54 protein-coding genes are annotated in these 55,936 nt (G+C 55.8%); 32 read left to right on the forward strand and 22 right to left on the reverse strand.

The annotated features are described in order from the left end of the window. The first annotated feature begins 101 nt into the window (after positions 1-101). From ACTCIA_RS05925 to ACTCIA_RS05955, 7 genes are all read left to right on the forward strand, one after another. On the forward strand, positions 102-755 hold the full coding sequence (locus tag ACTCIA_RS05925; RefSeq protein WP_463000881.1) for a riboflavin synthase: 654 nt from the start codon (positions 102-104) through the stop codon (positions 753-755). A gap of 125 nt (positions 756-880) precedes the next feature. After that, positions 881-2,128: a bifunctional 3,4-dihydroxy-2-butanone-4-phosphate synthase/GTP cyclohydrolase II gene (locus tag ACTCIA_RS05930; RefSeq protein WP_463000882.1), complete on the forward strand. Its 1,248-nt coding sequence runs from the start codon at positions 881-883 to the stop codon at positions 2,126-2,128. Continuing rightward, the gene (gene ribH / locus ACTCIA_RS05935; protein ID WP_463000883.1) at positions 2,121-2,591 is read left to right on the forward strand and encodes a 6,7-dimethyl-8-ribityllumazine synthase; all 471 of its coding nucleotides are present in this window, start codon (positions 2,121-2,123) and stop codon (positions 2,589-2,591) included. The genes ACTCIA_RS05930 and ribH overlap by 8 nt, the downstream gene beginning before the upstream one ends. 10 nt (positions 2,592-2,601) lie before the next feature. After that, a complete protein-coding gene (gene nusB, locus ACTCIA_RS05940) occupies positions 2,602-3,054 on the forward strand; it encodes a transcription antitermination factor NusB (protein WP_463000884.1) in 453 nt (150 codons plus the stop codon). Continuing rightward, positions 3,030-4,406: a TrpB-like pyridoxal phosphate-dependent enzyme gene (locus ACTCIA_RS05945; protein ID WP_463000885.1), complete on the forward strand. Its 1,377-nt coding sequence runs from the start codon at positions 3,030-3,032 to the stop codon at positions 4,404-4,406. The genes nusB and ACTCIA_RS05945 overlap by 25 nt, the downstream gene beginning before the upstream one ends. A gap of 3 nt (positions 4,407-4,409) precedes the next feature. Next, positions 4,410-4,691 carry a hypothetical protein gene (locus ACTCIA_RS05950; RefSeq protein WP_463000886.1) on the forward strand — a complete coding sequence of 94 codons (282 nt, stop codon included), beginning with the start codon at positions 4,410-4,412 and terminating at the stop codon, positions 4,689-4,691. Beyond that, entirely contained in the window at positions 4,688-5,308 is a 621-nt protein-coding gene (locus ACTCIA_RS05955) for an MBL fold metallo-hydrolase (RefSeq protein ID WP_463000887.1), read from the forward strand. Before ACTCIA_RS05950 ends, ACTCIA_RS05955 begins: the two co-directional genes overlap by 4 nt. A gap of 39 nt (positions 5,309-5,347) precedes the next feature. Here ACTCIA_RS05955 and ACTCIA_RS05960 read toward each other — a convergent pair whose 3' ends face one another. Further along, on the reverse strand, positions 5,348-5,737 hold the full coding sequence (locus tag ACTCIA_RS05960; RefSeq protein WP_463000888.1) for a hypothetical protein: 390 nt from the start codon (positions 5,735-5,737) through the stop codon (positions 5,348-5,350). Between the two features lie 140 nt (positions 5,738-5,877). Between ACTCIA_RS05960 and ispG the strand changes: the two genes are divergently transcribed. From ispG to ACTCIA_RS05975, 3 genes are all read left to right on the forward strand, one after another. After that, positions 5,878-6,957 carry a flavodoxin-dependent (E)-4-hydroxy-3-methylbut-2-enyl-diphosphate synthase gene (gene ispG, locus ACTCIA_RS05965; RefSeq protein WP_463000889.1) on the forward strand — a complete coding sequence of 360 codons (1,080 nt, stop codon included), beginning with the start codon at positions 5,878-5,880 and terminating at the stop codon, positions 6,955-6,957. Positions 6,958-7,180: 223 nt separating this feature from the next. After that, positions 7,181-8,701: a proline--tRNA ligase gene (gene proS / locus ACTCIA_RS05970; RefSeq protein WP_463000890.1), complete on the forward strand. Its 1,521-nt coding sequence runs from the start codon at positions 7,181-7,183 to the stop codon at positions 8,699-8,701. 33 nt (positions 8,702-8,734) lie between these two features. Next, a complete protein-coding gene (locus ACTCIA_RS05975) occupies positions 8,735-10,882 on the forward strand; it encodes a RelA/SpoT family protein (RefSeq protein ID WP_463000891.1) in 2,148 nt (715 codons plus the stop codon). 24 nt (positions 10,883-10,906) lie between these two features. On the opposite strand, the gene rpmB is transcribed toward ACTCIA_RS05975, so the two are convergent. The 3 genes from rpmB to trxA form a co-directional block, all read right to left on the reverse strand. Continuing rightward, complete coding sequence (rpmB, locus tag ACTCIA_RS05980) at positions 10,907-11,098, reverse strand: 50S ribosomal protein L28 (RefSeq protein ID WP_181549944.1); 192 nt, start codon at positions 11,096-11,098, stop codon at positions 10,907-10,909. 117 nt (positions 11,099-11,215) lie between these two features. Next, on the reverse strand, positions 11,216-11,992 hold the full coding sequence (locus ACTCIA_RS05985) for an outer membrane protein assembly factor BamD (RefSeq protein WP_463000892.1): 777 nt from the start codon (positions 11,990-11,992) through the stop codon (positions 11,216-11,218). 29 nt (positions 11,993-12,021) lie between these two features. After that, on the reverse strand, positions 12,022-12,348 hold the full coding sequence (trxA, locus tag ACTCIA_RS05990; protein ID WP_463000893.1) for a thioredoxin: 327 nt from the start codon (positions 12,346-12,348) through the stop codon (positions 12,022-12,024). Between the two features lie 693 nt (positions 12,349-13,041). Between trxA and hisI the strand changes: the two genes are divergently transcribed. The 6 genes from hisI to ACTCIA_RS06020 are packed head-to-tail and all read left to right on the forward strand — an operon-like array spanning position 13,042 to position 16,931. Then, positions 13,042-13,419 carry a phosphoribosyl-AMP cyclohydrolase gene (gene hisI, locus ACTCIA_RS05995; RefSeq protein ID WP_181549941.1) on the forward strand — a complete coding sequence of 126 codons (378 nt, stop codon included), beginning with the start codon at positions 13,042-13,044 and terminating at the stop codon, positions 13,417-13,419. Then, entirely contained in the window at positions 13,416-14,291 is an 876-nt protein-coding gene (hisG, locus tag ACTCIA_RS06000; protein ID WP_463000894.1) for an ATP phosphoribosyltransferase, read from the forward strand. The genes hisI and hisG overlap by 4 nt, the downstream gene beginning before the upstream one ends. A 7-nt stretch (positions 14,292-14,298) precedes the next feature. Further along, the gene (gene yihA, locus ACTCIA_RS06005; protein WP_463000895.1) at positions 14,299-14,907 is read left to right on the forward strand and encodes a ribosome biogenesis GTP-binding protein YihA/YsxC; all 609 of its coding nucleotides are present in this window, start codon (positions 14,299-14,301) and stop codon (positions 14,905-14,907) included. Further along, entirely contained in the window at positions 14,904-15,818 is a 915-nt protein-coding gene (era, locus tag ACTCIA_RS06010) for a GTPase Era (protein ID WP_463000896.1), read from the forward strand. The genes yihA and era overlap by 4 nt, the downstream gene beginning before the upstream one ends. 2 nt (positions 15,819-15,820) lie before the next feature. Next, on the forward strand, positions 15,821-16,660 hold the full coding sequence (locus tag ACTCIA_RS06015; RefSeq protein WP_463000897.1) for an ATP-grasp domain-containing protein: 840 nt from the start codon (positions 15,821-15,823) through the stop codon (positions 16,658-16,660). 7 nt (positions 16,661-16,667) lie between these two features. Next, positions 16,668-16,931, forward strand: coding sequence for an HNH endonuclease (locus ACTCIA_RS06020; protein WP_463000898.1), 264 nt, complete (start codon positions 16,668-16,670; stop codon positions 16,929-16,931). Positions 16,932-16,965: 34 nt separating this feature from the next. On the opposite strand, the gene ACTCIA_RS06025 is transcribed toward ACTCIA_RS06020, so the two are convergent. After that, positions 16,966-17,271 (reverse strand): hypothetical protein, encoded by a 306-nt coding sequence (locus tag ACTCIA_RS06025; protein WP_463000899.1) that lies wholly within the window; start codon positions 17,269-17,271, stop codon positions 16,966-16,968. 156 nt (positions 17,272-17,427) lie between these two features. On the opposite strand from ACTCIA_RS06025, the gene recN reads away from it, so the two are divergent. Both recN and ACTCIA_RS06035 read left to right on the forward strand, forming a co-directional pair. Next, on the forward strand, positions 17,428-19,152 hold the full coding sequence (recN, locus tag ACTCIA_RS06030) for a DNA repair protein RecN (RefSeq protein WP_463000900.1): 1,725 nt from the start codon (positions 17,428-17,430) through the stop codon (positions 19,150-19,152). Between the two features lie 191 nt (positions 19,153-19,343). Further along, complete coding sequence (locus ACTCIA_RS06035; RefSeq protein WP_463000901.1) at positions 19,344-20,633, forward strand: citrate synthase; 1,290 nt, start codon at positions 19,344-19,346, stop codon at positions 20,631-20,633. A 58-nt stretch (positions 20,634-20,691) separates the two neighbouring features. Here the strand turns inward: ACTCIA_RS06035 and ACTCIA_RS06040 are convergent, their stop codons facing one another. From ACTCIA_RS06040 to ACTCIA_RS06050, 3 genes are read right to left on the reverse strand one after another with little or no spacing between them, the layout of a single operon-like run. Beyond that, positions 20,692-22,146: an acetate--CoA ligase family protein gene (locus ACTCIA_RS06040; protein WP_463000902.1), complete on the reverse strand. Its 1,455-nt coding sequence runs from the start codon at positions 22,144-22,146 to the stop codon at positions 20,692-20,694. Next, a complete protein-coding gene (locus ACTCIA_RS06045) occupies positions 22,139-22,825 on the reverse strand; it encodes an acetate--CoA ligase family protein (protein ID WP_463000903.1) in 687 nt (228 codons plus the stop codon). Before ACTCIA_RS06045 ends, ACTCIA_RS06040 begins: the two co-directional genes overlap by 8 nt. 22 nt (positions 22,826-22,847) lie before the next feature. Beyond that, positions 22,848-23,819 carry an MBL fold metallo-hydrolase gene (locus ACTCIA_RS06050; protein WP_463000904.1) on the reverse strand — a complete coding sequence of 324 codons (972 nt, stop codon included), beginning with the start codon at positions 23,817-23,819 and terminating at the stop codon, positions 22,848-22,850. A 192-nt stretch (positions 23,820-24,011) separates the two neighbouring features. On the opposite strand from ACTCIA_RS06050, the gene ACTCIA_RS06055 reads away from it, so the two are divergent. From ACTCIA_RS06055 to ACTCIA_RS06065, 3 genes are all read left to right on the forward strand, one after another. Beyond that, positions 24,012-26,312 (forward strand): NADP-dependent malic enzyme, encoded by a 2,301-nt coding sequence (locus ACTCIA_RS06055; RefSeq protein ID WP_463000905.1) that lies wholly within the window; start codon positions 24,012-24,014, stop codon positions 26,310-26,312. Continuing rightward, on the forward strand, positions 26,296-28,740 hold the full coding sequence (gene priA, locus ACTCIA_RS06060) for a replication restart helicase PriA (protein WP_463000906.1): 2,445 nt from the start codon (positions 26,296-26,298) through the stop codon (positions 28,738-28,740). Before ACTCIA_RS06055 ends, priA begins: the two co-directional genes overlap by 17 nt. A 192-nt stretch (positions 28,741-28,932) precedes the next feature. Further along, on the forward strand, positions 28,933-30,390 hold the full coding sequence (locus tag ACTCIA_RS06065; protein ID WP_463000907.1) for a methyl-accepting chemotaxis protein: 1,458 nt from the start codon (positions 28,933-28,935) through the stop codon (positions 30,388-30,390). Between the two features lie 7 nt (positions 30,391-30,397). Here the strand turns inward: ACTCIA_RS06065 and ACTCIA_RS06070 are convergent, their stop codons facing one another. Together ACTCIA_RS06070 and ACTCIA_RS06075 are read right to left on the reverse strand one after the other, a co-directional pair. Further along, entirely contained in the window at positions 30,398-31,051 is a 654-nt protein-coding gene (locus ACTCIA_RS06070; protein WP_463000908.1) for a lysophospholipid acyltransferase family protein, read from the reverse strand. Continuing rightward, positions 31,042-31,323, reverse strand: a complete 282-nt coding sequence (locus ACTCIA_RS06075) for a hypothetical protein (protein WP_463000909.1) — start codon at positions 31,321-31,323, stop codon at positions 31,042-31,044. Before ACTCIA_RS06075 ends, ACTCIA_RS06070 begins: the two co-directional genes overlap by 10 nt. Positions 31,324-31,892: 569 nt before the next feature. On the opposite strand from ACTCIA_RS06075, the gene ACTCIA_RS06080 reads away from it, so the two are divergent. From ACTCIA_RS06080 to ACTCIA_RS06095, 4 genes are all read left to right on the forward strand, one after another. Beyond that, positions 31,893-32,474 (forward strand): nucleotidyl transferase AbiEii/AbiGii toxin family protein, encoded by a 582-nt coding sequence (locus ACTCIA_RS06080; RefSeq protein ID WP_463000910.1) that lies wholly within the window; start codon positions 31,893-31,895, stop codon positions 32,472-32,474. Further along, a complete protein-coding gene (locus ACTCIA_RS06085; protein WP_463000911.1) occupies positions 32,471-32,692 on the forward strand; it encodes a hypothetical protein in 222 nt (73 codons plus the stop codon). Before ACTCIA_RS06080 ends, ACTCIA_RS06085 begins: the two co-directional genes overlap by 4 nt. Before the next feature lie 102 nt (positions 32,693-32,794). Then, positions 32,795-35,032: a molybdopterin-containing oxidoreductase family protein gene (locus ACTCIA_RS06090; protein ID WP_463000912.1), complete on the forward strand. Its 2,238-nt coding sequence runs from the start codon at positions 32,795-32,797 to the stop codon at positions 35,030-35,032. An 18-nt stretch (positions 35,033-35,050) separates the two neighbouring features. Next, positions 35,051-36,220: a DUF362 domain-containing protein gene (locus ACTCIA_RS06095; protein ID WP_463000913.1), complete on the forward strand. Its 1,170-nt coding sequence runs from the start codon at positions 35,051-35,053 to the stop codon at positions 36,218-36,220. Positions 36,221-36,279: 59 nt separating this feature from the next. Here ACTCIA_RS06095 and ACTCIA_RS06100 read toward each other — a convergent pair whose 3' ends face one another. The 5 genes from ACTCIA_RS06100 to ACTCIA_RS06120 all read right to left on the reverse strand — a co-directional run bounded on the left by ACTCIA_RS06100 (position 36,280) and on the right by ACTCIA_RS06120 (position 42,908). Next, positions 36,280-36,915, reverse strand: coding sequence for a DUF3786 domain-containing protein (locus ACTCIA_RS06100; protein WP_463000914.1), 636 nt, complete (start codon positions 36,913-36,915; stop codon positions 36,280-36,282). 95 nt (positions 36,916-37,010) lie between these two features. After that, positions 37,011-40,274, reverse strand: coding sequence for an efflux RND transporter permease subunit (locus ACTCIA_RS06105; protein WP_463000915.1), 3,264 nt, complete (start codon positions 40,272-40,274; stop codon positions 37,011-37,013). Then, positions 40,264-41,424 (reverse strand): efflux RND transporter periplasmic adaptor subunit, encoded by a 1,161-nt coding sequence (locus ACTCIA_RS06110; protein WP_463000916.1) that lies wholly within the window; start codon positions 41,422-41,424, stop codon positions 40,264-40,266. The genes ACTCIA_RS06105 and ACTCIA_RS06110 overlap by 11 nt, the downstream gene beginning before the upstream one ends. After that, entirely contained in the window at positions 41,421-42,524 is a 1,104-nt protein-coding gene (locus ACTCIA_RS06115) for a TolC family protein (RefSeq protein WP_463000917.1), read from the reverse strand. The genes ACTCIA_RS06110 and ACTCIA_RS06115 overlap by 4 nt, the downstream gene beginning before the upstream one ends. A 15-nt stretch (positions 42,525-42,539) precedes the next feature. Next, positions 42,540-42,908 (reverse strand): hypothetical protein, encoded by a 369-nt coding sequence (locus ACTCIA_RS06120; RefSeq protein ID WP_463000918.1) that lies wholly within the window; start codon positions 42,906-42,908, stop codon positions 42,540-42,542. A 356-nt stretch (positions 42,909-43,264) separates the two neighbouring features. On the opposite strand from ACTCIA_RS06120, the gene ACTCIA_RS06125 reads away from it, so the two are divergent. The 5 genes from ACTCIA_RS06125 (at position 43,265) to ACTCIA_RS06145 (ending at position 48,247) form a co-directional block, all read left to right on the forward strand. Then, positions 43,265-44,083 carry an alpha/beta hydrolase gene (locus ACTCIA_RS06125; protein ID WP_463000919.1) on the forward strand — a complete coding sequence of 273 codons (819 nt, stop codon included), beginning with the start codon at positions 43,265-43,267 and terminating at the stop codon, positions 44,081-44,083. 16 nt (positions 44,084-44,099) lie between these two features. Then, positions 44,100-45,581: a lysophospholipid acyltransferase family protein gene (locus ACTCIA_RS06130; RefSeq protein WP_463000920.1), complete on the forward strand. Its 1,482-nt coding sequence runs from the start codon at positions 44,100-44,102 to the stop codon at positions 45,579-45,581. A 36-nt stretch (positions 45,582-45,617) separates the two neighbouring features. Continuing rightward, positions 45,618-46,505 (forward strand): aldo/keto reductase, encoded by an 888-nt coding sequence (locus ACTCIA_RS06135; protein WP_463000921.1) that lies wholly within the window; start codon positions 45,618-45,620, stop codon positions 46,503-46,505. Positions 46,506-46,664: 159 nt separating this feature from the next. Continuing rightward, a complete protein-coding gene (locus ACTCIA_RS06140; RefSeq protein WP_463000922.1) occupies positions 46,665-47,171 on the forward strand; it encodes a DsrE family protein in 507 nt (168 codons plus the stop codon). Between the two features lie 257 nt (positions 47,172-47,428). Then, positions 47,429-48,247, forward strand: a complete 819-nt coding sequence (locus tag ACTCIA_RS06145; protein ID WP_463000923.1) for a 4Fe-4S binding protein — start codon at positions 47,429-47,431, stop codon at positions 48,245-48,247. 10 nt (positions 48,248-48,257) lie between these two features. Here the strand turns inward: ACTCIA_RS06145 and ACTCIA_RS06150 are convergent, their stop codons facing one another. The 5 genes from ACTCIA_RS06150 to ACTCIA_RS06170 form a co-directional block, all read right to left on the reverse strand. Then, positions 48,258-48,665, reverse strand: coding sequence for a nucleotide triphosphate diphosphatase NUDT15 (locus ACTCIA_RS06150; RefSeq protein WP_463000924.1), 408 nt, complete (start codon positions 48,663-48,665; stop codon positions 48,258-48,260). A 33-nt stretch (positions 48,666-48,698) separates the two neighbouring features. Beyond that, positions 48,699-49,652: an alpha/beta fold hydrolase gene (locus tag ACTCIA_RS06155; protein WP_463000925.1), complete on the reverse strand. Its 954-nt coding sequence runs from the start codon at positions 49,650-49,652 to the stop codon at positions 48,699-48,701. A 203-nt stretch (positions 49,653-49,855) separates the two neighbouring features. Further along, positions 49,856-50,614, reverse strand: coding sequence for an autotransporter outer membrane beta-barrel domain-containing protein (locus ACTCIA_RS06160; RefSeq protein ID WP_463000926.1), 759 nt, complete (start codon positions 50,612-50,614; stop codon positions 49,856-49,858). Positions 50,615-50,919: 305 nt separating this feature from the next. Further along, positions 50,920-51,972 (reverse strand): DUF6765 family protein, encoded by a 1,053-nt coding sequence (locus ACTCIA_RS06165; protein WP_463000927.1) that lies wholly within the window; start codon positions 51,970-51,972, stop codon positions 50,920-50,922. Positions 51,973-52,052: 80 nt separating this feature from the next. Then, the gene (locus ACTCIA_RS06170) at positions 52,053-52,931 is read right to left on the reverse strand and encodes a radical SAM protein (protein ID WP_463000928.1); all 879 of its coding nucleotides are present in this window, start codon (positions 52,929-52,931) and stop codon (positions 52,053-52,055) included. 252 nt (positions 52,932-53,183) lie between these two features. On the opposite strand from ACTCIA_RS06170, the gene glpX reads away from it, so the two are divergent. Next, positions 53,184-54,167 (forward strand): class II fructose-bisphosphatase, encoded by a 984-nt coding sequence (glpX, locus tag ACTCIA_RS06175; RefSeq protein ID WP_463000929.1) that lies wholly within the window; start codon positions 53,184-53,186, stop codon positions 54,165-54,167. A gap of 147 nt (positions 54,168-54,314) precedes the next feature. On the opposite strand, the gene ACTCIA_RS06180 is transcribed toward glpX, so the two are convergent. Further along, positions 54,315-55,139: a hypothetical protein gene (locus ACTCIA_RS06180; protein ID WP_463000930.1), complete on the reverse strand. Its 825-nt coding sequence runs from the start codon at positions 55,137-55,139 to the stop codon at positions 54,315-54,317. A gap of 167 nt (positions 55,140-55,306) precedes the next feature. Continuing rightward, complete coding sequence (locus ACTCIA_RS06185; protein WP_463000931.1) at positions 55,307-55,582, reverse strand: SWIM zinc finger family protein; 276 nt, start codon at positions 55,580-55,582, stop codon at positions 55,307-55,309. Between the two features lie 199 nt (positions 55,583-55,781). On the opposite strand from ACTCIA_RS06185, the gene ACTCIA_RS06190 reads away from it, so the two are divergent. Continuing rightward, positions 55,782-55,936: type II toxin-antitoxin system Phd/YefM family antitoxin (locus ACTCIA_RS06190; protein ID WP_463000932.1), on the forward strand; the 155-nt coding region annotated here is incomplete at its 3' end.

Genomic DNA, 55,936 nt, shown 5'->3' on the forward strand with positions numbered 1-55,936 from the left:
CGTACGGATAAGTACGCTGCATTCTTCGAAATCGCGCAAGCCTTGATCTTGAACTTTTTACGGCGCCATCTGAAAATCGACTTTTTACGAGCGCGTCAAAAATGTTTACCGGAATTATCGAAGGTCTGGGCACCCTGGCAAACAGCCAGCCTGCGGGAACCGGCCGGCGGCTGACCATTTCCGCTGATTTTGACCTGGACGGCACCCGCATCGGCGACAGCATTGCGGTCAACGGCGCATGCCTGACAGCGGTGGAAATTTCCGGAAACCGGTTTTCCGCCGATGTTTCCGCCGAGACCCTTTCCCGCAGCACCCTGGCCGATGCCCGGGCCGGCCAGAAAATGAACCTGGAGCGGGCCCTTCGCCTGTCTGACCGGTTAGACGGCCACCTGGTATCCGGCCATATCGACGGAAGCGCACAGATCACGCATAAAAAAGACCTGGGCGGGTCCATGGTATTCGAATTTGCCGTATCCGAGCAAATCAGCCGGTATCTGATAGCCAAGGGATCAGTGGCTGTCGACGGCATCAGCCTGACGGTCAACACCTGTGCCGCAGGACGGTTTGAAATCGCGGTGATCCCCCATACGGCAAAAATCACCACTCTGGGGCTGAAAAACCCCGGCGACCGGGTCAATATTGAAACCGACCTGATCGGAAAATACGTGGAAAAATTCTTAAAGGGAGATAACTCCGGCGAATCCCGGCCGGAAAAAATTGATATGACATTTTTGGCAAAAACCGGATTTCTTTAAACATCAGGTCATTGCAACCTGATCTCACGGATTTTGCGCCAAACAACAAATGGACACGAAACCCACCTGCCGTGTGAACCCCGGGCGGTTTTCGCGTTTCCATGAAATTTACGGAGTATAAAACAATGGGACATTTATCGATCGAAGAAGCCATCAAGGAGATCCGGGACGGCAGAATGGTCATCCTGGTCGACGATGAGGACCGGGAAAACGAGGGGGATCTGACCATGGCCGCAGAGGCGGTCACTCCCGAGGCCATCAATTTCATGGCCAAATACGGCCGCGGCCTGATCTGCCTTTCTTTAAACCCGGAAAAGGTGGAAGACCTGGGGCTTCCAATGATGGTGCAGCACAACACTTCACAGTTTGAAACCGGTTTTACGGTCTCCATTGAGGCAAAAAAAGGGGTCACCACGGGCATTTCCGCGGCAGACCGCGCCACAACCATCCAAACGGCCATTTCCGATGAAGCCGGCCCGGATGACCTGGTCATGCCCGGCCATGTCTTCCCCCTTCGTGCCCGCCGGGGCGGGGTGATCGTGCGCACCGGCCAGACCGAGGGCTCGGTGGACCTTGCCCGGCTCGCCGGCATGAAACCCGCCGGGGTGATCTGTGAAATCATGGATGAAGACGGCACCATGGCCCGGATGCCGTCGCTGGAAAAATTCAGCGAGGAGCACGATATCGGTATCTGCACCATTGCCGATCTGATCGAATACCGCATGCGCATCGAATCCTTTGTGCGAAGCGTGGTGGAAACCGAGATTCCCACCAGTTTCGCCGGCACCTTCAGGGTCCGGGTGTATGAAAACGACGTGGATGATTTCCAGCACATCGCCCTGATAAAGGGCGACATTGACCCGGAAGCCCCCACCCTGGTACGGGTGCACTCCGAGTGCCTGACCGGTGATATTTTCGGCTCCATGCGATGTGACTGCGGCGAGCAGCTGCACAAGGCCATGGTCATGATGGAAAAGGAGGGATGCGGCGTACTGCTCTATGTTCGGCAGGAAGGCCGGGGCATCGGACTGGTCAACAAGCTCAAGGCTTACGTTCTCCAGGACCAGGGCTATGATACCGTTGAGGCCAATGAAAAGCTCGGATTCAAGGCCGACCTGCGCGATTACGGCATCGGCGCCCAGGTACTGGCGGATCTCGGGGTACGCAAAATGCGTTTGATCACCAACAATCCCAAAAAGATTGTGGGCCTGGAAGGCTACGGCTTAAGCGTGGTGGACCAGGTGCCCATTAAAACCGAGCCCAATGACTACAACCGTTGCTATCTGGAATGCAAACAGCTCAAGATGGGCCATTATTTAAGCGTTTCAGCAGAAGACAAAACCAAAGACCAGGGGAAAAAGGCTCATGCCTAAATTCATCGAAGCCAATCTGCTGGCCGAAGGCCGGCGCTTTGCCATTGTGGTCAGCCGTTTCAATGATTTTATCTCTGACAAACTGCTTTCCGGCGCATTGGACGCGCTGGTGCGCAGCGGCGCCAATGATGCAGACATCGAGGTTGTCAGGGTACCCGGATCGTTTGAGATCCCCCTTATGGCCAAAAAACTGGCCGCAGGCGGCAAATATGACGCCGTAATCTGCCTGGGTGCTGTGATCCGGGGTTCCACCCCCCATTTCGACTATGTCAGCGCCGAGGTATCCAAGGGAATTGCTGCGGCCGGCATGGATACCGGGGTGCCGATTATTTTCGGCGTCATCACCACCGATACCATTGAACAGGCCATTGAACGCGCCGGCACCAAGGCCGGCAACAAAGGATGGGATGCGGCTGTTTCCGCCATTGAAATGGCCAATCTGTCCGATCTGATAAAGGCGTGATCCTTTTCTTATGAAAATCCGCCGGAAATCAAGGGAAATGGCGCTTCAGGCATTGTTTTGCATGGACACCCTGGGAGACGATTCCGAGGAGATGATCCAGGAACTGTGTACACTGCTGGAGCCCCAGGAAAAAGTGCGGCCCTTCGGCCTGGAACTGGTGCGGGGGGTGGTGGCCAAAAAGGCGGAAATCGACGGCCGCCTGGCCGAGACGTCCAGCAACTGGAAACTGGCGCGGATGGATTACGTGGATCGCAATGTCATCCGCATTGCCGTCTATGAAATGCTTTTCTGCAATGACATTCCCGAGAAGGTGGCCATCAACGAGGCCATTGATATCGGCAAAAAATATGGAACAGAGAAATCCGGCGCGTTTATCAACGGAATTCTCGACAGCATCCGGCAACGATATGTCCACTGTAACTCAAAAAGGAGCCCTGAATGCGAAACAGACAAATCTTCCTGAAGCCGGAGGAAATTCCCCGGCAATGGTATAACATACTGGCCGATATCAAGATCAACCCCCCGCTTGGACCGGACGGAAACCCCCTTTCCCCGGACCAGCTCGCCCCTGTTTTTCCCATGAACCTAATTGAGCAGGAAGTCAGCACCAAGCGGTGGATCGACATCCCCGATGAGGTGATGGACGTTTATTCCATCTGGCACCCCACGCCCCTGGTGCGGGCCTACAACCTGGAAAAGGCACTGGACACCCCGGCCCGGATCTATTTCAAAAACGAATCCGTGAGCCCGCCGGGCAGCCACAAGCCCAACACCGCCGTACCCCAGGCCTATTACAACAAGGAGTTCGGTATCAAAAAAATGACCACCGAAACCGGTGCCGGCCAGTGGGGAAGCGCCCTGTCCTTTGCCTGCTGCCAGTACGGCCTGGAATGCAAGGTCTTTATGGTGCGCATCAGCTTTGATCAAAAGCCCTACCGCAAGACCATGATGGCGGCCTGGGGCGGCAACTGCGTGCCCAGCCCGAGCATGGACACCAAGGCCGGGCGCGAAGCCCTTGAATTAAACCCCGACACTCCGGGAACTCTGGGCATTGCCATCAGTGAGGCCATCGAGGCGGCTGTGGCCGATGAAAGCGGCCAGACCCGATATTCCCTGGGCAGCGTGCTCAATCATGTCATGCTCCACCAGACCATCATCGGCCTGGAAGCCAAGCGGCAGCTGGAAAAAGTCAGTGAATATCCGAATGTAATTATCGGGTGCGCCGGCGGGGGCAGCAATTTCGCAGGCCTGGCCTTCCCCTTTGCCTATGACAAGATTCATGGCAAAAATGTGGATATCTACCCGGTGGAACCGGCCGGATGTCCGACCCTGACCCAGGCGCCGTTTGTCTACGACCACGGAGACACGGCCAAGTACACCCCGCTTCTGCCCATGTACAGCCTGGGCCACACCTTTGTGCCGCCTCCGGTTCATTCCGGCGGCCTGCGCTACCACGGCATGGCCCCCACGGTGAGCCAGCTGGTGGACGAGGGACTTTTCGAGGCCCGCTCCGTGACCCAAAGCAAAAGCTATGCCGCCGGAGTGCTGGCAGCCCGCACCGAAGGGATCATTCCCGCCCCGGAAAGCTGCCATGCCCTGGCCCTGGTGGTGGAAGAAGCCCAAAAGGCCAAAGAGGAAGGAAAAGAAAAGGTGATCCTGTTTAACTGGAGCGGACACGGCCTGCTTGACCTGGGCGCCTATGAGGCTTATTTTTCCGGTAACATCAAAGACATTGAGCTATCTCAGAAAGATTTGCACGGATCTGAAAAGGTGTATGCGGATTATCCCAAACCCCAGCATTTAAAAAGCGTGTAAGTTATGTCCGATCCGCAAAAAGACAACCTGGAGATTCGCTGCCCCAGGCTCGGCAGCATCATCCCGTTTCGCTACTGCCTGATCAGCGGGCCCGACAGCATGCCCTGTTTCAAGATACTGGACTGCTGGTGGGAAATTTTTGACGTGGATGCTTATCTAAAGGAAAATCTTCCGGCTGAAACCTACAACAGCCTGGTCACGGAGCCGCCGAAACCCAAGGTTGCCGCTATCGTGGAAATCGCTGAACAAGCCAAAAGAAAAAAGCAGACAGGAGGTTGCCGTTGATCTTAAAATCCCTTGCCGTGGGTCCCATCATGGCCAACTGCTACATTATAGGGTGCGAAAGCACCAAATCCGCAGCCGTGATTGATCCCGGAGACGAAGCAGACCGAATCCTCAAGGAACTGGCCAAAGACGGCCTGACCCTTAAATATATCATCAACACCCACGGCCATTTTGATCACGTGGGCGGCAATTATGACCTCAAAAAGGCCAGCGGTGCCGACATCGTGATTCACCCGGCAGACGAGCCCATGCTCGCCGATCTGGTGAAAACCGCCGCGGCCTTCGGCCTTTCCGCCCAGAACTCGCCGGCCCCGGACCGGACAGTGCAGGAAGGCGACACCATCTCCTTTGGCGATATCACCCTCAGGGTGCTCGACACCCCGGGGCATTCCCCGGGCGGCATTTCCCTGCACACGGACAACATGGTATTTGTGGGCGACACCCTTTTTGCCGGCTCCATCGGCCGGACCGACCTGCCCGGGGGCGACTTTCAAACCCTGATTTCCAGCATCAAAACCAAGCTGTTTCCCCTGGGCGATGACACAAAGGTCTACACCGGCCACGGCCCGGCCACCTCCATCGGCCAGGAAAAACGCGCCAATCCGTTTCTGCGATAGATATTTCGCATCTGCTGATAAGCCAGCCGGCGCCGGGTTTTAAAAGGCGCCGAGCTGGCAGGGCTTGATCTTGATGCCAAGGGTTTCACAGGCACCGCTGACATCCATTTTGCGCAAGCCCAGATCCGATGCAATGGCAAAGGCCCTTTGACAGGGCAGGTAGCCGTTTTCCAGATTTTCGCCAATGGCCCGGCGAAGTGTGTCTGAAACTTCAGGCCGGGCCTTGACAATCTTTTTATCCGGGCTGTAGCCAAACAGCCCCAGCTGGCATTTTACCAGGCGGATACTGCTTTCATCGGCACACGCGCCAACGACTGCCGGCGCTGCATTTAGCTGGTTTGCAATCTCAAAGGCCACGGCACAGGGAAGTTCACCGTCTTTTGCACGCTCTGCCATCTCCTGGCGGAGCCGGGCATCATCTTTTTCCATAAACCCTCTCCATTTCTATTTTTCCATATTTGACTTGAACTAAAACAGCCCCTTTGTTAATCAATATCAAATATACAGGGGTTTTCAACCCCCGATGCCGGCAGCATCAGAGATAAACCGACACCAAACGGCCGCAATTCATGCCAACGACCATCAAGCGAAAAAAAACCCGGCAGATCCACGTGGGCAGTGTGCCGGTGGGGGGCGATGCCCCCATATCCGTGCAATCCATGACCAACACCCACACTGCGGATGTGGCGGCCACAGTGGCGCAAGTCCTGGGCCTGGAGGAGGCCGGATGCGAAATCATCCGCGTGGCTGTTCCGGACATGGACGCGGCCCGGGCCATCGGTGAAATCCGCAGGCAGATTACCATCCCCCTGATTGCCGATATCCACTTTGACTTTCGGCTGGCCGTGGCCGCAGCCACAGCCGGGGCAAACGCCCTTCGCATCAACCCCGGCAATATCGGGGACAAAAACAAAATCCGGGCGGTGGTGGCCGCGGCAAAAGACAACGGGTTGTCCATCCGCGTGGGGGTCAATGCCGGATCCCTGGACAAGGACATTTATCAGGCCCATGGCGGGCCCACGCCTGCCGCCCTTGTGCAAAGCGCCGTGCGTCAGGTGGCCGTGCTCGGGGAGATGGATTTTCACGAGGTAAAGGTTTCCTTGAAATCCTCAAACGTGCTGGAAACCATCGAGTCTTATGAACTTTTTTCCGAACAATCCGATGTGCCCCTTCACGTGGGGGTTACAGAGGCCGGCGGACTCTATGCCGGAATCGTCAAATCCGCCATGGGCATCGGCGGCATCCTGAGCCAAGGCATCGGCGACACCCTGCGGGTTTCCCTGACACGGGATCCAACAGAAGAGGTCAGGGTGGCCTATGAGATCTTAAAAGCCCTGGACATCCGCCGCCGGGGACCGGAAATCATCTCGTGTCCCACCTGCGGCAGATGCGAAATTGATCTGTTTTCCATTGCCGAAAGCGTGGAAAAGGCCCTTTTGACAAGCCGCGCCCCTATCAGGGTGGCTGTCATGGGATGTGCGGTAAACGGACCCGGAGAGGCCCGGGAGGCTGATGTGGGCATTGCCGGCGGCCGGGGCACGGGCATTTTGTTTAAAAAAGGCAAAGTGGTCAAAAAATTTTCTGAAGACCGCCTGGTCCGGGAACTGCTGGCCGCAGTCCGTCAGCTGGAGGAAAACCACGAGCCATAAAACCTGCAGGTTTTGCATTGTCCCTTTTCATCTGAAACTTGATGGCGTCGTAAAAAGTCAATTTTGGGACGGCAAAGTAGAAAGTTCAAGATCAAGGCGCGCGAATCTCGAGGAATGAGGCGTACTTGTCCGTACGTCGAATGACGGGAGATGAAGCGCAACGCAGATATTGGACTTTTTACGAAGCCGTCAAACTTGAAACGCTTTTCCCAGAGGTTTGATAATGACACAAAAAAACGACACCGCTATCCGCCCCACCCGGGCGGAAAATTATCCGGAATGGTACCAGCAGGTCATCCGGGCCTCAGACATGGCTGAACTGTCCCCGGTGCGGGGCTGTATGGTGATCAAGCCGTGGGGCTACGCACTTTGGGAAAACATGGTGCGGGCCTTAGATGACATGTTTAAGGCCACTGGCGTGAGAAACGCCTATTTTCCCCTTTTTATTCCCATCTCCTTTCTGGAAAAGGAAGCCGAGCATGTGGAGGGGTTTGCCAAGGAATGCGCGGTGGTCACCCACCACAAGCTGGAAAAAGACGAAAACAACCGCCTGGTGCCCGCAGGCAAACTCAACGAGCCCCTGATTGTGCGGCCAACCTCTGAGACCATTATCGGCGAGGCCTTTGCCCGGTGGATCAAAAGCTACCGGGATCTTCCCATGCTGCTCAATCAGTGGGCCAACGTGGTCAGATGGGAAATGCGCACCCGGATTTTTCTGCGCACCAGCGAATTTCTCTGGCAGGAAGGCCATACCGTGCATGCCACAAAACAGGAGGCCATTGACCGCACTTATATGATGCTTACCGTATATAAGCGGATGGCTGAAGAATACCTGGCCATACCGGTTATCACCGGGGAAAAAACCGTTGCGGAAAAGTTTCCCGGCGCGGAGATGACCACCTGCATTGAGGCCATGATGCAGGATAAAAAGGCCCTTCAGGCGGGAACCTCCCATTTCCTCGGCCAAAACTTTGCCAGGGCCTCGGGCATCCGATTTCAATCCGCCATGGAAACGGAAGAATACGGATGGACCACTTCCTGGGGCGTGTCCACCCGCATGATCGGCGGTCTGATCATGACCCACAGCGATGATAACGGCATTGTCCTGCCCCCGCGGGTGGCTTCTGCCCATGTGGTGCTTTTGCCGATTTTAAAGAAAAAGGAAACCAACGACAGCGTGATGGCATACACCCAGGCCATCGCCGAACGCCTGCGGCAGCAAAACTATCACGGCACGCCCCTGAGAGTGGAAGTCGATGACCGCAACATCGGCGGCACGCGCAACTGGGACTGGATCAAAAAAGGCGTGCCTCTTCGAGTGGAAATCGGTCCCAGGGACATGGATGCGGACTCGGTGTTTGTCTCCAGGCGGGACCGGGACCGCAGAGACCGCTTTTCCATGCAAAAGGACGAATTTATCGGAAAAATCACGGAAGTCCTTGATGAAATTCAGTCCGGATTGTATGAAAAGGCGCTTTGTTTTCTGCAGGAAAACTCGCGCGACATTGACGATCCAGATGAATTCAATGCGTTTTTCACCCCGGAAAACCCGGAGGAGCCGGAAATTCACGGAGGGTTTGCGTGGTCACACTGGTGCGGGCGCACCGAATGTGAAAAAGCCGTCAAGGAGCGGCTCAATGTCACCATCCGCTGCATTCCCTTTGACCGGAAAGAGCAATCCGGGGCCTGCATTCAGTGCGGGGAAGAAAGCCAGGGGCGGGTGGTGTTTGCAAAAGCCTATTAAAATATCCGGAAGGGTTTTGTCTCAGAAAAAATTATGATCCGCATTACCGATATACTCGATAAGCTCTATGATTATTACCCGGACGCGGATGTGGACATCATCGATCGTGCCTACATCTACTCCGCCCGGGTCCATGCCGGACAAATGCGCCTTTCCGGAGAGCCCTACCTGTCTCATCCCCTTGAAGTGGCCAGCCTGCTGACTGACATGAAGCTGGATCCGGTGAGCATATCCGCCGGCCTGCTCCATGACGTGGTGGAAGACACCCATGCCACAATCGATGAAATCTATCACACATTCGGCAATGAAGTGGCCCATATCGTGGCCGGAGTCACCAAAATCAGCGCCCTTCCCTTCAGCACGGATCAGCAGCGGCACGCGGAAAACATCCGGAAAATGATCCTGGCCATGGCCGATGATATCCGGGTGATTTTAATCAAGCTCGCAGACCGGCTCCATAACATCCGGACCCTGCATTATCACAAAAAGCCGGAAAAGCAGCGAGCCATCGCCCAGGAAACCTTAGACATCTACGGCCCCATTGCCGGCCGCCTGGGCATTTACTGGCTGAAAAACGAGCTCGAGGAAACCGCGTTTTATTACGCCAATCCCGAGGAATACAACCGAATTGACGGGCTGCTGAAAAAAAACCAGGAGGAACGCGCAAAATACGTCGCCACGGTCAAGACCCTCATTAAGGAGAAAATGTCTGAAGCCGGCATTTCATGCCGGGTACAAGGCCGGCACAAGCAGTATTACAGCATCTACCAGAAAATGGCCTCCCAGAACCTGGATTTCGAAGAGGTCTATGACATTATTGCTTTTCGCATCGTCGTGGAAAACGTATCCCAGTGTTATGCGGCCCTGGGGCAGATCCATTCCAGATGGAAGCCCATCCCGACAAAATTCAAGGATTATATCGCCGTTCCCAAGCCCAATATGTATCAGTCACTGCACACCACCGTGATCGGCCCGTACGGGGAACGGATGGAAATCCAGATCCGTTCCGAGCAGATGGATCACGTGGCCAATTTCGGCATTGCCGCGCACTGGAGCTACAAGGAGGGCAAAACCCAGGAGGATATCAACACAAAAAACACCTTTGCCTGGATTCACAACCTGGTGGAAAACCAAAAGAATTTCGGAAATCCGGAGGAATTTCTGGAAAACGTGCGCATTGATTTGTTTCCCGACGAGGTATTTGTGTTTACGCCCAACGGGGATGTGCGCTCGCTTCCAAAGGGGGCCACGCCCGTGGATTTTGCCTACATGATCCACACGGAGGTGGGCAACGAGTGCACCGGCGCCAAGATTAACGGCCGGCTCGTACCCCTGCAGTACGAACTCAACACCGGCGATATCGTTGAGATTCTGACCACCAAGGGCCACCAGCCCAGCAAGGACTGGCTCAATTTCGTCAAAACCGTCAAGGCCAAGTCCCGTATCCGCCACTGGATCCGTAAGCAGGAAAAAGAGCGCAGCCTGTCTCTGGGCCGGGAACTGTGCGAGAAGGCCTTTCGGAAATACAAACTCAATTTTTCAAACCTGGTCAAGTCCCGGGAGATGGAAAAGGTGGCAGAGGCCTTTAATTTCAAGTCCACAGAGGACCTGATCGCCAATGTGGGCATCGGAAAAATCACGCCTCTGCAGATCATTCGAAAGCTCGACCCCCAGTTTACCGAGAAAAAGGATTCAGCCCTCATTGACAAGATCATGGGGCCCCGGGACCGAAAGCAGAAAGAAAAAACCGAAGGCGTATCTGTCCACGGCCTGGATGACATTCTGATCCGTTTCGGCAAATGCTGCCAGCCCGTGCCCGGAGATCCGATTACCGGGTATATCACCCATGGCGCCGGGGTGACCATTCACCGCAGCGGATGTGTCAATGCGTTGAAACTCAACCCGGACCGGCAAATCGACGTGGAATGGAATACAAACGACAACGGTGAGTTCCCGGTATCCCTGAAGATCACCGCCTCGGACCGCATGGGCCTGCTGGCGGAAATCTCGACTGAAATGAGCAAGGCGGCCGCCAATATTTATGACGTCCGCCTTGAAAACAGGGGGAACAAATCCATTTACGGAGAATTCACGATCCTGGTAAAAAGCCGCGGGCACCTGGAAAGTGTGATCTCCCGGCTGAAAAAAATCCAGGCCGTGCAGGAGGTCAAACGTCTGTAAAAACCGGGTATCCGGAAAATGAGATTACGGGGCCTTGACCACCAGACCGGATTTAATGCACTGGGTGCACACAGTGATTTTTTTCACACTTCCGTTCTGCACAGCGCGCACCCGCTGCAGGTTTGGATTGAACCGCCGCTTGGTAACATTATGGGCATGGCTGACGTTACACCCAACCATGGCTTTTTTGCCGCATATACTACACATCGTAGACATATCAGAAATCTCCTTCACACAATCAGGATACAGGTTCACATAAAAATGCAATTATATGCCGCAAAAATCTGGATTTGTAAAGCATTTTTTCAGTTTTCGGATCAAGCGGAAAATCGGTCAATTAACCCCTTCCCACCCGACTTCAATGGGCGGCAGCTGCACCCAGCCATCCCCGGCGGGCGTCTGCCCGCTCCCCTCGCCGGGCAGATGCCGGCTGCAACGGTCCATGTACCTTCTGGCTTTGTCGGTATATGCTGTCACTTGCGGGTACTGGGTGACCACGGTTTCAAACCGGTTCATGGCCGCCTGGTATTGTTCGGACTTGAAATAAAACTCGCCCACATAGAATTCATGGCCCGCCAGATTCCTGCGGCATTTTTCAATCTTTTCCTCAGCGTTGCGCGCCCACTGGCTGTCCGGAAACCTGGACTGAAGCCGCAGAAACACTTCCAGGGCATTGCGGGTGGGCACCTGGGTCCGGTCAATACTTCGCAACCGCTCATAATGGCACATCCCCATCTGGTAGGTGGCATACGGGATCTGCGAATCATTGGGATGGAGCTGTTCGTACTGCTGGTAAGCCTGCAGGGCCTGCTCGTATTGCTCAAGATGGAAATGGGCGTCGGCAATGCGCAGCTTTGCCTCCTTGGCATGCGGGCTGTACGGATACCAATCCCGCAGCCGTTCATAGGATTTCAAAGCCTTGTCATATTTTTCAGCTTCAAATGACGCAGCCCCTTCCTCGGCAAGCTCGGCCGCAGTCTGCTCTTCCTTGCTTCCAAACCACCCCGCACATCCTGACGCACACAGGGCCAACGCTAAAGCCAACACGAGAATCCGGATTCCCGGACGCTGCACAGCGCCCGGGCCCGATTCAAACTTGTTTTGCCGCATATTATATCATTCCGGTTTACACTCTGAATCTATAGAACGCTTTTGAGCGTATCCTCAAGCTTGGCTTTCTGGACCATGCCAACGACCTGCTCGACGTTTTTGCCGTCCTTGAACAGAATCAATGTGGGAATGGCCCGGATACCAAAATTGCTGGGCGTTGAGGGATTGTCATCCACGTTGCATTTCAGAAATTTAATCTTGCCCTCGTAGTCCTTGCTCAACTCCTCGACCACGGGTCCGATGGCCTTGCAGGGACCGCACCACGGTGCCCAGAAATCCACCAAAACAGGAATGTCCGAATTCAAAACTTCCTTTTCAAAGGTCTCGTCGCTGACTTCTTTAACGTTTTCCGCCATTTTCATTCCTTCCTGAAAAAAATTCGTGTTTGCGGGTTCTCATCCGGATGCCGGCACACTTGAAGCGGTGGCATCACCCTTATTGGCAAATGAAAACCGCAGTTTTACCTCTACTACATCCATGTCTGTTATGTCAAGATAACCATCCGGTCTCTTTTTTCAAATGACGCCTTTATAAAAAATCCTGCCATGCTTGGTTCCGGGGTTTTGCCAGGGAGAGCGTTTCCAGGGAAGTCCGGGAGCGGGGTTTGAGTTTTTGAAGCGACATTGAGCGTTTTGCGGGAAAATTCAGCAAATGCCGGAGCGTAAAAATTTCAAATTGTTTGAGGCCGACAGGCCGAGTTTTTGAAATTTTAGCGAAGGCATTTGCTGAATCCGCAAAACGATCAGGAGCGAAAAAACTGAACCCCGCCCCCGGACTTCCCTCCCGACAAACTTCCAAGCGCTGTAAAAGCTGTTACGGGCTTGTCAAATTTTTCCGAGCCTTGAATCACCATGGTCCCGTGCTGGGGACGGCTATTTTTTATAGAAAATCATTGACCTTATTTTTCTTAGCGATTAATATTTATAGGTTATACAATTTATAGCTAAAATTGTGGGACCGCAGGCGAACTGCCCCGGATGAATGCCGAACCGGCAATCCATGCACCCGCCTGAAAATATGGACTTTTTTACAATTCAGGAACAACGATTATGGTTGAACTCGACTTTGACAAGGGCGGCGGGCTGCTGCCGGCCATTGCCCAGGATGCGGAAACCGGCGAAGTGCTCATGCTGGCCTACATGAACCGGGCGGCATGGGAAAATACCATCAAAACCGGCGTGGCCACTTATTACAGCCGTTCCCGGGACAAGCTGTGGGTCAAGGGTGAAACCTCGGGCCACACCCAGCAGGTCCGGGAACTGCGCTTTGACTGCGATGCCGACACCATCCTGCTCAAGGTGGTTCAGCTTGGCGGTGCGGCCTGCCATAAAGGTTATAAATCCTGTTTTTACCGGAAAGTGGAAAACAACGAAGCTGTGATTACAGATGAACCGATATTTGATCCAGACGAGGTGTATAAAAAATGAGTGACAAACTCAAGCTCGGCATTCCCAAGGGAAGCCTTCAGAAATCCACCATTGAACTGTTCCGCCGCTCCGGGTGGAAGATCAACGTCAACGGCCGCAGCTATTTTCCGGATGTCAACGATGCTTACATGGAATGCACGCTCTGCCGCGCCCAGGAAATGTCGGTGTACGTGGAAAACGGCACCCTGGATGCGGGCCTGACCGGCAAGGACTGGATTGCGGAAAACAACTCGGATATCCAGGTGGTATCAGACCTGGTCTACTCCAAGGTCAGCGCAAGGCCGGCGCGCTGGGTGGTTGCGGTTGCCAGTGATTCAGAGGTCAAAACCATCGAGGATCTTTCCGGAAAAAAAGTGGCAACCGAACTGGTGGGCTATACCCGGCGCTATTTCGCGGAAAAAAACATTGATGTAAAAATCGAGTACTCCTGGGGTGCCACAGAGGCCAAGGTGGTCTCGGGACTGGCTGACGCCATCGTGGAAATCACGGAAACCGAAAGCACCATCCGCGCCCACGGGCTCAAGGTCATCCACGAGATGATGCAGACCAACACCCAGCTCATTGCCAACCATGATGCATGGAAAAATCCGGATAAGAAAAAGAAAATCGAGCAGGTGGCCCTTTTGCTCAAAGGCGCCCTGGCGGCCGAGAAACTGGTGGGCTTGAAAATGAACGCACCCGAGGAAAAGCTCGACAGCATTGTCTCGCTTCTGCCGAGTCTGAACGCCCCCACCATTGCCAAGCTTTATCACAGCCAATGGTACTCGGTGGAAACCGTGGTCAGTTCGGATACGGTCCGGGACCTGATCCCGGTGCTGCTTGCCAACGGGGCCGAGGGCATCATCGAGTATCCATTGAACAAGGTGATCTGAAAGCATTTTGAAAATCACTTCCGCCGAATTTGAAACCAGCGCAGCCAAACCCGGGCAGTACCCGGAGGCGGTTTTGCCGGAAATCGCGTTTGCAGGCCGTTCCAACGTGGGCAAATCCAGTCTCATCAATACCCTGCTAAACCGCAGAAATCTGGTGAAAACCAGTTCCACGCCCGGCAAAACGCGCCTGATCAACTTCTTTGTCATCAACAACGCCTTTTATTTCGTTGATCTGCCGGGTTACGGATACGCCCGGGTTTCTCAGGAAGAACGCAAAAAATGGGGCCCCATGGTGGAAGCCTATCTCAGCTCCCGGCCCACCTTAAAGGCCGTGGCCCTGCTCCAGGACATTCGGCGCATGCCCGGAAGTGCGGAAATCCAGCTCCTTGAATTTCTCGAACACCTGCATCTGCCGGTTCTGGTGATTTTGACCAAGGCGGATAAATTCTCAAAAAGCAAACAGGGCGTTCAGGCCCGCCAGATCCGGCAGCACCTGAAATTAAACCAGGACGAAACAGTGCTTTTTTCCGCCAAAACCCGCCAGGGCGCAAATAAAATCCACGAGATAATCGGGGACCTGCTCCGGGAAGAACCCATACAGGGCCCGGCCTTATGAATCTTTCATCCAACAGCACCTCTGATGATTTCCGCTCCGGGTTTGCAGCCATCACCGGCGCGCCCAACGCAGGCAAATCAACGCTTTTAAACGCCATGACCGGCGAGAAGATCTCCATTACCTCGCCCAAGCCCCAAACCACGCGAAACCGTATTGCCGGCATCGTCCACGGCACCGGCTTTCAGATCGTGTTTCTCGACACCCCCGGGGTGCACAAAAGCGACAAGCTGTTTAACCGCAAAATCGTGGACGTGGCCCTGTCTGCAATGGACGAGGTGGACCTGATCCTGATGATCGCCGATGCCTCTGATCCAAGGCCTGCATCCGAATCCCTGCTTGTGGACAAAATTGCAGAAAAAAAAACCCTTCCTGCCGTTCTGGCCTTAAACAAAGTCGATCTTGTGGAAAAGCCCCTGCTGCTGGAACAAATCCAAAAATATGCGGCTCTGGATATATTTTCTGAAATCGTGCCCATTTCCGCCAAAACCGGGCTCCAGGTCCCGCAACTGGTAGCGGCCATGGCCGGCCGCCTGCCACCGGGGCCTCCCTATTACCCGGAAGACGCGCTCACCGATGCGCCCGAGCGGTTTATCGTGGCCGAGATGATCCGGGAAAAGGTTTTTGCCCACACCGGCCAGGAGATTCCCTATTCCACGGCCGTGACCATTGAACGGTTTGCCGGTAATGAAAAAAAGGACATGGTGCGCATTCACGGGGTTATCCACGTGGAGCGCGATTCCCAGAAAGGCATTGTCATCGGCAATCGCGGCCGGATGCTGAAAACCATCGGCTCAGAGGCGCGCAAAGACATTGAAAGCCTTTTGGGTACCCGGGTGTTTCTGGAATTGTTTGTCCGGGTGGAAAAAGACTGGAGCAAAAAACCCAAATCCATCCGCAAACTCGGCTACTGAAGATGATCCTGTCATTTCATCCCTGTTACGTTGGAGACGAAAACCGGCTTTGTGCCGGCCGTGATCCGGATGATGACGACATGGCCAGGATGCGGGCCGCAAAAGCCGTGATCCTGCCCCAGGGGTGCCGCAAAACCCTTTTTGATGCTGCACTCCGCTGCTGCCCGCGGGTGTTTCCGGATTACACCGCCCGGTTTGCCTGGCCCGAGAAAACCGGCCAGAGCCGGATGTTTGCCCGTTACAGCGCCCCGCACCCGGATACTGCAGCCTTTGACTGCCTTGCCGACTTTAACCGGCAGTATAACAGTGACCCGGCCGAAGCCGGTTTTGCATTTCCTTTTGTGTTCAAGTACAACGGCTCCGGAGAAGGCGCCAATGTATGGCTTGCCGACACCCCGGATACCTTTGCCCGGCTTCTGGACCGGGCGGCGGACTGGGAGAAAACCGGGCAATTCGGGTTTTTGCTCCAGCAATACATTGAAACCCGCGGCCGCAGCCTGCGGGTGGCGGTGGTGGGAAAAACCCTGGTGTCCTACTGGCGGATCCAGGCCGACAATACCGGATTCCAGGCATCTGCGGCAAGCGGCGCCCGGATCGACCACACGGCAGATCCCGGCCGAAGAGCGGCGGCCGAAGAGCAGGTTTTGCATCTGTGCCGCCAAACAAACATCAACCTGGCCGGATTTGATTTGATCTTTTCGGAAAACCCGGCGCCGGGCACACCGGACACGCCCTTGTTTCTGGAGATCAATTATTTTTTCGGCAGAACCGGCCTGGGCGGGTCTGAGGCGTTTTACCGGCTGCTGTGCGCGGAAATCGACAAGTGGATTGAGCAGGCATAGAGCGGCAATGTATATTCCGGAAGAAGAAGAAATTCGCAGGGAAAAGGCAAAGGCCCGCCAGCTGCGGGCCTCCCAGTGGTGGAAGCGCAAGTGCGCCAGGGGGGTCTGCCATTGGTGCGGCAAGACCGTGGCGCCCGGGGACCTGACCATGGATCACGTGCTGCCCCTGGCACGGGGGGGAAAAACCACCAAAAACAACGTGGTCCCCTGCTGCAAGGAGTGCAACACCCGGAAAAAAAGCAGGATGCCAAACCAGTGGGACAATCCCTGAGGCGCGGGCAAACCCCCGGCGCCCGCGCGACAGATTAGCGGAAGTCGCCCAGAGGCCGGTTGAACGTGTACATGGCCGGCGGCACCATCAGGTTATCAAAGGCCTCGCCGGTATTTCCGCCCCAGGCTGAAAACGGAAGCGATACCACAAAGGTGGCGGTGCCAAAAATCAGGGAAACAAATCCCAGGGGTCTTGCGGCAAACATATCCACCACCATTGTGGCACCGCTGGGCTCCCCGGAATTGACGGTATAATCTTCCGCCATTGCCGACTGTGCCAGGGGGCCGGCCAAAAATGCAGCCACTGCCACCACTAAAACCAACCGTTTGACGTAATGCATGGAAACCTCCTTATGGCCCTGAACTTGACATCCTGAATGATTGGTTTATAAAGAAAGAATCGTATATAAATATAATATATGCCATTTTGCAGGCATCAGTCAATTTTTTTATAAAAAAACAGAAGTCATGGTTTCATAAAAAACCCCAGGATGGATATGCTCCGGGAAATTGCAATTAAAAATTTTGCCATTATCGATGATCTTCGGATCCGCTTTGACCATGGCATGACCGTTTTAAGCGGCGAGACCGGGGCCGGCAAATCAATCATTATCCAGGCATTGAACCTGCTGCTGGGCAGCCGGGCGGATGCTTCCATGATCCGCACCGGCGCGGAATCCGCCGAGCTTGAAGCCCTGTTTGACATGGATACCCGGGGCCCGGCCGCAGCCGCCCTGGCCGACCAGGGCCACGAGCCCGGAGAGGAACTGGTAATCCGGCGGATATTGTCCAGAAACGACCGGCACCGGGTTTACATCAACGGCCGGCTGGCCACCATGAGCCTGCTGGCCCGGGTCACGGAAAACCTGGCCGGCATTTCCGGCCAGCACGAACACCAGCGACTTCTCCGGGAATCCGAACATCTGCGCATCCTCGATCAGCTTGCCGGCCTTGACGACCTGCAGCAGTTCCTTGCCGACTGCTACCATGAAATCACCCCAATGATCCGAAAGCTTGAAGAACTCCGGGCAAAGCGCAAACAACAGGCCGAGCGCATGGAGCTCATTTCTTTCCAGCAGCAGGAGATCGAAGCCGCAAACCTTGCCCCGGGCGAGGAAGACGAACTCAGAGAGCAGCTGGCCCGGCTGAAAAACGCGGAAAACCTGTTCCAGACCGCCGGCCAGGGGGTGGAAGAACTCTATGACCGCGACGGTGCGGTGTCCGAGCGGTTAAAAACCCTGCAAAAGGAACTGGAAAAAGCTGCTGCAATTGACTCCCGCCTCACCGAGCCCGCGGAAGCCGTGGCGGACGCGGCCCTGCGTTTAGAGGACACAGCGGAGTTTCTTCGACAGTACACAGACGGCATCGAATTTGACCCCGGGCGCATGGAGGAAATCGAAGCCCGCCTCGATACCATCAACAGGCTCAAGCGAAAGTACGGCGATTCCGTGGAAGAGATCCTCGAAACCCTGGCGGCGCTTGAAGACCAGCAGTCTGAGATTGAAGGCATTGAAGAGCAAATCTCCCAAACCGAATCCCGCCTGGCAGAGCTGCACCAGCGGCTGTCCGAGCTGACCCGGCGGTTATCGGAGAAACGAAAAACCGCGGCAGAAAATCTCGGCCGGCAAATGGATGCGCAGCTCAGGGCGTTGAAAATGGCCGACACCCGCTTCAGGGTCGATTTCCAGCCCGCCCCGGCTCAGGCCGAGACCCCGCAATGGCTGTGCGTGGACGGTTGCGCGGTATCTGAAAAAGGCGCAGAGCAGGCCAGATTCATGATCGCCCCCAACGTGGGCGAGGATTTAAAACCGCTTTCCAGGATCGCTTCCGGCGGCGAGCTGTCAAGAATCATCCTGGCCCTAAAGGCGCTGCTGGCTGATACGGAACCTGTTGAAACCATTGTTTTTGACGAGGTGGATGCAGGCGTCGGCGGAGAAGTCGCCGAGGTGGTCGGCCGGAAGCTGGCAGATCTGGCAGACCGCAACCAAGTGATCTGTATTACCCACCTGGCCCAGATCGCCCGCTTCGGCGACCATCACTACCGGATCACAAAGACGGTGGCCGACGGCCGCACCACCACCTGCATCCAGCCCCTTGACCCGTCAGACCGCATCGAGGAAACCGCCCGGATGATCAGCGGGCAGGCCATTACCGACACCACCCGGGCCCATGCCGCAGAAATGCTCAAATCCGGCCGCCGGGCCAGCGAGTCCTCCGGCTGAAATCACTCCGGCCCAAAATTGATGGTTTCGTAAAAATCTACCAATTAAACACTTGACGCTTTTTGAGCATTTGAAGTATATTTTGTTATTTTTCGTGTGGTCCCCTGATGCTGCAGACAGATTGCCGGCATCCATTTTCAGGCACAGACCCAAACACAAATGAATCCAGAAACAATCACGGGGTGGAAGCAATGACGGAATATGCAACCCTGACCATAAACGGTCAAACCATAGAACTGCCGATCATAGAGGGAACCGAGGGCGAACGGGCTGTGGACATCCGCCGGCTGCGTGCGGAAACCGGCTATATCAGCTTTGACCCGGGGTTTGCCAACACGGGCAGCTGCAAGAGCACCATCACCTACATGGACGGGGAAAAAGGGATACTGCGTTACCGGGGCATTCCAATCGAGGAACTGGCTGAGCATTCCTCGTTTGTGGAAACCTCCTATCTGCTGATAAACGGCGAACTGCCCACCCGCGACCAGCTAAACCGCACCAGTGTTCAGTTAAACGACCATTCCCTGGTCCACGAGGACATGCAGAACTTCTACCAGAACTTTCCCAGGGCCTCGCATCCCATGGGGATTTTGTCAGCCATGGTCAACGCCCTGAGAAGTTTTTATCCGGAGCTGCTGTATACCGATGAGGGATTCGAGGATACCTTTCTGCGGCTTTTGTCCAAGGTGCGCACCATGGCGGCCATGGCCCACAAGATCTCCCGGGGCCACAAGGTGGAATATCCCCGGCCGGATTACACCTATTGCGCCAATTTCCTGCACATGATGTTCAACACTCCGGTCAAGCCCTATATCGCAAGAAAAGAACTGGTCAAGGCCCTTAATGTTTTCTGGATTCTGCACGCAGACCATGAGCAGAACTGCTCCACCTCAGTGGTGCGAAGCGTGGGCAGCGCCCGGACCAATATCTATGCCTCGCTTTCAGCAGGGGTTTCCGCACTGTGGGGAGCGCTGCACGGCGGGGCCAACCAGGCCGTGATCCAAATGCTCACCGATATTCACGAGCAGGGGGTGTCGGTGAAAGACGTGGTCCGCCGGGCAAAGGACAAAAACGATCCCTTCCGGCTCATGGGATTCGGCCACCGGGTCTACAAGACATATGACCCCCGGGCCAGGATCCTGAAGAAATACGTCGATGAGGTGCTCGACAGGCTCAAGCTCCAGGACCCGCTGCTCAACATCGCCCTGGAACTCGAGGAAGTGGCGCTGAGCGACTCCTATTTTGTGGACTACAACCTGTATCCCAACGTGGATTTCTACAGCGGCATCCTGCTCAAGGCCATGCAGATTCCCACCAACATGTTCACGGTGATGTTTGCCATCGGCCGGCTGCCGGGCTGGATCGCCCAGTGGCAGGAAAACCTCATTGACCCGGAACAGCGCCTGACCCGGCCAAGACAGATCTATATCGGAAGCAACACCCGCCCCTACATCCCCATAGACGAGCGGCAAAAGGCATAAACATGCCTGCAGTCATCCGGCAGCAGATCAGCTGCCGGATGACCGCAGGGCCCGGCCGCTATTTTGAAATCTTTTCACAAAGCTGCACGTATTCATGCATGGCCCCAAGGGCCCGGGCCGCCCGGTTGGGTCCGGGAAGCACAGGGGCACCGGCTTCGTAGAGCTTGCGGATAAAATCGCTTTCAGCTGAATAATAGGAATAACCGATCCAGGGCTTGCCGGCATTGCGCATGGCATCGGCCAGCTGGCGGCTCTGATCACTGATAAACTGCGCGGCAACGGTTTTGGCCTCTTCCATGGACACGCCCATTGTTTCGGCCACCATCAGCACCATGCGCCGGGGCATCATCATGTATACCATCAGGGCATCCACATTGTTGTCTGCGATCAGCACGTTGGGAATGTCCACGAAATAATCCAGGTTCCGCTTGGTAAAGGTCAGGTCCACGGGATTGTTCATGCTGCCCGTGCTGGGAATGTATTCGGCCAGTTTCTCCCGGGTCTGATCTTCAATGGAAGGAAGTTCCAGGCCGTTTCTTGCGCATGCATCCGCGGCCACCGCACCCGGTCCGCCGGAATGGGTCTGGATGACCACCCGGTTGCCCCGGGGAAGGGCTGTTGTGCCCAGGCACCAGCAAATATCAAACATTTCCTCGATGGAATGGGCCCGGATCACCCCGCTTTGCCGGAACACCCCGTCATATACCCGGTCTGCACCGGCCAGGGCCCCGGTGTGCGACAGTCCGGCCCGGCCGCCGGCCTCGGTGCCGCCCACGTAATAAGCCACAACAGGCTTGTGCGGAACAATCTTTCTGGCCGCATCAATAAATTCCCGGCCCCGCCGGATGCTTTCGATATACAGGGCAATCACCCGGGTATCCGGGCATTTTGCCAGATACTCCAGGCAATCGACAATATCAACGCTGGCCTCGTTTCCCACGCTGAACCCGGTGGAAAACCCCAGGCTATAGCGGCCCAGATAATCAAACATCTGGGTGATGAAGCTGCCGCTCTGGGAGGCCATGCCGATAAATCCCGGGGAATGGTCGCAGGGCAGAAACGTGGCATTGAACTTGAAATGAGTGTTGACCGCCCCGATGCAGTTGGGCCCGAGAAAACGCATGTTGTGGCGGGCCGCGGCCTCGTTTAACTGCTTTTCCAGCGCCGCCCCCTCCGGGCCCACTTCCCTGAATCCGCCGGAAACCACAATGGCGTGGCCGATTCCTTTTTGCCCGCAGGCGTCCATTACCTCCGGCACCACCGGCGTGGGCAGCACAATGATGGCCAGATCCGGGGTTTCCGGAAGATCGAGCACAGACGAATACGCCTTGTGCCCCTGTACAGTCTCCTCCCTGGGGTGAACCGGATAGATGGCGCCATTATAACCCATCTGCTTGATCGAGGACAAAATCCCGGTGCCCATGGCGGTAGACTTGTTGGAAGCCCCGAAAATGGCAATGCTTCGGGGATTGGCGATCCGGTATAGCGGAGAATCCTCAATTCGGTCAATCATGGCTGCTTTCCTTTAACACCACCAGCGCGTCAACTGCCTTCAGACCGCCCTCGGGTGTGATAATCAATGGATTGATGTCAATTTCTGCGATATTTTCCTGTTCCAGTCCGATCCGGCCCAGGGCGCACAGATTTTTGGCCAGCTGATCCATGTCGGCTGCAGCCTCGCCCCGAAACGCATCAAAGACCTTTCCGGCGCGAAGCTCTGCTGCCATGTCCCTGGCTTCGGCCTCTTCAAACGGGGCGATCCGGAAGGCCGTGTCGTTGATCACCTCGGTGAGCACACCGCCCAAGCCCAGCATCACGCACGGGCCGAACTGGGGCTCCCTGTGCAGGCCCAGCACCAGCTCCCGCTTGCCGGACACCATTTCCTGGACCAGCACGGCTTCAAACCCGTCACCCAGTTTATTGGCAATGGCATCAAAAGCATCTGCCACACCCTGCTCGTCTGCGATGTTGACAAACACCACCCCGGATTCGGTCTTGTGCATGAGTTCGGCGCCCGAGCCCTTGACAACAACCGGAAACCCGATCTGCCGGGCGGCCTCAACGGCCGCGTCCCGGCCTGATGCCAGCTGCTCCCGTGTGACCGCAATGCCGTGGTCAGCGAGCAGCCGCTTTGCGTCATATTCGGAAAGGGCCCGCCGGCCTGCGGCCAGGGCCTGATCAATGATTTCCATGGCTCAAATTTCCTTGTCTTGTTTATGCGGGTTCATACAAAATCACCGGCTTTTGCTGTGCCCGCCGGATTCGCTTCTGTATTTCCAGATAACGCAGGTGGGAAATGGCCTCTCCTGTGGCAAACCATTTCTGGGCCACAGGGAAATCCGCCCAGCTTTTGGCGGTCAAATCCCATGTCATCTGCGAGGCCACTTCAAAGGCGTTTTGGGGGCCGGCCTTCTCCAGTATCTCCACCACCTCCTCCAGACGCCGGCCGTGATGGGCCTTTAACTCGTCAATACGCCCGGCAAACTGATCAAACAGATGCCTGTGACCCGGCAGGGCGCGGCTGACCTCAAGATCGCGCACCTTGTCAAGGCTGGCCAGATAATCGCCCAGGGGATCGTCCGTATCTGACCAGCACTGGATATTGGGGGTAATATTGTAGAGCACGTGGTCGCCTGCAATAAAAATCTTTTTCTCCGGCTCATACAAACAGGTATGCCCCTTTGTATGGCCCGGGGTCTGGATGCAGGTAAAAGCGTAATCGCCCACGGTGAGGGGCTGGCCGTCTTCAATCAGGTTCATAAACGGCATCCAGCCGGTGCCGTACTTAAAGCCCGGGTGCTGGTTCAGGGCGTTTCTCAGCTCCTGTTCGGGAAATCCGCTCTGGCCGCCATAGGCAATCATGGGCTCAAAGCCCTGCCAGTTTTCAATGAGTTCACTGTCTGGCCGGTTGAAATAAATCCGGGTATTTTCACCGGCAAGCTCGGGCACCAGCCCGAAATGATCCGCATGCAGATGGGTGATAAAAAGGTCAATGGAATCGACGGCAACGCCGATTTCATCCAGGCCCTCGAGCATGGCCCTTTTGCACACATCCCGGTTTAAACCGGTGTCAATGACAAGATTTCGATCCCCGCCTTTGATCACATACGAATTTAAATATTTCAGCGGGCTTTCGGGCAGCGGAATGTGAATGCGATAAAGCCCGGGATACAACTGCTCGGCCATTTGGGGTTTCCTTTTTTGGGGGTCCGGAAATAAAACGAACGCTCACTCGTTTTTTACAAAAATTCATTCTACTCCTTAAAAAATATTTTTCAAGCCCTAAGACAAGAGTCCCCCGGTTGACACACCAGGGATTTTGGATATAGTTATGTTTATTGCGCCATACCCTTAACCCATCAAAGGAAGCTGTTGACAATGCCCACTGATGAAGAAATTCTTGAATACCACAACAAGCCCAGGCCCGGCAAAATCGAGGTGGTGCCCACAAAACCCTGCATGTCCCAGGGCGATCTCTGCCTTGCCTATACACCGGGCGTGGCCCTGCCGTGCGTCAAAATCCAGAAAGACCCGGATTTGGCCTATGATTACACGGACAAGGCCAACCTTGTGGGCGTGATCACAAACGGCACCGCTGTACTGGGCCTGGGCAATATCGGGGCCCTTGCCGGAAAACCGGTCATGGAGGGCAAGGCGGTATTGTTTAAGCGCTTTGCCGACCTGGATGTATTTGATATCGAGATCAAAACCGAGGACCCGGACGAATTTATCCAGACCGTCCGGCTGCTGGAGCCCACATTCGGGGGCATAAACCTCGAGGACATCAAGGCCCCGGACTGTTTTTACATCGAAGACACCCTGCGCCGGGAGATGAACATTCCGGTTTTCCACGACGACCAGCACGGAACCGCCATTATTTCCGGGGCTGCGCTGATCAACGCCTGCCGCCTGACCGGCCGGGAGCCCGAAGATCTGAAAGTGGTGGTAAACGGCGCAGGTGCGGCCGCCATTGCCACGGCCCGGATGTATGTATCCCTGGGGGTGAAAAAGGAAAACATCATTTTCGTGGATTCCCGGGGTGTGATCTACCAGGGCCGCAAGCAGGGCATGAATCCCTACAAGGAGGAATTTGCCGCTGCCACGGACAAGCGCACCCTGGCTGATGCAGCCCGGGGCGCCGACGTTTTGCTGGGCCTTTCGGTGGAAGGGGCCTTTACAACAGATCTGCTGCGGCTGTTAAACAAAAACCCCATCATATTCGCCCTGGCCAATCCGGAGCCGGAAATCGGCTATTACGAAGCCAAAGAGGTCCGGCCGGATGCCATTATTGCCACGGGCAGATCCGACTATCCCAACCAGGTCAACAACGTGCTGGGATTTCCCTATATTTTCCGGGGCGCCCTGGATGTGCGCGCATCGGCCATCAACGAGGAAATGAAACTGGCCGCGGTCCACGCCCTGGCCAAACTGCCCCGGGAGGATGTGCCCGACTCGGTGATCCGGGCCTACGGGGGCACGGCTCTGACCTTCGGGCCCGACTATATCATCCCCAAGCCCCTGGATTCCAGGGTGCTTTTGAAAATCACCCCGGCCGTGGCCCGGGCCGCTGTTGAAACCGGGGTGGCGCGCACACAGATCAGCGATCCGGGCGCCTATATCCAGGCTTTGGAGGCCCGCCTGGGACCGGAACGCGAAATCATGCGCAAGATCATCACCCGGGCCCAGCAGAACCCCAAGCGGATCGTGCTGCCCGAAGGCGACCATCCCGTGATCTTAAGAGCTGCTCATCACGCTGCAAGCGAAGGCATCGTTCGGCCCATTCTGCTCGGCCGTCACGAGGAGATAAAGGACCTGGCCCGGAAGATCCATGTGCCTCTGGACGGCATTGAAATCATTGACCCGATGCAAAGCCCCCTGTTTGACGAGTATGTGGGCAAACTGCACCAAATGCGGGCGCGCAAGGGATGGGGACCGGCTGAAACCCGCCATCAGCTGAAAAACCGGTTCGTGTTCGGGGCCATGATGGTCCATGAAGGCATGGTCGACGGCCAGGTCCACGGCATCAGCCGGTCATATCCGGACGCCATCCGGCCGGTGCTCCAGGTGATCTCCCGGCGGCCCGGTGTCAGCAAGGTGTCCGGGGTTTATCTGATGGTCTTCCGGGACCGGATACTGATGTTTGCCGACGCCACGGTCAACATCAACCCCACATCCGAAGATCTTGCCGAAATCGCGCTGCTGACCGCGGAAATGGCCCGGTTTTTCGACATCAACCCCAGAATCGCCATGCTTTCGTTTTCCAACTTCGGCGACACCCGCCACCCGGATGCCCGGCGGGTGGAAAAAGCCGTGGAAATCGCCATGAAGCGGGACCCGTCGCTGACCATTGACGGCGAGATGCAGGCGGATACGGCAGTGGTATCCGAGGTCCTAAACCAGCACTACCCGTTCAACCGCCTGGGCGCGCCCGCCAATGTGCTCATATTCCCGGAGCTGGCATCCGGCAACATCGCCTACAAACTCATGCAGCGCCTGGGCGGGGCCAAGGCCGTGGGACCCCTTTTGATGGGCATCAGCAGGCCGTTTAACGTGGTCCAGCGCGATACAGACATGGAAAACGTGGTCAACGTCATGGCCATTACCGTGGCCCAGGCCCAGGAATTTGAGCGCAAGCAGCAGAAAAAAGCCTCGGTCTTCGCCCATGCCGACCCGGCCTAGACAGGTTGAAGTGGCCGTGGCCATGCCGGTATTCGGCACCTATACCTACCAGGTGCCGCCGGCCGCAGAAGGCCTGGTGGAAGCCGGCAAACGCGTGCTTGTGCCCTTTGGCTCCCGCCGGATCACGGGCTATGTGCTGGGAGATGACAGCCGGGATACCGCGGATAACCTAAAGCCCATAGACGATGTCATAGATGACGACACCCCGCTGTTTCCGGCTGAAATGATCCCGTTTTTCCGCTGGATTGCCGACTATTACATCCATCCCATCGGCGAGGTCATCTCAGACGCCCTGCCCGGGGGCATCAACCCATCGGAATACGCGGTTTTTTCGCCCACTGCACAGGGCCGCCGGGCCCTGGAACAAAACACCCTGGCCGATTGCGAGCACAAAGTCCTGGCCCGGCTTACTGAAAAAGCCTGCAGATGGGCGGCACTTTGCAAAAACACCGGTGAAGACATTCCCCGCAGCCTTTTGGAAAAAATGCGCCGGCAGGGATTGATTGAAAAACAGCACCAGCTCCAGCGGCAGGCCGTGCGCACCAAGACCGAGCGCTGTGCCGCCCTGGCCGATACATGTGCGGATGAATCGGGCCTGTCTGAACCCAAAGTCAAAATTATCGGCCATCTGCGCGCCCACGGCCAAACCCCGGTGGCCGCCCTGAAAAAAATCGTCCCAACGGCTGCCGCACATGTGCGCGACCTGGCCAAAAAGAAAATTGTCTGCATTGTGGAGCAGGAGGTTTACCGCGACCCGTTTGGCGATCCCGTGACCCCGGACACCCCGCCCCGGCTCACCGGCGAACAGCAGCGGGTGGTGCGGGAAGCGGCAGAGGCCGTTACATCCGGATTCTGCACCTATCTGTTGGCGGGCGTGACCGGATCAGGCAAAACCGAGGTCTACATGCACATTGCCGCCCATGCCCTGGAGCACAACCGCACAGCCCTGGTCCTGGTACCGGAAATCGCCCTGATCTCGGAGATCGAACGCCGGTTCCGGGCCCGGTTCGGCGCCCGGGTGGCGGTGCTGCACTCCGGGCTGTCGGCAGGCGAGCGCTTTGACCAGTGGATGCGCATTGCCAGGGGCGAGGCACCGGTGGTCATCGGCGCCCGCTCTGCGGTGTTTGCCCCCTTGACCCGACCCGGTGTCATTATCGTGGACGAAGAGCACGACACCTCCTATAAGCAGGAAGGCCGGCTGCACTACAACGCCCGGGACATGGCCGTGGTCCGGGCCAAGCTGGCGGACGGGGCTGTGGTGCTCGGATCGGCCACCCCCTCGGTGCAGTCGGTGTATAACGTGGCCGCCGGAAAATTCCGCGAACTCAACCTCACCCGGCGCATCCACCGCCAGGCCATGCCCGGGGTGGCGGTGGTGGATCTCCGGCAGCACAGGGGACTAAAAGGCGCACGCCGGTTTATCACCCCGCCCCTGGAAGAGGAAATCCGGGCCACCCTTGGCCGGGGCGAGCAGGTGCTCCTGTTTTTAAACCGCCGGGGCTTTGCCAGCTACCCGGTGTGCGCCCAGTGCGGCGAGGCCCTGAAATGCCGGCACTGTGATATCACCCTGACGCTTCACAAAAAAGCCAACATCTACAAATGCCACATGTGCGGCTATTTCCGGGCCGCCATTGCCAAGTGCGACACCTGCGGCTCGGCTTCGATCAAACAGCTGGGCACGGGCACGGAAAAGCTTGAGGACGCGGTGGCCGCCCTTTTTCCGGAAGCCCGGGTGGCGCGCATGGACAAGGATACCATCAACCGCAGGGGCGCTTTGCTCAAAATCCTCAAGGAACTGCGTGAACAGAAAATCGATATTCTGGTGGGCACCCAGATGGTGGCCAAGGGCCATGATTTTCCCAACATCACCCTGGTGGGCATCATCTGTGCGGATCTTTCCCTGTCGTTTCCGGATTTCCGGGCCGGGGAGATGACCTTCCAGGTCCTGGCCCAGGTGGCCGGCCGGGCCGGCCGGGGCACGGCCCCGGGAAAAGTGGTGCTCCAGACCTACAGTCCGGATCATTTTGCCATCGAGGCCGCCCGGGCCCAGGATTTCATGTCCTTTTACAACCGGGAGATCAAATTCAGAAAATCCCTCCAATACCCGCCCTTTGCCCGCATGACCCAGCTCAAAATCTCCGGACGGGACAAAGCCAAAACCCGGCAGCAGGCAGAAGACCTCGGCCGCATGTGCCAGCAGATTCAAAACAGCGGTGATCCGAACTTAAAACAGGTCCAGGTCCTCGGCCCCATTGAGGCCCCGGTCACCCGCATTGCCGGCCGCTACCGCTGGCAGATCCTGCTAAAGGCCCCGGAAGCCGGCCCTGTCCGGAAAATGCTAAACCTTTTGCGCACCCAGAACCCTTCGGCCTTCCCTGGCCGCGACGTTCACACCGCCATTGACGTGGATCCCTTTTTCATGATGTAGGCCCGCCGGGCCCGCCCCACAACCGGCAAAGAAAAAATCGCCTGCCCCATTAAACATCTGCCCAAACGCACCGAAAGGTAAAAACAGAACCGGTGACGGGTTGGAAAAATTCCCGATTCCCGACAGCGCGTTTTTGCATGAACAACATTGTTGTTTAAAAACAATGTTTACAATGACACACAGGAGGCAGCAATGAGATCCATCCGGCAAATGAGTCTGAATGCCAAAATTATCGCCATATCCGTGATTCCCGTGCTTGTGGTGGCCCTTGTTTTATGGGTTGTCAGCAGCCGGTCCCTGGAAAAAAGCATTTACACTGAAAAAAAAGAAAAAACCGGAGAACTGGCGGAAGTCGGTCTTTCGGTCTTAAAAAACTTTCATGAAAAGCAGCAGTCCGGAGAAATGTCGCGACAGGAGGCCCAGGAGCACGCAAAGGAGACCGTGCGCACCATCCGCTACGGCCCGAAAATGAAGGATTACTTTTGGATCCAGGATTTCAGCCCGCGCATTGTCATGCATCCGTTCAGCCCGGACCTGGAAGGAAAGAATGTTTCTGATATCACGGATCCTGACGGGCGCAACCTTTTTGTAGAATTCGCAAAAATGGCAAAACAGGAAGGCGCCGGCCATGTGCCCTACAAATGGCAGTATTATGACAACGAAGGGCAAATCGAGCCGAAATTGTCCTATGTGGCGGAATTCAAACCCTGGGGCTGGATCATCGGCACGGGCGTCTACGTTGAAAGCATTCAAAAAGACATAGCGGCCCAGACAAGGCTGCTGATGCTGATTTCCCTGGCCCTTGCCGGCATATCCATTGCAGTTGCCTTTTTCTTCAGCCGCCGGACCAGCCGGACGCTGGCCGGAATCGTCGAAGGCCTGGGCAAAAGCTCCGAGCAGGTGGCCTCTGCCTCCGGCCAGATTGCCTCATCGAGCCAGTCCCAGGCTGAAGGCTCAAGCGAGCAGGCTTCAAGCCTGGAGCAGACCTCGGCATCCCTGGAGCAGATCGCCGCACAGACCCGGCAGAATGCAGACAATGCTGAAATGGCCGACGGGGCGGTCAAGGAGACGGCATCTGCGGTTGACTCCGGCGTTGCCTCCATGCAGCGAATGAACACGGCCATAAACGAAATAAAAGAGTCTTCCAATGAGACGTCTAAAATCATCAAAACCATTGACGACATCGCATTTCAGACCAATCTGCTGGCATTAAACGCCGCTGTTGAGGCCGCCAGGGCCGGGGAAGCCGGCAAGGGCTTTGCCGTGGTGGCCGAAGAGGTCAGAAACCTGGCCCAGCGAAGTGCCGAGGCGGCCAGCAACACCTCCCGGCTCATTGAGCAGTCCCAGCAGAACGCAGGCAACGGCGTGAACGTGGCAGAAGAAGTGGCCGCCCAGCTCAATTCCATCAAGGAAAGCTCCGGCAAGGTCAACACCCTCATCGGCGAGATTGCCGCAGCATCAAAGGAGCAGTCCCAGGGCATCGAGCAGGTCAACACCGGGGTTTCGGAAATGGACAAGGTGGTTCAGCAAAACGCGGCCAATTCCGAGGAGTCGGCCAGCGCGGCCCAAGAGCTTTCCTCCCAGGCCGCGGAACTCGAGCAGATGGTGGCCCAACTGCAGGCCGTGGTGGGCGGCAAAAGCACCCGATGATTTGGGTTTAGCGCACCAGCCCCGGGCGCATACGGTCTTCAAGGGATTTGCGCCAGGCTTCAAGCCCGGCCGTATCGGTTGTGCGCGGAATCTGCGGGAGCATGTCGCCAAAGCGGATCCGCACCCGGGACAACGGTTTGGGCACAAAAAACCGGTCCCAGGAGTTAAAGCTCCATTTGGCGTCAGCTTCCACATACACTGGCACCAGCCGCGCCCCGCTGTCCATGGCGATTTTGACGGCCCCGTTTTTCACCACTCCGGCCGGGCCCCTGGGGCCGTCTAAAATATGGGCCCCGAGCCGGTTTTCCTGCAAATGCCGGATCATCCGGGACATGGCCGTGCGCCCGCCCCTGGAAGAAGAGCCGCGCACCGTGTGCCATCCCGTGTAATTGGCCACCGCTGCAATCATCTCCCCGTCCCGGCTTCGGCTGATCATCAGCCCGGGCCGGTATTTCGCATAGGCTTTAAAGGGCCGGATCAGGGAGAAAAACTGCTGGTGCCAGACGCAGAGCAGCACCTTCCCCCCGGCCTCAACATGCTGCTGCCAGGGCGCCTCATTGACCACCCGCATCCGGAAACCGGCCGAATATATCCGGATAAACCGGTAGACCAGGTATGCAAAGCGTTTTGAGTAAAGCAGTTTTTTGGTATTTATGCCCATATCCGTTCCTTCCCGATGCCTCTGCAGGCCTGCATGGTTTCTGCCGCAATTTTTGCTTTCATTTTCCGACCATACCCGCTTTTGCCCAAACCGTCAAGGGTTGTGCCGGCTCTGGTCACTTCCCGACGGGCGGCATCCTGCATCGGCTTTGGCTCAAAAAAGGAAGAAATCATTTCCAATCTATTGCATTGTGGCATCATTGCCGGTAAACTTGTTTCATGTTTCGGTTTTAAAAAATTGATATGCTTGTAAAAGATCTTTTTTACAGGCAATTTTAAGTGATTAAGTGTTAAATATTAAATAAAATCAAAATGTTATTTGACAAATATACCAGTTTTAGAACTTCTAATAACATCAAAAAAGTTGCCGTTAGTGCTTGGTTCTATAATTTTCGCATGATGCCGACCCGGTGGCGGATTGCTCCCTGCTGACCGCTTGCGCGCTCAATGCGACTCGCAAACCACCCCCGGGCCGGCATCATGGCCGACTGTGTGCAAAGTTTCACACCAAGGGAGTGGGAAGGAACACATCCAAGTCTTAAAAGAGTCGTTTTCATGCCCGGTCCCGTGGGCTGGCCCGGCAAGAACCCTTCCAAGGATGTCCAGGGGCGGGGTCGGTTTTTGAAGGGACATTGATCGTTTTTGCGTAAAGATTCCAAATCGTTTGAGGAAGGCAGGGCGAGTTTGTCAATTTTAAGCAAAGGTATTTGATCAATCCGCAAAAACGATCAGGAGCGAAAAAGCCGGCGCCGACCGCAGGACATCCTTCCTGACAAACAGCGGACGCGGTAAAAAGCTTTTTACGGTGCCATCAAGATTTATACGAGAAAAACAGGTTTCTGATGACCGCTTCCAGGCTGCAAAAAATATTATCCATTCTCCATAAGAACTTGTCCGAACAAAGGGTACGGCATGCACTTATCGGGGCAATGGCATTGTCATTGTACGGAATCCCCCGGTATACCGCAGATATCGATCTGCTGGCTGAACAAAAAAACCGAAACACCATCAAAACCTTGATGAGCACCCTTGGGTTTGAATGCTTCCAAGATACAGAGGCTTTTGCCCAGTTTGATTCAGAAATGGGGGTGTACGGCAAAGTCGATTTCATGTTTGTCCACACACCTGAAGGTGCAGAAATACTTGAAAGCGCGGTTATTGTCGAAGATGAATATCTAGGCCCAATGCCGGTGATTCAGCCGACCGATTATGCTGTTTTAAAACTCATGGCCATTGCCAATCAACCGGACCGAAAATATCAGGATATAGCTGATTTGCAAGCCCTTCTGAAGGCGGGTGCAGCTGGGTTCATCTCCTCTGTTTTTCATCCTGTTGACACGACCCGTCTGCTGCGGTTTGCAAAACGCTTTGGCGTAGTTGAGGAGCTAAACCCTTTATTGCCTTTTGCCAGGGGTGAAAAATGAATTCCGACAAACAACCGACAATGTATTGCAGCATTGCCAACCATAAAAGAATCAAAACCGATCGGGCCATGATTATGGAAATGATCGAGGCTTCCATGGAAAAAGCCCGGGAAAAAGGCCCGCATCCCTTGACCCCCGGATGCAATTGTATGACCTGCGTTATTGCAAAAAAGCGCATCCTGTATCCCGGCTCCGGCCCCTGGCCCCACCGGCTGTGACATTGCCATAAAAACAAAGAAATAAACACAATGGTATTTGACCGCCTGCTGAAATCCGGCCCGTCTTGTCACGGCCAATCATAACCAAAAGGAGAGAAACCCATGGGAAAATGGCATAAAACCGGATGTGTGCTGTGCGCCCAGAACTGCGGGCTGGAACTGCAGGTGGAAAACGGCCGCATCGTGCGGGCCCGGCCGGACAAGGACAACCCCCGCAGCCGGGGTTATGTGTGCCGCAAAGGCCTGAATATCGCCTATCACCAGTATCCCAAAGACCGCGTCACCGAGCCCCTGAAAAAGGTCAACAACCGGTTCGAGCCTGTCACCTGGGACCGGGCCGTGGGCGAAATCGCCGAAAAAATGCAGACCATTGCCGAAAAACACGGCCCGCAAAGCCTTGCCTACATGGGCGGAAGCGCCCAGGGCGGTCACATGGAGGCCACCTTCGGCCTTACCTGGCTGCGGGCCATGGGCTCGCAGTATTATTATTCATCCGCCGGCCAGGAATTTTCAGACGCATGGTGGCTTTTTGGCCGGATACTGGGCAAGCAGTACAACCTGGCCATCCCGGATGAGCATGCAACCGAGATGCTCGTGGCCTGGGGCTGGAACGGCATGGAAAGCCACCAAATGCCCCGGGCCAGAAAAACCCTCACGGAAATCTCCCGGGATCCGGATAAAATCCTTGTGGCCGTGGATCCCCGCAAAAGCGAAACCGCTGCTGCCGCAAACATCCATCTGCCGGTGCGGCCCGGGACCGATGCCCTGCTGCTAAAAGCCATGATCGCCATTATCGTAAGCAATGGCTGGGAAAAATCCGATTATATCCAAAATCACGTGGAGGGCTGGAACCGGATTCGGCCCTGGTTTGAAGATTTTGATGACAAAGCAGCCATTTCCGCCTGTGAACTGGAATTTGAGCCGGTTTACGAGCTGTGCCGCCTCATGGTATCGAAAAAATGGTGCGTGCACCCGGACCTGGGACTTTACATGGGCCGGAAAAACGTTTTGAGCCTTTATTTTCTCATGATCCTGGAAGCAGTGTGCGGCAATTTCATGGTCCGGGGCGGAAACGTCATTCCCGGATTTATCGTACCCATGGGATTTCATGCAGATGAAAGAAACCCCAAAACCTGGCGCACGGCCGCAACCCACATGCCGCCTGCGGCCGCCGGCTCCTTTCCCCCGGCAGTGATGCCCGAGGAAATCCTCTCCGGACAGGCCGACCGGCTTCGGGCCGTGTATGTCAGCGCGGTCAACCCCCTGCGCTCCTATCCCGACACCCGGGCCTATGAAAAAGCCTTTTCCAGCCTGGACCTGCTGGTGGTAAACGACATTGTCATGAGCGAAACCGCCCGGTTTGCCCATTATGTGCTGCCCTGCCGGAGTTTTTACGAATCCTGGGACACCTCCTTTTTCCCCAACACCTTCCCTGAAGTGTTTTTGCAGGTGCGCCGGCCGGTGGTCCAGCCCCCGGGATCATGCCTGGAGTCCTCCCAGATCACCACCATGATCGCCGACCGGATGGGCCTGATTCCCCAAATCCCGGATTCCCTCTACCAGGCCGCCGCAGGTTCCCGGCTGGACTTCGGCGCCCGGCTCATGGAGTGGGCGGGCAAAGAACCCGCGGCCATGGCCGCCATGCCCTTTGTGCTGGCCAAAACCCTGGGCCGCCAGTGGGATTCCGCGGCCCTGGCCGCCATCTGGGGACTTTTGATGACCGCGCCCAAAGCATTCCGGAAAAACGCAGCACGGGCGGGATTTGAACCCGGACCGGATCAGGGGGACCGGATTTTTCAGGCGCTGCTCGACCACCCCGAGGGTTTATGGGCGGGGATCGCAGACCCGGATGAAAACATGGACATGCTCAAAACCCAATCCGGAAAACTCGAAATTTTTGTGCCTGAGCTGGAAGATCCGGCAAAGACCCTGGCACCTGAAGCGGAAAAAGCAGAACTCCGCATGCCGCCGGACTTCCCCCTGATCCTGCATGCGGGCCGGCATTTTGACTGCAACGCCAACACCCTCATGCGAAATCCCGAATGGAACAAAAGCAAACGCGACTGCACCGTGGCAGTGCATCCCGATGATGCCGAAGCACTGGGACTGGAAGACGGCCGGCAGGTGGAAATCACCACAGCAGCGGGCTCGGTTCGGGGGCCATTGCAGATCAGCAAACAGGTACGGCCGGGCATGGTGATCATCCCCCACGGTTTCGGCCTCCAATACGGGGATGAGACCCATGGCATCAACGTCAACGCGCTGACGCAAAACACCCACCGCAGCGACCTGGGCACCCCGATCCACAGGTTTGTGCCCTGCAGACTGACTGCGGTTTAATGATGACAAGGAAAAATCATGTCGCTTGTATCCCTTGTTGAGTGCAGCAGTTACGAAAAAGAGGCAATCCGGGGGGCCATTGAGGACAGCCTTTCTTTGATCCGGTTTTCACCCGCGGATTTCAAGGGCTCCCGGGTGGCTGTAAAGCCCAACCTGCTCACCGTGGCAGACGATGACAGCGGAGTGATCACCCATCCGGAATTTTTCCGGGCCGCGGTGAAAATTGTCAAAGACAACGGCGGCACCCCGGTATTGGTGGAGTCACCGGCCGTGCATTCCCTGGACCGTGTGGTCAGGAAAACCGGCTACGGAGAAGTGCTCGAACAGGAAGGGATTTTGACCGCGGATCCTTCAGATGTAGAGACCCTGCATTTTGACGGCGCCCGGCGATATCCCCACATTGATATCGCCAGGGCCTATTTTGACGCGGATTTGATCCTGTGCCTGCCCAAATTCAAAACCCACGGCATCACCGGCATTACCGGCGCGGTCAAGCTGTTGTTCGGGGCCATGGCCGGCATGGAAAAATCCAAGATGCACCTGCGCCTGCCCCGGCATTCGGATTTTGCCGATTTTCTGCTCGATCTTTACGGTGCCATGAATTTTGGATTTGTTCCGCCCAAACCCCTGGTTCACGTCATGGACGCGGTCTGCGCCCTGGAAGGCGAGGGCCCGGGCCGGGGCGGCCGACCCAGGCAGCTAAACACGGTGCTTGCCGGCACAGACGGCATTGCCGTGGACTATGCGGCTACCCAAGTGGCGGGCATGGATTTCAGAAACATCCCCACCATTGTCAACGGTTTTGACAGGGGCTGGGGCGCAAAATCGGCCAAAGACATTGACCTTGTGGGCGAACCCCCGGAAAACCTGCAGGTTGCCGACTTTGTGCCGGCAACCGGGGACTCGCTGTTTTCAAACGCATTTCGATGGCCGTTAAACACCCGCACCTTTAAAAACCTGTGCGTAGAGCGGCCCGTGCCAAGTGCGGATTTATGCACCGGCTGCCTTGAGTGCATAAAAATCTGCCCGGCCGGCGCCATCAGGCCGCCCCAAAGGAAAAAGGCCGTTCCCGCCTACGATTACGGCGCCTGTATCCGCTGCTACTGCTGCGTGGAAATCTGTCCGGAAGGGGCCCTGGAAAAGAAGCCGGGCCGGCTTCAGTGGATGTTTGACCGAATGGGCAGGTGATTCCGGACCTATGGTGCTTATGCCACCACCTGCACCTGACTTTTCCCCCTGCCCAAAACCTATACAAGCCCGGATACGTCCCTGTCTGCGCCCTGCACGAGCCATTGCGCCAGGACCATCCCGATCATGGCAAGGCATTCCATGTCCAGATACTGCGCTGCACGCCGCTCAAACAGCAGGGTGGTGTCTGCGGGAAAATCCTCGTCCGCGTCATTGTATAAAAGGAAGACCGGCACTTGCGGCAGCGCCTGAAACCGACAGGACAAATCACAGGAAATCCCCGAATCCCAGGATTGTCCCCCCAGGCGTGTGCAGGCATTTTCAAGGGCGCTGATCCGCCCGGAAAACGCCCTGGATATGGGTTTTTCAGCCGTATTGCCAAATCCTGTCACATAGGGCGCGGCATCCCTGAAATCCTTATATGTCACAAGATCACTCTCCGTGCCCGGATCTTTCGGGCAGAGCAGCAGATATTTGCACAAAATCACGCTCACCGCGTGAGACGGGGCATTTCCCCGGGGATCGGCGATCCTGTCAGGGGAAATGGTATAGATTCCGCCGAAAAAGGGCACTTCGACGGCATTGTCTGCCACCCGCACGCCCAGAATTTCCGTCTTGCCGGTCAAATCCAGGGCATCCACCGCTGCAAGATAATCGTTTAAAATTTTACCAAAAATGGGGGCTTCTGAGGCCATGTCACCTTCCTGTATTTTCCTGAATTGTTTCTGCAGCCCGGCTCAGACAGTATGCCGCGCCATGGTCTTTGCGCGTATCTTCAGCTCCGCGGGTATCATTTGGCCTTTGCCTGATCCTGTTCCATTCTTGTCCCGTAAACCGCGTAATATGTCACCGGCACCACCAGAAGGGTAAACAGGGTGGAGGCAAAAAGCCCGAAGATCAGGGCCCAGGCCTGCCCGGAAAATATCGGGTCAAGGGTGATGGGCCAGGCGCCCAGCGCCGTTGTGGCGGCTGTCAGGACAATCGGGCGCATGCGTATGGCTCCGCTGGTGAGTATGGCCTCTTTCACGGCCATTCCTTCTGACAGGGAATCGCGAATAAATTCAATGAGCACCACCGAGTTGCGGATAACAATGCCGCCCAGGGCGATCATGCCGATCATGCTTGTGGCGGTAAAAAACACCAGGTCCTTGTATCCGCCCACCTCGCCGCCGGCCACCAGGTTCAGCAGCCAGAACCCGGGCATAATCCCGATCAGGGTCAGGGGAATGGCCATCATGATCAGCACGGGCATGAGAAAGGAATTGGTCTGAAGGATCATGAGGATGTAGATGCCGATCAGGGCGGCGGCAAAGGCAATTCCCAGGTCCCGGAACACCCGGAGCGTGATTTTCCATTCCCCCTCACCGGCCCACTCCGCACGGATGCCTTCGGGAAGGGGATTTTCGGCAAGCTTTGACTGCATGGCAATAATGGCTTCCGCGGGTGCACGGCCGGCCATTTCAGCGGTCACGTAGACCACGGGTTCAAGATTCTTGTGATAGATGGTCTGCTCGTTTGGTATCCGGCGCACCTCCACGAGTTCGCCAAGGGGCACCATGCGCCCGTCCGAGGCAACCATGGGAATCCGCTTTAACCCGGATATGCTGCTGCGCTGAGCCCGGGGCAGAACCATTTTCACGTGCAGGGCCTGGCGCTCCTGGTCTTGATGCACACGTGCCGGCCTGGCCCCGTGGACAGCCATGCGAAGGGTCTCGATGACAGCCCCGGCAGACACCCCGTGCAAGGCCGCCTTTTCCCGGTCCAGCACAAAATCGTAGCGGTCGTGGGCCGATTCGGTCATATCGTCGATATCCACCAGGGAAGGCTCCCCGGCCATGAGCTGCTTGACGGGTTCGGCCGCGGCGATCAGCTCTTCATAGGACTTATCCGGGCTTCCGTACAGCTCGGCCACAATGGTGGCCAGAACAGGAGGGCCCGGAGGCACTTCCACCAGCTTCATGGCGGCACCGTTTTTTTCAGCAATCTCCATGAGGTCTTTTCGCAGGCGCAGGACAATGCCATGGCTTTGCATCTCACGCTGCCCCTTCAGGGCCAGGTCCACGCGGATATCGGCCTGGTGGGGCTGGCTGCGCAGATAGTAATGCCGGACCATGGCATTGAAATCCATGGGCGAATGGGTTCCCACGTAAGCGGTGTAATGGGTGACCTCGGAAACGCCGCGCAGGTATTTTTCAAAATCGCGCACCGCCGCGTCCGTGGCTTCCAGGGGGGTTCCCTCGGGCATGTCAATGACGATCTGGAATTCGTTTTTGTTGTCAAAAGGCAGCATTTTGAGCGGAACCATGCGAAAAAGCACCAAAAGCATGGACAATACCAGCAGGACAATGATTGTGATCAAAAGCAGCCATCGCCGGATGCGGGATTCAAGAAACGGGGCGGCAATCCGCCTGTAAACCCTGAAAATCCAATCCGGAGTGCCCTGCGGCACGTCCCCGGGCTCTTTTAAAGCCGCCGGGTCCCGGGGGCCTGCGGCCGAATGGTTGCGCAAAAGCAGGTAAGTCATCCAGGGCACCACAGTCAGGGCCGCCAGGGTGGAAAAAATAACCGTCAGGGGAACGTTGACAGACATGGGCGCCATGTAGGGGCCCATCATCCCGGTGATGAAAAAAAGCGGCGCAAAGGAAATGATAATGGCCACAGTCGATATGAGCACCGGGGGCAACACTTCCTGGACGGCAAACAGCGTGGCCTTAAACGGGTCCCGTTTTCCCATGAAAATGTGGCGCTGGATGTTGTCCACATTGGTGATCGGGTCATCAACCACCAGGCCAAGGGACAAAATCAGGGCAAAAAGGGTCACCCGGTTGATGGTATAGCCGAACATATAATTGCAAAACAGGGCCAGACTGAAGCTTATGGGAACGGCCAGGGCCACGACCATCGCTTCGCGCCGGCCCAGGGCAAGGGCGAGCAGCACCACAACCGTGGCAACCGCGAAAAACAGGGAGCTGAGCAGGCTGTTGACTTTTTCCTGGGCGGTGTACCCGTAGTCCCGGGTGACCTCAACCCGGACGTCATCCGGGATAACGCTTTTTTTGAGCCGGTCGAGCTCCGCCAGGATGCTTTGGGAGACATCAACGGCATTGGTCCCCTCCTTTTTGGCAAGGGCCAGGGTCACTGCCGGGCTGGTCAGGGGACGATCCTGGTGATCGTGGGCTTTTCTGTGTCGATGGGAATATCCGATGCGCGTGTAGCTCGATACTTCTGCCGGGCCGTCGGTTATACTGGCAATATTTCTCAGGTAAACCGGCCGCCCCTCGTGCACCCCGACCACCAGGTCCCGCACCTCCCCGGCGGAACGGAGAAAAGAGCTGGCTGTTACGGTAAAATTCCGGTTATGCCGGTCTATATCGCCTGCCGCAATCGCCGCATCCGCACCCTGAAGCGCCCGGCTGACCGCCATCAGAGAAACATTGTACCCGTTCATTCTCCCCGGAAGCAGCTCCACCCGGATCTCTCTCTGCCGGCCGCCGACGATGTCGGTTCTGGAAATGTTTTCCAGCTTTGAAAGCCGCCAGAGAACCTCCTCGCCGATGCGCCGCAGCTCGTGATCATCATAGCGATCCGAATGCAGACAGAGATTGACCATGGGCACATCGTCGATCTCCACAGGCTTAATGGTCCACCCCTTGACAATGGGCGGCACCCGGTCGCTGTGCATGGTGATCTGATCATGGAGCTTTACCAGCGATTCCACCGAGTCCTCGCCCACGTGGAACCGGACCGTGACAATGGCCATGCCCCGGCGGGAAATGGAATAAACGTATTCCACCCCGTCGATCTGCCAGAGCAGCTGTTCCAGGGGGGTGGCCACCAGCTTTTCGACTTCCCCGGGGCCTGCGCCCGGGGCCTGGACATAAATATCAGCCAGGGGCACCACGATCTGGGGGTCTTCTTCACGCGGAGTGAGCATTATGGCGGCCGCACCCAGGCAAAGGGCGATCACCAGGACGATGACAGCCGGGGTGCCGGAAAGAAACGGCCTGACAAGGCCCGGTATCAGTCCGGAAGGTTCCTGCCGGTTATCGGCCATTGTTTCCCGACTCCTCTATGAGCAGGCTTTCATTGCCGCTCAGCCCGGAAAGCACCTCCACCCGGTCGCCATGAAGTTTTCCGGTTTTGATGTAGCGCCGCTGACAGCCGTCTTTGGTTTTTACCGTAACCAGCTCCAGCTGCCCGACCCGGCGCACGGCATTTTGGGGAATCAGAATCACTGAGATGTCCATGTACGGGATCAGCAATTTGCCGTACATGCCGGGACGGGCGTCCCAAAGTTCCGGCAGGTCCGCCTTGACCGGAAACGTCCGGGTCCGGGGATCAACAGCGGGAACCACTTCGGCAATAACCGCCTCCACTGTCCTGTCAAGGCCGGGCAGCCGGACGCTGCGCTCGTCTCCGGGCCGGACCGTGTTCATCAGACCTTCGCGCACATTGGCTTCAAGCTGCAGTCCCCCTTCCACATGCAGAACAAGCACGGGCTTTCCCGGGGCCGCCATGTCTCCGGGGTCAACCAGGCGCTTTAAGATGCGGCCGTCTGCCGGTGCGCGGATCTCGGTGTAGCCCAGGGCAATTTCAGCCTCATGGACCATTTCCCTGGCCAGTTTCACCCCGGATTTTGCACCGGAAAGGGCTTTGCGGGAGCGCTCCAGAGCCGCTTTTGCCCGGAGAAATCCCGCCCGCGATTCTTCCATGTCCTGTTCTGTGGCAGCCCCGGATTTGTAAAATTTTTTTATCCGGTTGTAATCCGACTCTGCCCGGGCAAAAGCGGCCTGTGCTGAATTCACCGCCTGGGCAGCCTCCCCGCGCCGGGAAATGGCCGTCTGCAGCTGCTGTCTGGCCTGGGAGAGCCGGGAGTCAAGCCGGTCATCGTCTATTCTGACCAGCAGATCCCCTTTTTTCACCACATCACCGGCCTGCACCCGCACCGCCATTACCGGACCCGTCACCCGGGGTTCGATTTGGGCCTGGTTTTTGGAAACCACCGTGCCCACGGCCTCGTACCATTCGGTCACGGTGGTGAGCTCAGCCCGGACGACGGTACCGTCCGGACAGGCGGCGGCTTTTTCCGGGGCGGTTTTGCCGGGGGCGATCTTATCCCCGGAAAAAAGCCAGATCAGCAGGATCACCCCTACCGCTGCTGCCAGACCTGCGCCGATACTCATGTAAATGTGTTTTTTCTTCATCGCGGCTGCATCTGCAAAAAAGGTTTTCTTTCCTGGCTGGCCCATAAGCCCATGGCCCGGGCCGCCTCCGCCCTTGCCTTGATCTTGTCATACCTGGCCGCAGTGGCCCGGATCCGGGCCCGGCGACGGTCGAGCTCGGCCTCCAGATATCGGGTGATGGTCACCGCACCGCCCTGGTAATGCTCCCGGACAAGACGGAATGATTCCTGCGCGCTTTGCGCGCTTTGCTTTGCCGCCTCGTGGCGGGCTGCGGCATCCTCAATATTGAAATAAGCGCGCCTGACATCGTGCTGCACTTCAAGCAGGGTTTTTCTGTCTGCGGCAAGAAGCTCATTTATCCGGGCCCTTGCCCTGGAAATCCGGGCCGGGCGGGAAAACCCGGTAAACAGATCCCAGTTGAGCACGACAGCTGCGGTCCAGTTTTCCCGGTCCAGGTCATATTCCATGTTTGGATCATCCACATAATAACTGGCCATCAAATCAAGGCTGGGCAGGTAAGACGCTCTTGCAGCCGCCAGTGCATATCTGGATTTCACCACTTGCTGACGAATCCGGGCCAGTTCGGGCCGGCTTTGCAGGGCCTGTTGAAAGCCGGCTGCATAGGATGCCGGCAGCTCCGGGATACCGGCATCCGCACCCGCAAAGACATTATCGTCGCCTGTGAGCGCGGAAGCTTCCAGCCCCATGAGATTGGCCAGGGCGGCGGCGGTGAGTTTGCACCGGTTCCGGCCGGTTATGAGCTGCTCCCGGGCCCGGGACAGCCGGGCCTGCAAGGACAGAATATCGGATTTGAGCACGGCTCCGCCCTCATAGCGGACCTGCATGCTCTGGAGCTGCCTGGCTACGGTGTCCACCGATTGCCGGGCAATCCGGACAAAATCCCGTGCCGCCAAAACATTATAAAACGCGCGAATCACTTCTGCCACAAGGTTGTTTTGCACCTCTGCCCGGCCAAGCTGTGAAATGTCCACATCAATGCGGGCCATCTGGAGCTCCAGGTAGTCGCTGCCGCCGTTAAACAGATTCATCTGTGCCTTGAGCCCGGATTCAAAATTTTCAAACCAGCCCGGGTCATTGAAATTTGCATCAGGCGGCAGCATGCGCTGATCGATCTTTTAAAAAAAATAGGCGGACGGGGCATCGCCCTGCATGTATTCGGTGTAAAGGGAAGCTTTGGGCCAGAACGCGGTTTCTGCCAGCGAGAGCATGGCCCGGCTCTGCTCGGTTCGCCAGGCGGCCTGCACCAGGTCCGGATTGTTATTTAAGGCGGTTTCAATGGCGGAAGAAAGCGTTAGCGGAAATTGCACCGGGCTGTGCGAATCCCGTGGGTCCGTTTTTTCCGCCGCCCCTTGTCCCGGCGGCCCGGGAATTGTATGGTGAGCATATTCAGAGGCGATGCTCTCGTAGGAATAAGAAGTAAAAAAACCACACCCGGGCAAAGCAAGGCAGATCAGGGATATAAATAGAAAAAACGTCTTTTCCATTTTAAATATATACCCAAATTCAAACAGGGTGTCAAACCGCAATCAGCCTCAAAACCGCCTGAATCCCATCGGTTACTGTTTGATGGTCTCGTAAAAAGCTTTTTACCGCGCCCGCTGTTTGTAAGGAAGAAAGCCCTGCGGTCGGCCATGATGCCGGTCCGGGGGTGGTTTGCGAGTCGCATTGAGCGCGCAAGCGGTCAGCAGGGAGCAAACCGCCCCCGGGCCGGCATCATGCGAAAATTATAGAACCAGGCACGAACAGCAACAAATTCTGAAGAATCGCGCGTAACGCAGATATTGGTCGTTACGGTGCCATCACTGTTTGATTTTTGCTGCAGCAGGGCTATAATGCAATCATGCGATCGGATGCAAAAAATCGTCATAAGAAAGTCTTTATTATGCGCCTTTTGGCCATAGTGTTTTTGCCGTTCCTGCTGCTTGCGGCCTGCGAAAATTCCGCGCAAAACCACAAACGGCAGCCCCGAGAGCAAAATCCGTCTGAAAAAACCGTTATTCTCGTGCATGGCTATGCAAAGGACGCAGATGACATGCAAAGCCTTGCCGGCTTTCTTGAAAAGCGCGGGTACCGGGCCATTTCCGTTGATCTGCCCCTTACCTTTGATCACGTAAATGAGGCGGCGGAAATTTTTGCCAAACAGATGGAAGAAATTTTATCCGAACTGCCGGACAACGCGTCTGTGGCCATGGCCGGACACAGCACAGGCGGGCTTGTGATCCGGTATTTTCTGGCCCACAGCCCGGATTACAAGCAGGTGAGCCATGCCGTGCTCATTGCCACGCCCAACCAGGGAAGCGCGCTTGCCGATATTGCAGAAGATGTCTCAGAGCTGCTGGTGGAAACCTTTGCCACCCTTGAATCTCTTCAGCCGGAAAACATCCCTGAACTGGGCCTGTCAGATCCCGATGAAACCAGAATCGGCGCGATTGCCGGAAACAAGAGCACCATAGCCCTGGGCCGGCTGCTGGAAAAGGAAAACGACGGCCGGGTTGAAGTAGAATCGGTCTGCTATCCCGGACTCGACGATTTTGTTGTGGTGCCCTATCATCACAATCAGATCCATCATAGAAAGGAAACCGCTGAACTGGTGATCCGTTTTCTGGAAACCGGGTCATTTGAAAAACAGCCCGATCCGGACACCGGTTCCACAAACTGATTACGGCTTTGCTGATATGAAACTGTATCGTGTAATTGTATGGCTGCTTCGCGTTTTCAGCCGTCTCTATTTTATCGAGGTCCGCAGCCAGGGCCCGGAGCGCATCCCCGGATCCGGGCCGGTGATCCTGGCGGCCAACCACCCCGCCTCCGTACTCGATGCCATCCTGCTGGCTGTTGAGACCCGGCGCCAGATCCATTTTCTGGTGCGAAGCAGCCTGTTTCAAAACCGGTTGGTCAGCGGCCTGCTCTATCAGCTCGGGGCCATTCCGGTCTACCGCTCCCACGAAACCCGGGATTCCGGAAAGCGCAACATGGCTGCGTTTGACAAGGTTTACGAACTGTTTGAAAGGGGCGGCTGCCTGGGGCTGTTTCCGGAAGGGAAAAATTCTCCGCCCGGACAGGTGGCTGAACTGCGCACGGGCGGGGCCAGAATGGCCCTTGGCGCAGAAGAGCGCAACAACTACCGGCTCGGTCTGAGCATCGTACCGGTGGGCCTTAATTACGAGCACAGGGAATTGTTCATGTCTTCTGCCCTGCTGCGCTTCGGCCCGCCTCTGCGGGTGTCGGATTACGCCCGCATGCACAAAATTGATCCGGAAGCCGCCGTCCGGCGCCTGACCGCGGATCTGCAGGAATCTCTGCGGCAGCAGGCCATGCACGTGGAAGACCAGCAGGTGGACAAACTGGCCAAAGACCTGGCAGAAGCCCTGGATTACAGACTGGAACCCCTTGCCGCAGATGAGCCGGCATCTGACACGCAACAGGCAAAACCCGGGTCACGGATCAAACAATGGATATGGAAACTGCTGGAATGGTACAGGCCCGATCCGGCTGCAGGCGGAGACCCCTTTGAAACCCGCGAAAAAACCCGCAAGCAGATCAGCGCAATCCTGTTAAGGGCCGCCGTACGCAATTCTTCAGTCATTGCCCCGCTCCGTCGCCAGGTGGACCGATACCAGGACCATCTGCGCCAGGCGGAGCTGAGCCATGCCGTCAAAAGACTGCTCAACAAGCCGGTTCACCAGCGGCTCATCCGCCTGCAAATGACGTTTTACGCCATCGCCATGGCCCCGGTGGCCCTGTTTGGCCTGGTGCACAACATTGTCCCGTACATGTTTACAAAATACACCGCCCGGCTTGTCAGGCAGGAGCCCATCCGGGCCTTTGCCTACTTTGGAGTGGGATTTCTGGCATTTACGGTCACCTATGCCGCCCTGGGGTTCTGGCTGTGGTATTTTGTTGGCATGACCTGGAAATGGGCCCTTGCCTACCTGGCCCTGCTGCCGCCGGCCGGATTTGCCGCCCTGCACTACAGGCGCAATATTCTCGTATACCGCGACAGGATTCTGGTGCGCTCTTTTTTCTGGAACCAGGAGGAACTGCTCAGACTCCTGCGCCGGGAGCGCCAGGAGGTGATCAATCGTTTCAGGGAACTGGAAGCGGATGTGCGCAAAGATGCCGATCCATATGCGTCTGCCCGGGACACGGAAACATGATGGGATCCGTCTTCGGAAAAGCCGCTTGCGGCATTCATGAAAAACAAAAAAAGGATCTTTGAGACCATGGAAAAAAACCCGATACAGACAAACCCGTTTGGAACAGCCCCGCAGGCGGTCACCCGCGTGGGCCTTGGCGGCGAAGGCGTGCTCAGAACCACCGGCCGGTTTGAAGAGGCCAACGAAGTCATTGATGCCGCTTGTTTGCAGGGCATCACCTATTTTGACAGCGCACGGGTTTATTCAGACTCCGAGCTTTATTACGGCAGAAAATGGAAATCAGACCCAAAACAGCGAAGCCGTGTTTTTCAAACCAGCAAATCCGCATCCAGGGACAAAAAGGGCGCGCAAAAAGACCTGGAAGAGACCCTGAAGCGTCTTGAAACCGATTATCTGGATCTCTGGCAGATCCATGACGTGCGCACCATGCAGGATATGGAAGTCATTGAAGGACCGGGCGGTGCACTTGAAGCGTTTCTGGAAGCCAGGCAGCAGGGGAAAGTGCGCTTTATCGGAGTGACCGGCCATCACGACCCGGATGTCCTGACCCGGGCGGTACGCCAATGGCCCGTGGATTCAGTGATGATGCCGGTCAATCCGGTTGAGGAGATCCTTGGCGGTTTTCTCACCCAAACACTTGCTGCAGCCCTGGAGAAAAACATCGCTGTTATCGCCATGAAGATACTGGGAGCGGGCCATTACGTTGCCCCGCACCTGGGGGTGACCCCTGAACTGCTGCTGCGCTATGCCCTTGGCAAACCAATAACAGTTGCCATAGTGGGATGTTCAAGCATCACCGAAGTCAAAACCCTGGTGGATGCCGGATCCAACGCACAACCCCTTGAAAAAACCGAATTGAAAAAACTTCTCGCCCCTTTCAGGGAAAACGCCAGGCAGCTCGCATTTTACCGCGGGGTGGTATAACCGCATATATTCCCAAAAAATATCACCCCCACTTGCAATCGCATGGCGGGGCCTTATTTTTTTTATCACCACTTCATATTGAAGCGGCCCGGATTTTTGGCGCAACCTGAATCATTGAAATGTATCCGGGCATATACAACAATTTTTGGAGGTGCTGAAATGGAAACAAAAAATGTATTTTCAACAATGCTTGTTTTTTTCTCTCTGCTTGTCCTGCTGATTTCCGCCGGTCCGGCACCGGCCGGACAATACAAAGCGCTTCAGGGCGCAGACAGCGTTGACACGATATTTGATTTCAGAAAAGGCAATCCCGCAGGCGCGCTGGCTAATTTGTCCCTGGCCCATGAGACCTTCACCGACAAAGCCATCCGGGAGGTATCAGAAAAACCCCGGTTTGTTGTGATATTTATGGGCACCGCAGTCAAGCTGCTGTCCTCGGATCGAAGCGCATTTACAGAGGAGCAGAGAAAAACCCTTGAAAAAATGGACAATGTAATCTCAAAAATGGTCAAGGACGGAATCAAACTGGAGGTCTGTCTTTATGCCGTTGAGTATTTTGGCGTGGATCCGGAAACCATATCCCCGGAAATCGATGTTGTTCCCAATGGCTGGATTTCCTCCATCGGGTACCAGGCCAACGGATACGCACTGGTTCCCATATTTTGAATCACGCATATACAAAAGCCGGTTAATGGCCATCGGCCGTTAACCGGCCCTGTTTATCCGCCGCAACCACTCCGCAATCCCTTTACAACCGCAGATCTCCGCCCGGCCGCCCGGCACAGGCAAGCCTTTGGCTGTTTACAGATGGCAGGATAAAGGCTATAGGACTTGTTTTGCCCTGAAGCAGAAAAACGCAATACAGTCCACAACCCTTTTGAGAGAAGACCGGAACCCACTGGAAAATCCGGAAAAAGCAGCCAATGGCCAGTCCTTACGCAATACGCAAACTTATCAACAAAATATACGCAACCCGGTTTTTCTGGTCCGGGCTAACGCGTTACCGCGTGATCGGATGGCTGATCGAGCGGATGTTTTTTAAAAACGACGATGTGGTATTTCTGCCCAAAGACTCCGTATTTGCCATCAATGAAACCATTGCTCCGCCCGAAAGCCTTGCGGTGCCTTCCGGAGTGGTGGAACATTTCATCAGGGCGGCCGGTGTGATATGGATCATGGATTTTTGTATCTGCCGGGACTCGGAAGGTTGCAGGGATTATCCGGTTGAATACGGCTGCATTTTTCTGGGCGCGGCCGCAGACGGAATCAACCCGGCTTTCGGCCGGCGGGCCACCGTTGAAGAAGCCATCGCCCATTGCCGCAAATGCCGCGAAGCCGGACTGGTGCAAATGATCGGGCGCAACCGCATTGATACCCTCTGGTTAAATATCGGCCCGCCCGGCAAACTCATGACCATCTGCAACTGCTGCCCCTGCTGCTGCCTCTGGCAGACGCTGCCATACATGCACCCGGATATCAGCAGAAAAATCTTCCGCATGCCGGGCATTCACATGACGGTGGACGATAACTGCACGGGCTGCGGAATCTGCACAAACGGCACCTGCTTTGTAAAGGCCATCCATATCCACAACGGCTGCGCGGTCATTGACCAGAGCCAGTGCCGGGGCTGCGGCCGCTGCGCAGCTGTCTGCCCCCGCCATGCCGTGTCCATGGTTGTCAAAAATCCCGCATTTATCCAAAACGCCATCCGCCAGATATCCAGATCAGTGGATGTCAGGTGAGAATTCCGCCCTACTTCGGAACAAATCCTGTTTCAAGCAAAGAGGCAAGGGGCGGGAACAAGGGCCGGGGCAGATCAGACCAGTCAAACCACTTCCAGGCAGCACAGCGGTCAGGCTCGCAAATTTTTGGATCACCGCTGTAGCTGCGGGCAGCCACAAAAAGGGTGATATAATGCTTGCCCTCATCCGGAAACACGTCACTAGTATACGGCCCGCGGGTGATGGAATGGATGCAGAGCCCGGTTTCCTCCATTACCTCCCGCGCAGCACAGTCCTCCACGGTTTCCCCGTACTCCAGGTGTCCGCCGGGCAGCGCCCAGGTTCCGGCCCCGTGGGCGCCCTTGCGCCTGCCGAGCAGAACAAGACCATTTCGAAGCACAATCACCCCGACGCCCACCATGGGCATGTTTGATTTCATCACCCGCCTTTTTGCTATCGCCCTGATAATCGCTTATTCACATAAAAACCTGCGGGCATCCCTGGCTGTTCTGCCTGGAAACTCTTCCATGGGTACATGTCCCGCCCCGGGATAAGTGATGACCTGAAGATCGGAGACATCGTTTTTCCATTTTTCAACATGTGCCGGCGGCACCCAATGATCCCTTTCCCCCCACATCAGCAGCACAGGCACGGAAAGCTGCTTTATTTTTTCACCCGGATCAACCCCGTCAGCCTTTTCATTCATGGCCCGGAAGATCTCCACCATTGCCCTGCGGTTGCCGGGCCTGAGCAGCAGTTCATGGTAGCGGTCCACCACGGATTCAGAGACCAGATCGGGATTTCCGTATGCACTTCGCACATTTGCGGCAACCATGAACCTGGGCGCCCAAACCCGGGCGATGCCGCCCACCACCGGCAGACTCACCCGCTTTATCACGTCCGGAGGCTCCTGCGGGTAACCGGCAGGAGCAATCAGGATCAGCTTTTTGACCTTATCCGGATGCTGCACTGCATAATTCCAGGCCATGAACCCGCCAAGGGAGTTGCCCGCCAGATAGAACCGGTCAAGGGCCATAGCATCCACAAATGTTTCCAGAAAATCCAGCAGCCCCTGCTCGGTGTGTGCAAATCCGGGCACCGGACCTGTCAGACCATTTCCGGGTGAATCAACGCGTATGATCCGGAAACCGTCCCGAAGCTCGCCAGCCCAGCCGTCCCAGGTGTGAAGTGATGCCATGGCGCCATGAAGCAGCAGCAGGGGCGGGCCGCTTCCCTCCTCCCGGAAGTGAACCCTTGCCCCGTTTATCTCCATAAATTGGGAGTTCTCATTGGCATATTTCTTTTCCAGCTCATCAACCGGGACGGAGCGAAACCCCGGCTTGGCGCATCCCTGAAAAACCGGTGCACACAAAAGCAATAGCAATAAAAACAAGCTGAAAAATTGAGGGGCCTGGCTGTAATGCATGATGATCTCCTTATTCCGGGGCAAATTTTTAACTCAAATGCCGGCATATGATCATATTGCAGCGATTTGGTCAAGACTCCCGAAAAAAGAAAATCATCACATTGAACTTGTCTCCCTGAGTAAAAGCCCGGGATCAAGCTGCGGAAAATCCGGTTATTCACATAAAACTTACGGGTATCCCCGGCGCGGAAGACAAACGATACTTAAAACCCAAAACTCACCCGCAGCCCATAAGAAAGGGTCTCATTGGCCGGCTCATAGACCCAACCCACAGGCACACTCTGGACTTTCTGGTCTTTCACCGTGGCGAGATCAGAATCATCAATATCCCAGTAGGCGAGATCAGAGTCATCAATATCCCAGTAGGCGATGTAGGGTTCAATTACCATGGAATATCGGTCTGAAAATTTTCGGATAAAATGGGCTGAAAACCTGAGCCCGTAGCCGTCGCCAAAATCCTGGCTCACGGAAGGATCGTTAGCAGTCGGATATACATCACTCAGATGCGACTTTACCCGGCCGGCCCAGAAAATATCGTATTCCGCAGACAACCCCAAAGTCCATTGATCTGACAAACGACTCAGGGTCTGAACACCAACCGGGGAATACCAATACTGGATTTCCCTTTCATAGCCGCCGGCCCCATCGATTTCATCATTCCAGTAGCGATAAGCGATCCCCGCAAACGGGGTGATCAAATGGTTTCCGTTGACAAAAAAATCATAACCCAGCAATTCCCGGGCCTGAAATATCCAGTCATCGGTATCCGCCGTTACCGGATCTCCGTTCCAATAACTGCCATCATAATCCATCTCTCCTGCAAGAAATTCAACACTGAGACTGGCCATCAAAGGGGCTTTGCCTTGGCTTATGCCGTGATAGGCGATCTCTCCGGAAACCCCGTACATGAAGCCATCAATCTCTATATCAATGGAATCTTCCTTGTAACTGATATATCGCATATCAGGTCCAACCTTGAAGCTGTAGGCATCCACCAGAGATTTTGCCTGGGACGCTGTGTCTTTGGCCCATAAGACATTAACGGACACCAAAAGACAAAAAATCAGCAATAAAGAACTTTTCAGAAACAACTTCATCTTTTTCTCCTTTTACTTTTCATTTTATACGTATTATTCTACAGTTATACGACTTTTTAACCTCAACCGACACGGAAAATTTCATATACAACCAAATCCGCCCGAAATGTCAACAGCAAAAGGCATATGATCAAAAATAAAGGTTTGGGGGGGATCCTGCTCTGGCGGGCCTATGCCGCAATCACGTCATTGGGCGGCAGGATATTGCTCAGCACCTGGGCCCGGTGGATCCGGGCGGCCTGATAAAACCGGTAAACCGGTAGCTTGTCCATGTTTTTGGGGATTTTCTCCGGCTCCAGATCGTCAATGCTGGCAGACCACCTGGGGCCCTTGTACACAGGAATCCGGGTTGTGCCGCCAAACAACCGGTTTTCCCGGATCGCCTTTTTCCAGGCCCTGATCCGCGCCGGTTTATCGGCTTCCAGCTCAATGATTTTCTTTAACCCATGGCGGATCTGCCGCCACTGCTTTGCCGTACGGCTTTGCCCGTGCTTTGGCACTTTTTCCAAATAGTCCTGAAACATTTCATGCATGGCCCGGCAGGCATCCAGATAGTCTTTGGGGTTTTCCCGCTCAACGGTTTTGCCGTCTGCGGCCCGGACATAGCGCCACCGCAGATAGGGCCGATCCGGATAGGTGGTGGCCGCCGCGTGGCCCAGGGGAAACGTTTGGCTCAGTCCGTATGCCACCACCCCTTCCAAAAATTGTTTTGCCTTGTTTTGAATATAATCAAGAACCCCGTTGTCTGCCACCTCCAGTTCAATACTGCCCGCGGCTATGGCGTTATAGCTGTGGTTAGCGCCCATAAACCCTTCATGGGCAAACGTATCCGCGTACACATGGGCCGTGATCCCCATGAGATAAAGCCCGTACGGTGCCTGGGCCGCAATGGCGGTGTTTCTTTTGACCATTTTTTTGGCAACCGGGCTGTTTTTCCCGCAAAGCAGCCTGTCTGTAGGCGTTTTCCCCTCTCCGCCGGGCAGAAAATGAAACGGCAGCCAGACCTTTCTCTGATCCTCGTTGTCTGCGTTTTTGAAATCCAAAAGCCTGTGGCCCGTCAATTCCGCAAGAATGCATCTGCCGTCTTCCAGAAAGGCTTCCTTGTCCCAAACCGCATCATCTGTATATTCGCTTGCAGTGGCAACAATTTCCGCCGGCCCCGGCCGCATCCCGGCAGCCCGGGCCAGGGCATACACCCCGAAATAATGCATGTCTGTTTTCATCAGTCCCCCTTCCCGGCAGTGCCGGCCAGTTCAGGAGTCGGAAGCACCCGTCTGCTCTGCCTCTTTTCCCAACTCCCGGATCACAGCCCGCGATGATTTTCCGGCCGCAGGGCGGTCATGTCCTGTTTTGCCAAAACCCCGCTGACCAGGGCCAGCATCCGGTCCTTGTCCTTTTGCAGCTCTCCGCTCACCGGCAGATAATTTGAGGCATGGGCCCCGATAAATTTCAGGTTGTCGATGGTGATGTTTTCCATCATGATCTTCATCTCTTCTATGGTCTCAAGCGGGCCGGGCAGTTCAAAGGCCTGGTTTTCCACCTTGCGATACAACGGCGTGTTTGGCACCGGCGTGTAGGTCAGGGCGGCCAGGTAGCGGGGTTTCATCTGGTTGGTGATTTCTGCTGTGGCCTCTGCGTGCCGCCGGCTTGCATCGCCCCGGCCGGCAATGCCCAGCAATACCATGGAAGAAAGGTTGATATCGGCCGCCACAAGATCCTGCCCGGCCCGGAGCATTTCTGCGGCCGTCACCCCTTTTTTGACATCCGCCAGAACCCGGTCATCGCCGGATTCCACCCCGAGATAGGCTTTGGTCAGCCCCGCAGCCCGCAGCGCGGTCAGTTCGCTCATGTCTTTTTCAAGGATGCTGCCTGGCCCGGCATAGGTGCCCACGTGGCGCAGGGACGGAAATTTGGCGTAAAGGGTATTTAAAATTTCAAGCAGCACTCCTGTGTCCATTGCCAGGGCGTCGCCGTCGCACAAAAACACCTTTTCAAGGTCGCTGTAATAGTCTTTGGCCATCTGGATATCCGCCTTGATCTCGGCCAGCGAGCGGATCCGGTACCTGCGGTCCTTGTACATGCCGCAAAAGGTGCAGCGGTTATGGGAACAGCCGATGGTGCATTGCAAAAGATAGCTGTTGGCTTCGCTAAACGGCCGGTAAATCTGTCCTTCATATCTCATGTCATCTCCAAAAAAATGTCCACCCGGCTTTGACGCCGGAGGTTATGGGTTGGTTAAATATTTCAAAAAAACAGTTTCATGAATCCAAATGGATGTCAACCCGGGCTGTGCCGGGATTTTCCGGATCAGGGTTGTGTAAAAAACCAAATGGTTGTATCCATTTCATTTGTTTATTATGAAGAGATCATGGTGCCGGCTCAAAAGCGCGCAACCAATCTTTACCCATGCATACAGACCCAAGGAGAGACACAAATGGAAAACCCGCAGCGCAACCTGGCCCTTGACCTGGTGAGAACAACCGAGGCCGCGGCCCTGGCATCGGCCCGCTGGCTGGGCAGAGGCGAGAAGGAATCCGGGGACAAGGCCGCAGTGGAAGCCATGCGGCTGTCATTTGGGGCCATTGACATCAACGGCACGGTCATTATCGGCGAAGGGGAAAAAGACAATGCCCCCATGCTGTTTAACGGCGAACATCTGGGCACCGGCGCCGGGCCCCGGGTGGATGCGGCCGTTGATCCGGTGGAAGGCACCAATCTTCTGGCATACGGCCGACCCAATGCCATTTCCGTTGTGGGGGTCTCACCTGCGGGCACCATGCTTGATCCCGGGCCCAGCTATTACATGGAAAAACTGGCAGTTTCAGCAGCGGCCAGAAACGCCGTGGACCTCAATGCCCCGGTTGACACAAACCTGGCACACATCGCAAAAGCCCTGGGAAAAGACATTGCCGACCTTGTGGTGTTTGTCCTGGACAAGCCCCGGCACGCGGATCTGATCCAGGCCATCAGAAAAGCCGGCGCCCGCATTCAGCTTCACTCAGACGGAGATGTTGCCGGTGCCCTGATGGCCATTGATCCAAATTCTGAGGTGGACGTGATGATGGGCACAGGCGGCACGCCCGAAGGGGTTTTATCGGCCTGCGCGATCCGCGCCATTGGCGGTGAGATGCTCTGCCGCCTCAATCCCCAGAAAGACAAGGAGAAAAAGGCCCTGGCCGAAGCCGGAACAGATCTGTCCCGGATATTTTCCGTCAAGGATTTGGTGAAAAGCGATGACGTGTTTTTTGCCGGCACCGGCATTTCAGGCGGGAGTTTTCTTTCAGGGGTGAGATATACCGGAAACGGCGCCACAACGCATTCCCTGGTCATGCGGGGCAAAACCGGCACCATCCGCTACATCGAGTCCCATCACAACTGGAACAAGCTGATGCGCTTCAGTGCCGTGAAATATGACTGATCAAAAGATCATAATGGCTGACCGTGCCTAAAATGCCGTTTTTTAGAACAAAAACCGGGAAATAAGACCAAAAACACGCAGCAATCTGCGTTTATTTCATATGATTTTAACTTGTTGACTTGGCCCGACCCCGCCACCCATCGCATATCAGGTTTTGAAACTGAACTCGGGATAGTGCACTTTTAGACATTCAGGGCATATGCCGTGGCTGAATTCCGCATCGGAGCGATCCCGTATATAGGACTCGATGGGTTGCCAGATGTCGTTATCGTCCCGGATTTTTTTGCAATGAGAGCAGATGGGAAGAAATCCTTCAAGGCGCCTGGCATGGTCTTCACTGTCCTCGGCGCGGACCCGCACCCTGTCAACGACCAGAACCACCAGCCCAAGTGCCGCCAGAACATGAAACCCCACCAGAAATCCAAAGGCAGGATGAATCAGCGACGGGAACTGAAAGAAAAAGGGAAACAGCAGAACATACACCCCCCATACGATCAGGCTCCATCCTGCAAGCCTTCGCCCTGCCGTCCTGTTGGAGGGCGTGAATTTGAGCATCATGCATCCGGCCCATACAAAAAGAACCGTCCGCAGGGCCATGATCAGAAAAAATGAAGCAAAGCCATAGTGAGGCATCAGAAGCATTGCTACGGCCCAGACAGAGGCGAATCCGAACAGGGCATACACATTCCAGCGCTTGAACGCATTGCCGGTAAAGCGGTAGGCGCCCCCGACCATGATGACGAAACCCAGCATGTGAAAAAACTCGCCCGCTGTAAAAAACAGCCATGGCCGGTCTGTTGCTGTTGCCGCCCAGCACAGAAACCCTGCACTGTTGAGGAAAAAGCCCACCCCCCAGTATTCCGGACCGATCACACCGCCGGCCGCCCGGCGCAAAAACAGTATCCCGAACCCGATACAAAGGAACAGGGCGGAATACCCGAAAAAAATTTCATAAAGTGAAGCCAGAGCCATTATGGTTCGCCCTCTGTTTTGATTTTTGGATACTTTTTATTTATCACCGGCTATTTCATGCAGCATTTGCGCAACGAAAGCTTTCCAGGGAAAGCCGGTCACTTTTGCCTTCTCGTTTTTGTAGCCAAAAACTGGTTTTCTGAGCAATTGGCAAACCGTCCGCCTTTTTAACGACCTTGTTTTTTTATAACCGGTACGCCTTCCAGGCTGTCGAGAACCTCCACCGGCAGACCATCATCCATCATAACCACCTTGACTGCATATCTTTGTGTCCCGTCCACCCAGGCAACCAGGCCGCCGTCTTCTGTTACGGCCGGCTCCCGGACCCGTCCCATCCTCTGATATCCTTTTCCCCGGGAGACAATTCTGTCTCCGGCCCAGTCCGCAAGATCATCCCACGTCAACTCAGTAAACGGATCCGGTCGTGTTTTTTTCTTTGCCATGGATTCAGTTCCAGTTCAGTAGACGCCATTCGGGAAACCGGGCAGATCCGGCAGTTGTTGCCCCAATGGCAAATGTTTCCGGTTGTGCACACGCTAAAAAAATTCATATACTGCCCCCGAAATTTTAATGCCGGGGTACGGGTTACGCCTTGACATTTTACCTTTGATACGTACAATATGCTGTACAGGAGGTGATAATATGAAAGCTATAACTTATACCGCAGCAAGACAAAACCTTGCGAAAACAATGGAAAGTGTTTGCAGAGACCGCTCCCCGGTGATTGTAACACGCAAATCATCGGAATCGGTTGTTATTATGTCTCTTGAGGACTTTGAGGCCCTTGAAGAGACAGC

The sequence above is a fragment of the Desulfosalsimonas sp. genome (genome assembly GCF_055149105.1).

Excerpts from the sequence above, each read along its gene's own strand:
- ACTCIA_RS05925 (WP_463000881.1), top strand. The coding sequence starts at position 102 with ATGTTTACCGGAATTATCGAAGGTCTGGGCACCCTGGCAAACAGCCAG.
- ACTCIA_RS05930 (WP_463000882.1), top strand. The coding sequence starts at position 881 with ATGGGACATTTATCGATCGAAGAAGCCATCAAGGAGATCCGGGACGGC.
- ribH (WP_463000883.1), top strand. The coding sequence starts at position 2,121 with ATGCCTAAATTCATCGAAGCCAATCTGCTGGCCGAAGGCCGGCGCTTT.
- nusB (WP_463000884.1), top strand. The coding sequence starts at position 2,602 with ATGAAAATCCGCCGGAAATCAAGGGAAATGGCGCTTCAGGCATTGTTT.
- ACTCIA_RS05945 (WP_463000885.1), top strand. The coding sequence starts at position 3,030 with ATGCGAAACAGACAAATCTTCCTGAAGCCGGAGGAAATTCCCCGGCAA.
- ACTCIA_RS05950 (WP_463000886.1), top strand. The coding sequence starts at position 4,410 with ATGTCCGATCCGCAAAAAGACAACCTGGAGATTCGCTGCCCCAGGCTC.
- ACTCIA_RS05960 (WP_463000888.1), bottom strand. The coding sequence starts at position 5,737 with ATGGAAAAAGATGATGCCCGGCTCCGCCAGGAGATGGCAGAGCGTGCA.
- ispG (WP_463000889.1), top strand. The coding sequence starts at position 5,878 with ATGCCAACGACCATCAAGCGAAAAAAAACCCGGCAGATCCACGTGGGC.
- proS (WP_463000890.1), top strand. The coding sequence starts at position 7,181 with ATGACACAAAAAAACGACACCGCTATCCGCCCCACCCGGGCGGAAAAT.
- ACTCIA_RS05975 (WP_463000891.1), top strand. The coding sequence starts at position 8,735 with ATGATCCGCATTACCGATATACTCGATAAGCTCTATGATTATTACCCG.
- rpmB (WP_181549944.1), bottom strand. The coding sequence starts at position 11,098 with ATGTCTACGATGTGTAGTATATGCGGCAAAAAAGCCATGGTTGGGTGT.
- ACTCIA_RS05985 (WP_463000892.1), bottom strand. The coding sequence starts at position 11,992 with ATGCGGCAAAACAAGTTTGAATCGGGCCCGGGCGCTGTGCAGCGTCCG.
- trxA (WP_463000893.1), bottom strand. The coding sequence starts at position 12,348 with ATGGCGGAAAACGTTAAAGAAGTCAGCGACGAGACCTTTGAAAAGGAA.
- hisI (WP_181549941.1), top strand. The coding sequence starts at position 13,042 with ATGGTTGAACTCGACTTTGACAAGGGCGGCGGGCTGCTGCCGGCCATT.
- hisG (WP_463000894.1), top strand. The coding sequence starts at position 13,416 with ATGAGTGACAAACTCAAGCTCGGCATTCCCAAGGGAAGCCTTCAGAAA.
- era (WP_463000896.1), top strand. The coding sequence starts at position 14,904 with ATGAATCTTTCATCCAACAGCACCTCTGATGATTTCCGCTCCGGGTTT.
- ACTCIA_RS06015 (WP_463000897.1), top strand. The coding sequence starts at position 15,821 with ATGATCCTGTCATTTCATCCCTGTTACGTTGGAGACGAAAACCGGCTT.
- ACTCIA_RS06020 (WP_463000898.1), top strand. The coding sequence starts at position 16,668 with ATGTATATTCCGGAAGAAGAAGAAATTCGCAGGGAAAAGGCAAAGGCC.
- ACTCIA_RS06025 (WP_463000899.1), bottom strand. The coding sequence starts at position 17,271 with ATGCATTACGTCAAACGGTTGGTTTTAGTGGTGGCAGTGGCTGCATTT.
- recN (WP_463000900.1), top strand. The coding sequence starts at position 17,428 with ATGCTCCGGGAAATTGCAATTAAAAATTTTGCCATTATCGATGATCTT.
- ACTCIA_RS06035 (WP_463000901.1), top strand. The coding sequence starts at position 19,344 with ATGACGGAATATGCAACCCTGACCATAAACGGTCAAACCATAGAACTG.
- ACTCIA_RS06040 (WP_463000902.1), bottom strand. The coding sequence starts at position 22,146 with ATGATTGACCGAATTGAGGATTCTCCGCTATACCGGATCGCCAATCCC.
- ACTCIA_RS06045 (WP_463000903.1), bottom strand. The coding sequence starts at position 22,825 with ATGGAAATCATTGATCAGGCCCTGGCCGCAGGCCGGCGGGCCCTTTCC.
- ACTCIA_RS06050 (WP_463000904.1), bottom strand. The coding sequence starts at position 23,819 with ATGGCCGAGCAGTTGTATCCCGGGCTTTATCGCATTCACATTCCGCTG.
- ACTCIA_RS06055 (WP_463000905.1), top strand. The coding sequence starts at position 24,012 with ATGCCCACTGATGAAGAAATTCTTGAATACCACAACAAGCCCAGGCCC.
- priA (WP_463000906.1), top strand. The coding sequence starts at position 26,296 with ATGCCGACCCGGCCTAGACAGGTTGAAGTGGCCGTGGCCATGCCGGTA.
- ACTCIA_RS06065 (WP_463000907.1), top strand. The coding sequence starts at position 28,933 with ATGAGATCCATCCGGCAAATGAGTCTGAATGCCAAAATTATCGCCATA.
- ACTCIA_RS06070 (WP_463000908.1), bottom strand. The coding sequence starts at position 31,051 with ATGGGCATAAATACCAAAAAACTGCTTTACTCAAAACGCTTTGCATAC.
- ACTCIA_RS06080 (WP_463000910.1), top strand. The coding sequence starts at position 31,893 with ATGACCGCTTCCAGGCTGCAAAAAATATTATCCATTCTCCATAAGAAC.
- ACTCIA_RS06085 (WP_463000911.1), top strand. The coding sequence starts at position 32,471 with ATGAATTCCGACAAACAACCGACAATGTATTGCAGCATTGCCAACCAT.
- ACTCIA_RS06090 (WP_463000912.1), top strand. The coding sequence starts at position 32,795 with ATGGGAAAATGGCATAAAACCGGATGTGTGCTGTGCGCCCAGAACTGC.
- ACTCIA_RS06095 (WP_463000913.1), top strand. The coding sequence starts at position 35,051 with ATGTCGCTTGTATCCCTTGTTGAGTGCAGCAGTTACGAAAAAGAGGCA.
- ACTCIA_RS06100 (WP_463000914.1), bottom strand. The coding sequence starts at position 36,915 with ATGGCCTCAGAAGCCCCCATTTTTGGTAAAATTTTAAACGATTATCTT.
- ACTCIA_RS06105 (WP_463000915.1), bottom strand. The coding sequence starts at position 40,274 with ATGGCCGATAACCGGCAGGAACCTTCCGGACTGATACCGGGCCTTGTC.
- ACTCIA_RS06110 (WP_463000916.1), bottom strand. The coding sequence starts at position 41,424 with ATGAAGAAAAAACACATTTACATGAGTATCGGCGCAGGTCTGGCAGCA.
- ACTCIA_RS06115 (WP_463000917.1), bottom strand. The coding sequence starts at position 42,524 with ATGCTGCCGCCTGATGCAAATTTCAATGACCCGGGCTGGTTTGAAAAT.
- ACTCIA_RS06120 (WP_463000918.1), bottom strand. The coding sequence starts at position 42,908 with ATGGAAAAGACGTTTTTTCTATTTATATCCCTGATCTGCCTTGCTTTG.
- ACTCIA_RS06125 (WP_463000919.1), top strand. The coding sequence starts at position 43,265 with ATGCGATCGGATGCAAAAAATCGTCATAAGAAAGTCTTTATTATGCGC.
- ACTCIA_RS06130 (WP_463000920.1), top strand. The coding sequence starts at position 44,100 with ATGAAACTGTATCGTGTAATTGTATGGCTGCTTCGCGTTTTCAGCCGT.
- ACTCIA_RS06135 (WP_463000921.1), top strand. The coding sequence starts at position 45,618 with ATGAAAAACAAAAAAAGGATCTTTGAGACCATGGAAAAAAACCCGATA.
- ACTCIA_RS06140 (WP_463000922.1), top strand. The coding sequence starts at position 46,665 with ATGGAAACAAAAAATGTATTTTCAACAATGCTTGTTTTTTTCTCTCTG.
- ACTCIA_RS06145 (WP_463000923.1), top strand. The coding sequence starts at position 47,429 with ATGGCCAGTCCTTACGCAATACGCAAACTTATCAACAAAATATACGCA.
- ACTCIA_RS06150 (WP_463000924.1), bottom strand. The coding sequence starts at position 48,665 with ATGAAATCAAACATGCCCATGGTGGGCGTCGGGGTGATTGTGCTTCGA.
- ACTCIA_RS06155 (WP_463000925.1), bottom strand. The coding sequence starts at position 49,652 with ATGCATTACAGCCAGGCCCCTCAATTTTTCAGCTTGTTTTTATTGCTA.
- ACTCIA_RS06160 (WP_463000926.1), bottom strand. The coding sequence starts at position 50,614 with ATGCGATATATCAGTTACAAGGAAGATTCCATTGATATAGAGATTGAT.
- ACTCIA_RS06165 (WP_463000927.1), bottom strand. The coding sequence starts at position 51,972 with ATGAAAACAGACATGCATTATTTCGGGGTGTATGCCCTGGCCCGGGCT.
- ACTCIA_RS06170 (WP_463000928.1), bottom strand. The coding sequence starts at position 52,931 with ATGAGATATGAAGGACAGATTTACCGGCCGTTTAGCGAAGCCAACAGC.
- glpX (WP_463000929.1), top strand. The coding sequence starts at position 53,184 with ATGGAAAACCCGCAGCGCAACCTGGCCCTTGACCTGGTGAGAACAACC.
- ACTCIA_RS06180 (WP_463000930.1), bottom strand. The coding sequence starts at position 55,139 with ATGGCTCTGGCTTCACTTTATGAAATTTTTTTCGGGTATTCCGCCCTG.
- ACTCIA_RS06185 (WP_463000931.1), bottom strand. The coding sequence starts at position 55,582 with ATGGCAAAGAAAAAAACACGACCGGATCCGTTTACTGAGTTGACGTGG.